This is a genomic window from Streptomyces sp. NTH33, assembly GCF_003236365.1.
Taxonomy (GTDB): domain Bacteria; phylum Actinomycetota; class Actinomycetes; order Streptomycetales; family Streptomycetaceae; genus Streptomyces.
On sequence record NZ_POTZ01000002.1, the window covers coordinates 1 to 57,438 of the forward strand.

The 57,438-nt window shown below is 69.0% G+C and carries 48 protein-coding genes, 3 tRNA genes and 5 pseudogenes; 39 read left to right on the plus strand and 17 right to left on the minus strand.

Annotated features, from left to right (window positions below; all coding sequences use genetic code 11):
• Positions 1–87: 87 nt before the first annotated feature.
• Genes C1I97_RS00265 through C1I97_RS00285 form a run of 5 tightly spaced genes read right to left on the minus strand, consistent with a single transcriptional unit; the run spans position 88 to position 2,152 of the window.
• On the minus strand, positions 88–405 hold the full coding sequence (locus C1I97_RS00265) for a hypothetical protein (protein WP_111001178.1): 318 nt from the start codon (positions 403–405) through the stop codon (positions 88–90).
• 1 nt (position 406) lies between these two features.
• Positions 407–754, minus strand: a complete 348-nt coding sequence (locus tag C1I97_RS00270; RefSeq protein WP_111001179.1) for an RRQRL motif-containing zinc-binding protein — start codon at positions 752–754, stop codon at positions 407–409.
• The gene (locus C1I97_RS00275) at positions 754–1,608 is read right to left on the minus strand and encodes a protein spdB (protein ID WP_111001180.1); all 855 of its coding nucleotides are present in this window, start codon (positions 1,606–1,608) and stop codon (positions 754–756) included. Before C1I97_RS00275 ends, C1I97_RS00270 begins: the two co-directional genes overlap by 1 nt.
• Complete coding sequence (locus tag C1I97_RS00280) at positions 1,605–1,883, minus strand: DUF6303 family protein (RefSeq protein WP_181446488.1); 279 nt, start codon at positions 1,881–1,883, stop codon at positions 1,605–1,607. The genes C1I97_RS00275 and C1I97_RS00280 overlap by 4 nt, the downstream gene beginning before the upstream one ends.
• Positions 1,883–2,152: a DUF6284 family protein gene (locus C1I97_RS00285; protein ID WP_111001182.1), complete on the minus strand. Its 270-nt coding sequence runs from the start codon at positions 2,150–2,152 to the stop codon at positions 1,883–1,885. Before C1I97_RS00285 ends, C1I97_RS00280 begins: the two co-directional genes overlap by 1 nt.
• Before the next feature lie 707 nt (positions 2,153–2,859).
• Between C1I97_RS00285 and C1I97_RS00290 the strand changes: the two genes are divergently transcribed.
• On the plus strand, positions 2,860–3,867 hold the full coding sequence (locus C1I97_RS00290; RefSeq protein ID WP_111001183.1) for an XRE family transcriptional regulator: 1,008 nt from the start codon (positions 2,860–2,862) through the stop codon (positions 3,865–3,867).
• Here C1I97_RS00290 and C1I97_RS00295 read toward each other — a convergent pair.
• The 3 genes from C1I97_RS00295 to C1I97_RS00305 all read right to left on the minus strand — a co-directional run bounded on the left by C1I97_RS00295 (position 3,851) and on the right by C1I97_RS00305 (position 7,183).
• Positions 3,851–4,639: an NUDIX domain-containing protein gene (locus C1I97_RS00295; protein WP_111001184.1), complete on the minus strand. Its 789-nt coding sequence runs from the start codon at positions 4,637–4,639 to the stop codon at positions 3,851–3,853. The two genes, C1I97_RS00290 and C1I97_RS00295, sit on opposite strands and share 17 nt — an antisense overlap.
• Before the next feature lie 524 nt (positions 4,640–5,163).
• Positions 5,164–5,820, minus strand: coding sequence for an SDR family oxidoreductase (locus tag C1I97_RS00300; protein ID WP_111001223.1), 657 nt, complete (start codon positions 5,818–5,820; stop codon positions 5,164–5,166).
• 97 nt (positions 5,821–5,917) lie between these two features.
• Entirely contained in the window at positions 5,918–7,183 is a 1,266-nt protein-coding gene (locus C1I97_RS00305) for an amidohydrolase family protein (protein ID WP_111001185.1), read from the minus strand.
• 197 nt (positions 7,184–7,380) lie between these two features.
• On the opposite strand from C1I97_RS00305, the gene C1I97_RS00310 reads away from it, so the two are divergent.
• The 7 genes from C1I97_RS00310 (at position 7,381) to C1I97_RS00340 (ending at position 10,711) form a co-directional block, all read left to right on the plus strand.
• Positions 7,381–7,453: transfer RNA gene (locus tag C1I97_RS00310), tRNA-Thr, on the plus strand.
• Positions 7,454–7,499: 46 nt separating this feature from the next.
• A tRNA-Met gene (locus tag C1I97_RS00315) sits at positions 7,500–7,572 on the plus strand.
• Between the two features lie 86 nt (positions 7,573–7,658).
• Positions 7,659–7,823 carry a 50S ribosomal protein L33 gene (rpmG, locus tag C1I97_RS00320; RefSeq protein WP_003948671.1) on the plus strand — a complete coding sequence of 55 codons (165 nt, stop codon included), beginning with the start codon at positions 7,659–7,661 and terminating at the stop codon, positions 7,821–7,823.
• Between the two features lie 96 nt (positions 7,824–7,919).
• Complete coding sequence (locus tag C1I97_RS00325) at positions 7,920–8,372, plus strand: MaoC family dehydratase N-terminal domain-containing protein (RefSeq protein ID WP_111001186.1); 453 nt, start codon at positions 7,920–7,922, stop codon at positions 8,370–8,372.
• Between the two features lie 7 nt (positions 8,373–8,379).
• Positions 8,380–8,808, plus strand: coding sequence for a MaoC family dehydratase (locus C1I97_RS00330; protein WP_111001187.1), 429 nt, complete (start codon positions 8,380–8,382; stop codon positions 8,806–8,808).
• A 66-nt stretch (positions 8,809–8,874) separates the two neighbouring features.
• On the plus strand, positions 8,875–9,930 hold the full coding sequence (locus tag C1I97_RS00335; RefSeq protein ID WP_111001188.1) for a UDP-N-acetylmuramate dehydrogenase: 1,056 nt from the start codon (positions 8,875–8,877) through the stop codon (positions 9,928–9,930).
• A gap of 58 nt (positions 9,931–9,988) precedes the next feature.
• Positions 9,989–10,711, plus strand: a complete 723-nt coding sequence (locus C1I97_RS00340) for a DsbA family protein (protein WP_111001189.1) — start codon at positions 9,989–9,991, stop codon at positions 10,709–10,711.
• Positions 10,712–10,721: 10 nt separating this feature from the next.
• Here the strand turns inward: C1I97_RS00340 and C1I97_RS00345 are convergent, their stop codons facing one another.
• The gene (locus C1I97_RS00345) at positions 10,722–11,753 is read right to left on the minus strand and encodes an adenosine deaminase (RefSeq protein WP_111001190.1); all 1,032 of its coding nucleotides are present in this window, start codon (positions 11,751–11,753) and stop codon (positions 10,722–10,724) included.
• 156 nt (positions 11,754–11,909) lie between these two features.
• A complete protein-coding gene (locus C1I97_RS00350) occupies positions 11,910–13,136 on the minus strand; it encodes a pyridoxal phosphate-dependent aminotransferase (protein WP_181446489.1) in 1,227 nt (408 codons plus the stop codon).
• A 306-nt stretch (positions 13,137–13,442) separates the two neighbouring features.
• Here C1I97_RS00350 and C1I97_RS00355 point away from each other — a divergent pair.
• The 3 genes from C1I97_RS00355 (at position 13,443) to nusG (ending at position 14,779) form a co-directional block, all read left to right on the plus strand.
• Positions 13,443–13,515: transfer RNA gene (locus C1I97_RS00355), tRNA-Trp, on the plus strand.
• 107 nt (positions 13,516–13,622) lie between these two features.
• Complete coding sequence (secE, locus tag C1I97_RS00360; RefSeq protein WP_111001192.1) at positions 13,623–13,910, plus strand: preprotein translocase subunit SecE; 288 nt, start codon at positions 13,623–13,625, stop codon at positions 13,908–13,910.
• 80 nt (positions 13,911–13,990) lie between these two features.
• A complete protein-coding gene (gene nusG, locus C1I97_RS00365; protein ID WP_111001193.1) occupies positions 13,991–14,779 on the plus strand; it encodes a transcription termination/antitermination protein NusG in 789 nt (262 codons plus the stop codon).
• A 14-nt stretch (positions 14,780–14,793) separates the two neighbouring features.
• Here nusG and C1I97_RS00370 read toward each other — a convergent pair whose 3' ends face one another.
• Positions 14,794–15,534 carry a hypothetical protein gene (locus C1I97_RS00370; RefSeq protein WP_111001194.1) on the minus strand — a complete coding sequence of 247 codons (741 nt, stop codon included), beginning with the start codon at positions 15,532–15,534 and terminating at the stop codon, positions 14,794–14,796.
• A 468-nt stretch (positions 15,535–16,002) separates the two neighbouring features.
• Here C1I97_RS00370 and rplK point away from each other — a divergent pair, with 468 nt between their 5' ends.
• The 8 genes from rplK to C1I97_RS00415 all read left to right on the plus strand — a co-directional run bounded on the left by rplK (position 16,003) and on the right by C1I97_RS00415 (position 28,688).
• Positions 16,003–16,437, plus strand: a complete 435-nt coding sequence (gene rplK / locus C1I97_RS00375; RefSeq protein WP_111001195.1) for a 50S ribosomal protein L11 — start codon at positions 16,003–16,005, stop codon at positions 16,435–16,437.
• A 98-nt stretch (positions 16,438–16,535) separates the two neighbouring features.
• The gene (rplA, locus tag C1I97_RS00380) at positions 16,536–17,261 is read left to right on the plus strand and encodes a 50S ribosomal protein L1 (protein ID WP_111001196.1); all 726 of its coding nucleotides are present in this window, start codon (positions 16,536–16,538) and stop codon (positions 17,259–17,261) included.
• Positions 17,262–17,402: 141 nt separating this feature from the next.
• On the plus strand, positions 17,403–18,257 hold the full coding sequence (locus C1I97_RS00385; protein ID WP_111001197.1) for a hypothetical protein: 855 nt from the start codon (positions 17,403–17,405) through the stop codon (positions 18,255–18,257).
• A gap of 128 nt (positions 18,258–18,385) precedes the next feature.
• Complete coding sequence (locus C1I97_RS00390; protein ID WP_111001198.1) at positions 18,386–19,228, plus strand: DUF1396 domain-containing protein; 843 nt, start codon at positions 18,386–18,388, stop codon at positions 19,226–19,228.
• Positions 19,229–19,558: 330 nt separating this feature from the next.
• On the plus strand, positions 19,559–20,089 hold the full coding sequence (gene rplJ, locus C1I97_RS00395; protein ID WP_006130602.1) for a 50S ribosomal protein L10: 531 nt from the start codon (positions 19,559–19,561) through the stop codon (positions 20,087–20,089).
• A gap of 117 nt (positions 20,090–20,206) precedes the next feature.
• Positions 20,207–20,596, plus strand: a complete 390-nt coding sequence (gene rplL / locus C1I97_RS00400) for a 50S ribosomal protein L7/L12 (RefSeq protein ID WP_111001199.1) — start codon at positions 20,207–20,209, stop codon at positions 20,594–20,596.
• Between the two features lie 610 nt (positions 20,597–21,206).
• Positions 21,207–24,692: a DNA-directed RNA polymerase subunit beta gene (gene rpoB / locus C1I97_RS00410; protein WP_111001200.1), complete on the plus strand. Its 3,486-nt coding sequence runs from the start codon at positions 21,207–21,209 to the stop codon at positions 24,690–24,692.
• A gap of 96 nt (positions 24,693–24,788) precedes the next feature.
• Positions 24,789–28,688 carry a DNA-directed RNA polymerase subunit beta' gene (locus C1I97_RS00415; protein ID WP_111001201.1) on the plus strand — a complete coding sequence of 1,300 codons (3,900 nt, stop codon included), beginning with the start codon at positions 24,789–24,791 and terminating at the stop codon, positions 28,686–28,688.
• 276 nt (positions 28,689–28,964) lie between these two features.
• On the opposite strand, the pseudogene C1I97_RS40905 reads toward C1I97_RS00415, so the two are convergent.
• Together C1I97_RS40905 and C1I97_RS00425 are read right to left on the minus strand one after the other, a co-directional pair.
• Positions 28,965–29,259: pseudogene (locus C1I97_RS40905) on the minus strand (peptidoglycan-binding protein); the annotation flags it as partial.
• A gap of 129 nt (positions 29,260–29,388) precedes the next feature.
• On the minus strand, positions 29,389–30,672 hold the full coding sequence (locus C1I97_RS00425) for a glycosyltransferase family 39 protein (protein ID WP_111001202.1): 1,284 nt from the start codon (positions 30,670–30,672) through the stop codon (positions 29,389–29,391).
• 191 nt (positions 30,673–30,863) lie between these two features.
• Here C1I97_RS00425 and C1I97_RS00430 point away from each other — a divergent pair, with 191 nt between their 5' ends.
• The 15 genes and pseudogenes from C1I97_RS00430 (at position 30,864) to C1I97_RS00505 (ending at position 49,932) form a co-directional block, all read left to right on the plus strand.
• Complete coding sequence (locus C1I97_RS00430) at positions 30,864–31,841, plus strand: glycosyltransferase family 2 protein (RefSeq protein WP_441349073.1); 978 nt, start codon at positions 30,864–30,866, stop codon at positions 31,839–31,841.
• A gap of 161 nt (positions 31,842–32,002) precedes the next feature.
• Positions 32,003–32,339, plus strand: a pseudogene (locus C1I97_RS42875) (hypothetical protein); the annotation flags it as partial.
• An 83-nt stretch (positions 32,340–32,422) separates the two neighbouring features.
• Entirely contained in the window at positions 32,423–32,980 is a 558-nt protein-coding gene (locus tag C1I97_RS00440) for a DUF1707 and DUF4190 domain-containing protein (protein WP_258382349.1), read from the plus strand.
• 753 nt (positions 32,981–33,733) lie between these two features.
• Positions 33,734–34,105 carry a 30S ribosomal protein S12 gene (gene rpsL, locus C1I97_RS00445; RefSeq protein ID WP_030422047.1) on the plus strand — a complete coding sequence of 124 codons (372 nt, stop codon included), beginning with the start codon at positions 33,734–33,736 and terminating at the stop codon, positions 34,103–34,105.
• A 2-nt stretch (positions 34,106–34,107) separates the two neighbouring features.
• The gene (gene rpsG, locus C1I97_RS00450; RefSeq protein ID WP_073951511.1) at positions 34,108–34,578 is read left to right on the plus strand and encodes a 30S ribosomal protein S7; all 471 of its coding nucleotides are present in this window, start codon (positions 34,108–34,110) and stop codon (positions 34,576–34,578) included.
• A gap of 39 nt (positions 34,579–34,617) precedes the next feature.
• Positions 34,618–36,744, plus strand: a complete 2,127-nt coding sequence (gene fusA, locus C1I97_RS00455) for an elongation factor G (protein WP_111001204.1) — start codon at positions 34,618–34,620, stop codon at positions 36,742–36,744.
• A gap of 156 nt (positions 36,745–36,900) precedes the next feature.
• Positions 36,901–38,094: an elongation factor Tu gene (gene tuf, locus C1I97_RS00460; protein ID WP_111001205.1), complete on the plus strand. Its 1,194-nt coding sequence runs from the start codon at positions 36,901–36,903 to the stop codon at positions 38,092–38,094.
• 183 nt (positions 38,095–38,277) lie between these two features.
• Complete coding sequence (locus C1I97_RS00465) at positions 38,278–41,301, plus strand: glycosyl hydrolase 115 family protein (protein WP_111001206.1); 3,024 nt, start codon at positions 38,278–38,280, stop codon at positions 41,299–41,301.
• Positions 41,302–41,324: 23 nt separating this feature from the next.
• Positions 41,325–41,537: pseudogene (locus C1I97_RS00470) on the plus strand (transposase); the annotation flags it as partial.
• Between the two features lie 118 nt (positions 41,538–41,655).
• On the plus strand, positions 41,656–42,216 hold the full coding sequence (locus tag C1I97_RS00475) for a hypothetical protein (protein WP_309147764.1): 561 nt from the start codon (positions 41,656–41,658) through the stop codon (positions 42,214–42,216).
• Positions 42,217–43,822: 1,606 nt separating this feature from the next.
• Positions 43,823–45,064, plus strand: coding sequence for a type VII secretion-associated serine protease mycosin (gene mycP / locus C1I97_RS00485; RefSeq protein WP_111001210.1), 1,242 nt, complete (start codon positions 43,823–43,825; stop codon positions 45,062–45,064).
• Between the two features lie 171 nt (positions 45,065–45,235).
• Positions 45,236–47,212 (plus strand): DUF6571 family protein, encoded by a 1,977-nt coding sequence (locus C1I97_RS00490; protein WP_111001211.1) that lies wholly within the window; start codon positions 45,236–45,238, stop codon positions 47,210–47,212.
• A gap of 60 nt (positions 47,213–47,272) precedes the next feature.
• Entirely contained in the window at positions 47,273–48,277 is a 1,005-nt protein-coding gene (locus tag C1I97_RS00495) for a hypothetical protein (protein ID WP_111001212.1), read from the plus strand.
• A 172-nt stretch (positions 48,278–48,449) separates the two neighbouring features.
• Positions 48,450–48,962, plus strand: a complete 513-nt coding sequence (locus tag C1I97_RS00500; protein WP_111001213.1) for a hypothetical protein — start codon at positions 48,450–48,452, stop codon at positions 48,960–48,962.
• A 166-nt stretch (positions 48,963–49,128) separates the two neighbouring features.
• A complete protein-coding gene (locus C1I97_RS00505) occupies positions 49,129–49,932 on the plus strand; it encodes an SAM-dependent methyltransferase (RefSeq protein ID WP_111001214.1) in 804 nt (267 codons plus the stop codon).
• A 107-nt stretch (positions 49,933–50,039) separates the two neighbouring features.
• On the opposite strand, the gene C1I97_RS00510 is transcribed toward C1I97_RS00505, so the two are convergent.
• Both C1I97_RS00510 and C1I97_RS00515 read right to left on the minus strand, forming a co-directional pair.
• Positions 50,040–50,735 carry a hypothetical protein gene (locus C1I97_RS00510; RefSeq protein WP_111001215.1) on the minus strand — a complete coding sequence of 232 codons (696 nt, stop codon included), beginning with the start codon at positions 50,733–50,735 and terminating at the stop codon, positions 50,040–50,042.
• A pseudogene (locus tag C1I97_RS00515) lies at positions 50,732–51,208 on the minus strand (RNA polymerase sigma factor); the annotation flags it as partial. The gene C1I97_RS00510 and the pseudogene C1I97_RS00515, both read right to left, overlap by 4 nt.
• A gap of 182 nt (positions 51,209–51,390) precedes the next feature.
• On the opposite strand from C1I97_RS00515, the gene C1I97_RS00520 reads away from it, so the two are divergent.
• The 5 genes and pseudogenes from C1I97_RS00520 (at position 51,391) to C1I97_RS00540 (ending at position 54,902) form a co-directional block, all read left to right on the plus strand.
• Positions 51,391–52,032 (plus strand): PH domain-containing protein, encoded by a 642-nt coding sequence (locus C1I97_RS00520; RefSeq protein WP_146608121.1) that lies wholly within the window; start codon positions 51,391–51,393, stop codon positions 52,030–52,032.
• Between the two features lie 57 nt (positions 52,033–52,089).
• Complete coding sequence (locus C1I97_RS00525; protein WP_111001218.1) at positions 52,090–52,428, plus strand: hypothetical protein; 339 nt, start codon at positions 52,090–52,092, stop codon at positions 52,426–52,428.
• A 283-nt stretch (positions 52,429–52,711) separates the two neighbouring features.
• On the plus strand, positions 52,712–54,067 hold the full coding sequence (gene gdhA / locus C1I97_RS00530; protein ID WP_111001219.1) for an NADP-specific glutamate dehydrogenase: 1,356 nt from the start codon (positions 52,712–52,714) through the stop codon (positions 54,065–54,067).
• Positions 54,068–54,291: 224 nt separating this feature from the next.
• Positions 54,292–54,717: pseudogene (locus C1I97_RS00535) on the plus strand (Scr1 family TA system antitoxin-like transcriptional regulator); the annotation flags it as partial.
• A complete protein-coding gene (locus C1I97_RS00540; protein ID WP_111001220.1) occupies positions 54,714–54,902 on the plus strand; it encodes a DUF397 domain-containing protein in 189 nt (62 codons plus the stop codon). The pseudogene C1I97_RS00535 and the gene C1I97_RS00540, both read left to right, overlap by 4 nt.
• Positions 54,903–54,906: 4 nt before the next feature.
• On the opposite strand, the gene C1I97_RS00545 is transcribed toward C1I97_RS00540, so the two are convergent.
• Together C1I97_RS00545 and C1I97_RS00550 are read right to left on the minus strand one after the other, a co-directional pair.
• Entirely contained in the window at positions 54,907–55,326 is a 420-nt protein-coding gene (locus C1I97_RS00545; protein WP_146608122.1) for a hypothetical protein, read from the minus strand.
• A gap of 478 nt (positions 55,327–55,804) precedes the next feature.
• Positions 55,805–57,433 (minus strand): IS200/IS605 family element transposase accessory protein TnpB, encoded by a 1,629-nt coding sequence (locus C1I97_RS00550; RefSeq protein ID WP_111001222.1) that lies wholly within the window; start codon positions 57,431–57,433, stop codon positions 55,805–55,807.
• Positions 57,434–57,438 lie beyond the last annotated feature (5 nt).

Genomic DNA, 57,438 nt, shown 5'->3' on the forward strand with positions numbered 1-57,438 from the left:
CAGGGGTGGCCGTGCCGGTCGCGGCTGCGGCCACCCCGCCGGGGTGTGGTGCGGGTCGGGTGCCGGTGCGGGCCGTCGGGGGCCGCGTCACCACCAGCCGGAGGACTTCTTGGCGGACTTGGCGGCGGCGGCCTCGGTGACGATGCGCTGCCGCTCGGTCTGCAGGGCGGTGATCTCCGCGATCAGCCGGGTCTCGGCGCTGCTCCAGGCGGACTCAAGGCGGCGGTCGGCGTGGTCGGTGCTGCGGCCCCGGACGACCCGGTAGGAGCCGCCGGCCATGGCGGCGAGGATCGCGCGGCGCTCGCGGCCGTCCAGCGGCCACATCTCCCGCTCGCGCACGGCCTCCAGCTTGCGGTTCGTCTTCCGGATCTCGCGGTCCACACGGCGGGTGTCGGGCTTGCCCATGTCAGGTACTCCTCGGGGATTCGGAGTGGTCGGGGTAGGCGCAGGGAACGCACGTGCCGAGCGAGGGCGGGATGACGTATCCGGCGTCGCGTCGGCACTCGGGGCAGGTGCGGCGGGCGGCGTTGGCCTTGGCCAGCGCCGCCCGTCTCGCGGGGGTCATGGGCCGGACCGGCTTGGCCAGCTCGATGCGGTAGAGGTAGGCGACCAGCGGGCCGCGCCGGCGGCGCGGGCGCTGCAACTCGGCAGCGACGGGCTGCCCGCCGGGCCGCAGGCCGTGCGCCCGCAACTGGCGGCGGGTGGCGTATCCGTCCGGGGCGAGGCGCCACCGGAACACCGGCAGCGCCCCCATCACGCCACGCGCTTCCACGCGGCCCGCAGGCGGACCTCGGAGGCGGAGTGGCCGGCCGCCCGGAACCGGGTGGCCATCTCCCGGTAGGACAGGGCCGGGGTCTCGCTGTTGCGGATCTCCTCGACCAGCGCATCAAGGGCCGCGTCGGTGAGGGCGGGCGCCGTCTCCAGCGCGGGCACCGGCTCGGTGGGCCCCCACACGGGCAGTTCCCAGCGGGGCGTGACGCCGGGCGTGACGCGGGTCGTCACGCAGGTCAGTGCCCGTCCGGTGTCCTCGCCCGCGCGCGCCGTCTCCAGCGTCGACCACGCGCCCGCGAGGGTCTGCGCGGTCTTGGCCTGGACGCGGGCGACGCGGGCGCCGGCCTGCGTCACGGCCGTCAGCCGCGTCTCCTCGGTGACGGCTTCGGCGCGCAGCCGGGCGCGGGCCACGGCCGCTTCGTCGCGGGCCTCCTGCTGGATGCCGCGGATCGCGTCCAGCGCCACCGGGGTGAGCGCGGTGCGCTCCCACAGACCGTGCACCAGCCACAGGGCCTTGGCCGCGATGGGCAGCCAGGCCACGGCCAGCCACGCGCCGGCGGACTCCTCGGCGGTCAGGGCGTGCGCGATTAGGACGCCGGCCGCGATGAGGCCGAAGGACCAGCCGACGGCGGTGACCGCGCGGTTGTGGTCGCCCTGTGCGGCCAGCCGGCGCTCGTAGGCGAGGGTGGCCAGCCATCCGCCGTCGATGCCCAGACCGACGACCAGGGCGACGGGCCACGGCATGGCCGTGCCCAGCCACATGACGACGACGGCCAGGGTGAGGACCATCGAGACGGCCGTCATCGTCACGGCGGGCAGTACGGTCTTGGCCTTCATGCCGGCACCGCCTCTCGCGGCCGGACGGCGACGGCGGCGATCAGGACGACCGGGGTGGCGTCGTCGTCGGGGTCGCGGCTGTCCTCCAGCCACGACCACTCCGCGCCGGGCGCCACCTCGTAGCCGAGCGCGGCCAGCACCTTACGGCGCTCCGCCACGGTGGGCACCGGGCCGGGCCGCTCCCACCGGAAGGTGGGCCACTGGGTTGCTCCGAGCAGGGCGACGTACAGGCGCCACGGCCCGCCGTTGCTCGACATCTGCGCGGTCAGCGTCATCACGCCGCACCCCCCGGCAGCAGCGCGCCGGCCGTACGGTTGAGCAGTGCGACCCGGGCGGCCAGCGCCCGGCGGCGGGCCCGGCGGATGCGGCGGGCGTCCAGCTCGGTCGGCGTGCGGTCCAGGGTGAGGATCTGCGCGTCGAGCAGGTCGACGTCCGCCAGGATGACGGGCATCTCCTCCTCGATCGCGTCCAGTTCCGCGGCCGTCGGCTCGATCCAGTCGGCGAACGCGGTAACAGCGTCCTGAACAGTGACGATGTGGTTCATTGGGTCGTGTTCCTCTCAGACAGGAACGGCCCGAACAGCGGCCCCGGTGTTCCAGCACCGGGGCCGCGCGCCGTTGAAGTCGGACTGTCCGGCTCCCCTCGGCGCTGCTCGTACGAGACGAGCAGCGGAGGCAACCGGCCGCAGCAGTGGGCTGCGGAGAGGTTGAGCATGTTTCGCTGTCTCCTTCGGGAGCGCGCTCCCGTTTCAGGCGTATGGAGACGTGACCTTTCGGTCTCAGCCCTCCGGTTGACCAGGGGTCCGGGTCCCTCGGCCCGCTCTGTCCCGGGCCCCTTGGCGCCGCGTTCGTGAACACGGCGCCCATCGCGTGCACACCACAGACCGGACGCGAGCCCGAAATCTGGTGCGCACCAGTAGAGTGCAACTGGTGCGCACCAGAGTCAAGGTGGTTCGCCGAATCGGGTGGCGTTCACCTCGTTGCGGTGCCTCTCCAGAAGACCGCTTCAGGCAGGGCGATCGGTAGCCAACAGGGCTTAACACCCGTCCTGTTAACCCCTGTTGACCTGCGGCAATATGCGGCATGCTGGGAGCGTCAGTTGAGGGCATCTATCGCCGGACGGTGGCCTGTGAGCACAGGACTTCGGAGCGCGCGGACGGCGCGCGGCTGGTCTCAGGAGCGACTAGTTCGCGAGATTGAGCAGTACGCCCGACGGAACGTCACGGACGTTGCATCAACCGCGAGTCTGCGGGTGTACGTGTCCGAGTGGGAGAACGGCAAGCGCACCATCTCGGACCGCTACGCGGCGATCCTGCGGCAGCTTCTCGGAGTGACCGACACCGAGTTGAGGGACGCCACGCCGGTGCCAGTGGCGCCGTCGGCCGACGGCTACGACGAACTGCTCAGCCGGATTGATGCGGCCAGTAGCGTCAGCGAGTCCATGGTGAAGGCGTTCAACGACCAAACCGAGTTGCTCCGCACCATGGACCGGCAGATGGGCGCGGCCGGTCTGGTCGACCAGATGACGGGCCACCTTGCCGCCTTGGAAGACGCGCTCAACTTCGCCGTACTGCCTACCGCGCGTCGGCCCGTGGCGCTCGCACTCGCGGGTGCATCGACCCTCGCGGCGTGGCAGGCAATCGACTCCGGAGCGGTCGAACGAGCGTGGCGACACTACGAACTCGCCAAGCGGGCAGCGCGAGACGCTGAGGCTCCGATGTACCTCGCCCACGCCATGGCGGAACAGGCGTACGTGCTCTGTGAGGCTGGCCGCCCGGCGCTCGGTGTCGACCTCGTTCGGGACGCCCGGCGCACGGTCGGCCAGGCCGGTTCGGCACGGCTCCGGGCATGGCTGTACGCCGCAGAGGCGGAAATGTGTGCTCACGCCGGCATGCCGGACGACTGCCGACGCGCGCTCGATGCTGCCATGGCCAGCATCCCGCCGGGCCCGGAGGACCGGGACCCCGACATGCTGAGCATCTTCCTGAACGACGTGCATCTCGCCCGATGGCACGGCAACGTGCTCGCCTTGCTCGGTGACGGCGACGCGGTCACGAGTCTGTACGGGGCGCTGGAAGGGATGGATCCGACGTTCGTGCGGGCGCGGGCCGGGCTGCACACCGACTTGGCGCAGGCACACCTCACCCGAGCCGAGTACGACGATGCCCACACCCATCTGAGGCAGGCCCGGCTGTTGGCGAGCCGCACCGGTTCGGTGCGGCAGCGCCGCCGTGTCGACATGCTCAGCGCGCGGCTGTGACTCCCTGCCCGCGCCGGCTCGCCAGGATGTGCAGCAGGGCAACGAGGGTGCCGGACCCCATCAGCTCACCGCGGGCCATGAGCCCCGGAACGTCCGCCAGGGGAACCCACTCGATGTGACCCGCCTCCTCAAGGTCGCTCGGCTCGCCGACCTTTTCCGCGCCGCGGCCCACGAAGATCTCGTGCGGCGAGTCGACCATGCCGACCATGGGCTGATAGGTCACGACGTGTTCCAGCGACTTCGGGCGCCACCCGGTCTCTTCGACGACTTCCCGCAGCGCCGTGGCCGCTGGGTCCTCTCCGGCGTCAACGATGCCGCCCGGGAGCTCCCAACCGAACTGCTGCGGTACGAAGCGGTACCGCCACATCATGAGCACGCGGTCTTGGTCGTCCAGCACCGCAGTGACGGCGACGCGGTGCAGCCGCACCACGTGGTGCTCGAACCGCTTCACTCCGGGCGGTTCCACATCCCAGAGCTGAAGTTTCACCCATCGGTTGTCGTACAGGTCGCGCTCACCGTGGATGCGCCACGGCTCCACGCCGTCCGGCCGTTCGACGCTCACCGCGCCCGGTACCCGGTAGGAACTCCGGCCCCGCACCTCCAACGCTCCCTCGGTCACCAGGCGGGCGAGCACTTGCCGCAGTGCCGTCCGGCCGATGCCGAGCTCTTCGACCAGCGCGCGCTCCGACGGGAACTTGTCACCGGGGGCGTACTCGCCGGACGCCAGTCGCTTCCGAAGCGTCTCGTAAACCTTGGTCGTCTTCGGTCCCATCCGCGGAGCACTCTCCGTTCTGCCGTGGTGCGTACCAGCGTAACGGGCAGGGGTCACACTTCCTCCGGTCGTATTCGATGCTTCCCAAGCGGGCCATGGGACACCTGTGGGGCAGGGACCCCCGTATGGCAGGAACGACCAGCTCAATTAGGCTGGCCACGCCTCTTAACGCCCGTAGGGCATAGCAACGCTTCGATCTCGCGCAGCACCCGCGCCGGATCATGCCCTGGCCATGCCTCTCAGCGCCCGTAGGGCATAGCGCTCCCGTCCGCAGCGCCGTTCAGGGCGCCCTGCGGTTCGGGGGTGCCTGACAGGCCCCGACGAACGGCCGATTCCCCCATGTGTCCCCCCGACGGGCGGTTGGATGAGGAAAGAGCAGGTCACCGGCCGCAGCGGCGGCCCGCTGTAAATCTGCCGGCTCAGCCTTCCCAGGTTCGAATCCTGGCGCCGCCACACTGAGAAGACCCCCTCTGTCTGCGGAGACGTAGACCGGAGGGGGTTTTTCGTGGAGGGGTGACGCCCACTCAGTTGCCGGCCACCGACTTCACCGCGACCGACACCGGTGCCGAGCCGCTGACGAGTTCCAGGGTCAGGCCGGCGGTGGCGGGAGTGTCGACCAGTTCGGCCAGGACGGCGGCCACGTCGTCGCGGGGGATCGCGCCGCGGCCGGTGTGGGCCTCCAGGCGTACGAGGCCGGTGCCGGCGTCGTTCGTCAGCGCCCCGGGGCGCAGGATCGTCCAGTCCAGGGCCTCCTGGCCGCGGACGTGGTCGTCGGCCGCGCCCTTGGCGCGCAGGTAGACGTCGAAGACCTCGTCGCCCTTGTGCCCCGCGTCCGCGCCCATCGACGACACGACCAGATGCCGGCGCACGCCCGCGCGTACCGCCGCGTCCGCGAACAGCACCGCCGCGCCCTTGTCCACCGTGTCCTTGCGTGCCGCGCCGCTGCCCGGGCCCGCGCCCGCCGCGAACACCGCCGCGTCGGCACCCCGCAGCCGCTCCGCGACCTCCTCGACCGACGCCGACTCCAGGTCGAGCACGATCGGTTCAACACCGGCCGCCCGCAGGTCCTCGCTCTGCTCGGCGCGGCGAATGATCCCCGCCACCTCGTCCCCGCGTGCGGCGAGCAGCCGCTCCAGCCGCAGCGCGATCTGACCATGACCACCAGCGATGACAATGCGCATGTCTCCGACCGTACGCCCGAACGGCCGCATCCGCCGCACGACTTCGGGCGCGTCCCGGGGCACACACCCGTACACCCCCGTACACCCGTACACCGCGTCACGACAGCTCGCCCCGCCCCTGCCGCGGCAGCCCCAGCTCCGCGATGGCGGCCGAGTCGCAGAACTCCCGTACCGCGCTCGTACGTGCCACCACGCGCCCGCGGTGCACCACGACCCGGCTGTACCCGAGCGACAGCGCCCCCGCGAGCCGGTCGCCGCGCACCGCGAGCAGCTCGGCGGGAAAGCCCGCCTCTACCCGCACCTCGGGCAGGCCGAGCACCGCGCGGGCCGACGCGCTCACCGCGTCGTAGGCGTCCTCGGGGCGCAGCCCGTGGCGGGAGGCCAGCAGGTACGCCGCCTCCAGCGGGTCGCCGCGCCCCACCGGGTTCGACACGTCCCGCAGGGCGCCGCTGCCCGCGGCCACCCGCACCCCGGCCGCCCGCAGCAGCCGCACCGGAGCCGTGTCCCGCCCCTCGGCGTCCCCGCAGCCGCCCTGGGGCAGGCACACCACCGCCACCCCGGCCGCGGCCAGTCGGTCCGCGGCCCGCGCGGCGGCCCCGGCCGGCAGCCGGGACAGACCGCCGCAGGGACCCAGTGCCACTCCGGGGCGCAGCCCGCCCGCCATCGCCGCGATGCGCGCCAGACGGGCCGGGTCGGCCCCGTCGGTGTGCAGGTCGACGGGGCAGCCGTGCTCGGAGGCGACCTCGAGGACCGCCTCGACGTAGCCCGTGGGGTCGGGGTCCACGTCCGGGCAGCCGCCCACCACGCACGCGCCCGCCTTCACCGCGTCCCGCAGCATCGCCAGGCCCTCGGCGCCGGCCGTACCGGTGAGCACGCGCGGCACCGCCACCGTCGTCAGCCCGGTGAGCCCGCGCAGCGCCCGCCGCGCCCGCAGGACGGCCGTCAGGACACCGAGCCCCTGGACGTCACCCACGCGTACGTGTGCGCGCACGGCCGTCGCCCCGTGCCCCAGTTGCAGCAGCGCGGCCTCGGTCGTCCGGCGCTGGACGTCCTCCGGGTCGTACGACACCGGGCCGCCGCCGTCGGCGGTCAGGGCGGTGTCCAGGTGGGCGTGGGGCTCGACCGGGGCCGGCAGGAGCAGGTAGCCGCCGAGGTCCACGCGCGCGCCCCTGTCCCGCGGCCCGCCGGCATCGAGGCTGCCGGCGGTGCCGACCGCCTCGATGCGCCCGCCGGCCAGCCGTACGTCCACGGTCCGGCCGTCGGCCAGCCGGGCCCCGCACAGCAGCAGCCCGTCCGGGCCCGTCCGTCCGGACGAGCCCGGCGAGGAGGACGAGTGGGGCGGCTGCGGCTGACCGGGGGGCATCGCACTCCAGGTGGGGACACGGACCGCGTGGCCGCGCGCGGGACGCAAGATCACGCAGAGTGGGTCGAGCCTAGGGCGGCCACCGGGTCCGACGAGGGAGGAGCGCAATAGTCGTACCGGCGTGGCCGCGCGGCGGGACGGCGCGGCGAATTGGATTTGGGTGTAGGGCTGCGGAGCGTGTAATGTCTTCCTCGCTCGCCCCAATAGCTCAGTCGGCAGAGCGTCTCCATGGTAAGGAGAAGGTCAACGGTTCGATTCCGTTTTGGGGCTCTGGTGTGAGAGGTTCCCGTCGTCAGGCGGGACCCGATCGCATCACAGCGGTGTAGCTCAGTCGGTAGAGCAAGCGGCTCATAATCGCTGTGTCACCGGTTCAAGTCCGGTCACCGCTACTCCAAGTAGCCGATTGCGGGGTCGGTCCTTCGATCGGCTACTCTTTCTGCGTTGAAAACCTACCCGTTCGTCAAGGAGCACTCACGTGGCTGCCACCGACGTCCGCCCGAAGATCACGCTGGCCTGCGTGGAGTGCAAGGAGCGGAACTACATCACCAAGAAGAACCGGCGCAACAACCCGGACCGTCTTGAGATGAAGAAGCACTGCCCGCGTTGCAACGCGCACACCGCGCACCGCGAGACGCGATAAAACACAACTCATCCATGAGGCCGCCCCCGCACCAGGGGGCGGCCTCATGTTGTTTCATGTGGGAAAACCCCAGCTGACACCAGGAGGTGCCGAGCCATGGCGCTCGACCAGTCCTTCGTGGGGCGGTCCTATCCGCCCACCGCCCCCTACGAGGTCGGGCGGGAGAAGATCCGTGAGTTCGCGGAGGCGGTGGGAGACGCCAACCCGGCCTACACGGACCCGGAGGCCGCCAAGGCGCTCGGCCACCCGGATGTGATCGCGCCGCCGACCTTCGTCTTCGCGATCACCTTCAAGGCCGCCGGACAGGTCATCGAGGACCCGCAGCTCGGCCTCGACTACAGCCGCGTGGTGCACGGCGACCAGAAGTTCGCCTACACCCGGCCCGTGCGCGCCGGCGACCGGCTCACCGTCACCTCCACCATCGAGGCGGTCAAGTCCCTGGCCGGCAACGACATCCTGGACGTCCGCGGCGAGGTGCACGACGAGGCCGGAGAACACGTCGTGACCGCCTGGACCAAGCTGGTGGCCCGCGCGGCCGAGGAGGCGTGAGGAACCGATGACAGCGAAGATCGCTTACGACGACGTCGAGGTCGGCACCGAGCTTCCGGCCCGGTCCTTCCCCGTGACCCGCGCCACCCTCGTCCAGTACGCGGGCGCCTCCGGGGACTTCAACCCCATCCACTGGAACGAGAGGTTCGCCAAGGAGGTCGGGCTGCCGGACGTGATCGCGCACGGCATGTTCACCATGGCCGAGGCGATCCGCGTCGTCACCGACTGGGCCGGCGACCCCGGCGCCGTCGTCGAGTACGGCGTCCGCTTCACCAAGCCCGTCGTCGTCCCGGACGACGACAAGGGCGCCCTGATCGAGGTCGCCGGCAAGGTGGCGGCCAAGCTCGACGACAACATCGTACGGATCGACCTGACGGCCATGAGCGGCGGGCAGAAGGTCCTCGGGATGTCCCGGGCGGTCGTACGACTGGCCTGACGGCCACCACCGCCCCGTGGCCGTCGGGGTGCGGGGCTGTCAGTGGGGTCTCGTAGTCTTGGGCGCGTGCAGGAACTCCACGACGCGCCTCTGGCCCCGCTGACCACCCTCCGTCTGGGCGGCCCCGCGACTCGGCTGATCACCGCGACCACCGACGCCGAGGTGATCGACGCCGTCCGCGAGGCCGACGCCGGGGGTACGCCGCTGCTGGTCATCGGCGGCGGCTCCAACCTGGTCATCGGCGACAAGGGCTTCGACGGCACCGCCCTGCGCATCGCCACCCGCGGTTTCGAGCTCAGCGGTACGACGCTGGAGCTGGCCGCCGGCGAGGTGTGGACCGACGCGGTCGCCCGCACCGTCGAGGCCGGCCTCGCGGGCGTCGAGTGCCTGTCCGGCATCCCCGGCTCCGCGGGCGCGACCCCGATCCAGAACGTCGGGGCGTACGGCCAGGAGGTGTCCGCCACGATCACCGAGGTCGTCGCCTACGACCGCCGGGCCGGCGAGACGGTGACCCTGGCGAACGAGGAGTGCGCGTTCTCCTACCGCCACAGCCGCTTCAAGGCCGACCCCGAGCGGTACGTCGTCCTGCGCGTCCGCTTCCGGCTGGAGGACGCGGACGGACTGTCGGCGCCCGTCAAGTACGCCGAGACCGCCCGCGCCCTCGGCGTCGAGGTGGGCGACCGGGTGCCGCTCGCCACCGCTCGCGACACGGTGCTGAAGCTGCGCGCCGGAAAGGGCATGGTGCTGGACCCCGAGGACCACGACACCTGGTCGGCCGGCTCCTTCTTCACCAACCCGATCCTCACGGACGCCGACTTCGCCGCCTTCCGCGCACGTGTACGGGACCGGCTGGGCGAGGGCGTCGAGCCGCCCGCGTACTCGGCGGGTCAGGGCCACACCAAGACCTCCGCGGCCTGGCTGATCGACAAGGCGGGCTTCACCAAGGGCTACGGCACCGGCCCGGCCCGCCTCTCCACCAAGCACACCCTCGCCCTCACCAACCGCGGCGGCGCGACCACGGAGGACCTGCTGACCCTGGCCCGCGAGGTCGTGGCCGGCGTCCGCGAGACCTTCGGCGTCACCCTGGTCAACGAGCCGGTGACGGTGGGCGTGACCCTGTAGGCACCGCGACTGCCGGTAGGTTCACAGGACACGAACGGAACAAGGGGAGGGGAATGCCATGGGGGAGCGACGCGCCAGACGTGTCCTCGCGGCCGCGGCCGCGGCCGTCCTGGTGGGCGTGCTCGCCACGGGGTGCGGCGGGAGACACGCCGGGGCCGGGGACGGGAAGCCGGACGCACCGACGGCGTACAAGGGCGTGGAGGAGATCCCCGAGACGCTCGCGCCAGACGGCTCCACCGTCCGCGTCGGATCCCCGCGCGCGAAGATCGTCGTCCACGTGTACGAGGACATGCGCTGCCCGCTCTGTGAGCAGTTCGAGACCCAGGGCGGCGGCGAGGCCCTGCGCGAGATGGTCCTGTCCGGCGAGGTCCGGGCCGAGTACACGCTCGCCTCGTTCCTCGACGACAAGCTCGGCGGCCAGGGCTCGAAGAAGGCCGCCAACGCCCTGCGGGCCGCCCTGGAGGCGGGCAAGTTCGTCGAGTACCACGAGGCGCTCTTCGCCCACCAGCCCGAGGAAGCCGTCGACGGCTACACCGACGCGTTCCTGCTCGACAGGGCCTCCCAGGTCCCGGGCCTGCGCGGCACGGACTTCGACGCGGCGGTCAAGGGCATGAAGCACCGGGACTTCGTGACGGCCTCCGAGAATGCCTTCCAGAAGTCGGGGGTGTCCGGCACGCCCACGCTGAAGGTCAACGGCAGGGCCATCCCCGATCACCTGTCCGGAGGCATCTTCGACAAGGACATGCTGCCCATGGTGATCGGCGTCACAGCCCGCCCCTGACCGACGCGGCTCAGCCCGTCAGCCACTCGTCCACCCCCGACAGCAGCTTCGCCCGGACGTCCTCCGGGGCCGCCGACGCGCGGATCGACTGACGGGCGAGTTCCGCCAGTTCGGCGTCCGTGAAGGCGTGATGGCGGCGGGCGATGTCGTACTGGGCCGCCAGGCGGGAGCCGAACAGGAGGGGGTCGTCGGCGCCCAGGGCCATCGGGACGCCGGCCTCGAAGAGTCTGCGCAGGGGGACGTCCTCCGGCTTGTCGTACACCCCGAGGGCCACGTTCGACGCCGGACACACCTCGCAGGTCACGCCCCGGTCGGCGAGGCGCCGCAGCAGGTGCGGGTCCTCCGCCGCGCGCACCCCGTGGCCCACCCGGTGGGCCTGCAGGTCGTCCAGGCAGTCGCGGACCGAGGCCGGGCCGGTCAGCTCGCCGCCGTGCGGGGCCGCGAACAGGCCGCCGGACCGCGCGATCGTGAACGCCCGGTCGAAGTCCCGCGCCATGCCCCGGCGTTCGTCGTTCGACAGACCGAAGCCGACCACGCCGCGGTCCCGGTAGCGCACGGCCAGCCGGGCCAGCGTGCGCGCGTCCAGGGGGTGCTTCATACGGTTCGCGGCGACCAGCACCCGCATCCCCAAACCCGTCTCGCGCGAGGCCGTCTCCACCGCGTCCAGGATGATCTCCAGCGCCGGGATCAGCCCGCCCAGGCGCGGGGCGTACGAGGTCGGGTCGACCTGGATCTCCAGCCACCCGGAGCCGTCCCTGACGTCCTCCTCGGCGGCCTCCCGCACCAGGCGCCGGATGTCCTCCGGCTCGCGCAGGCAGGAGCGCGCCGCGTCGTACAGCCGCTGGAAGCGGAACCAGCCCCGCTCGTCCGTCGCCCGCAGCTTCGGCGGCTCCCCGCTGAACAGGGCCTCCGTCAGCGCCTCGGGCAGCCGTACGCCGTACTTGTCGGCCAGCTCCAGCAGGGTGGTGGGCCGCATCGACCCGGTGAAGTGCAGGTGCAGATGGGCTTTCGGCAGCTCAGAGAGATCACGTACACGCTCCATCCCTGGATCGTGCCGCACGTCCCCCACGTCCCGGTAGCCGTTTCCCCTTTCGTGGTCTTGCTCGCACAAACGAAGGAGCCCGCAACCTCCTCACCGGAGCAGGTTGCGGGCCCCGTACGAAAAGCCGTACGAAAAACCCGTACGAAGGAGCGGACCTCAGTCCCGCGCCTCCGCCAGGAGCTTCTGGATCCGGCTCACGCCCTCCACCAGGTCCTCGTCACCGAGGGCGTACGACAGCCGCAGATAGCCCGGCGTGCCGAACGCCTCGCCCGGGACGACCGCGACCTCGGCCTCCTCCAGGATGAGCGCGGCCAGCTCCACCGAGTTCTGCGGGCGCTTGCCGCGGATCTCCTTGCCGATCAGCGCCTTCACCGACGGGTAGGCGTAGAACGCGCCCTCCGGCTCCGGGCAGAGCACGCCGTCGATCTCGTTGAGCATCCGGACGATGGTCTTCCGCCGCCGGTCGAAGGCCTCGCGCATCTTCGCGACCGCCTCCAGGTCGCCGGAGACCGCGGCGAGGGCGGCCGCCTGGGCGACGTTCGACACGTTCGACGTGGCGTGCGACTGGAGGTTCGTCGCGGCCTTGACCACGTCCTTGGGGCCGATGAGCCAGCCCACGCGCCAGCCGGTCATGGCGTACGTCTTGGCGACGCCGTTGACCACGATGCACTTGTCGCGCAGCTCGGGCAGCAGCGCCGGCAGGGACACGGACACGGCGTCGCCGTAGACCAGGTGCTCGTAGATCTCGTCGGTGAGCACCCACAGGCCGTGTTCCAGGGCCCAGCGGCCGATCGCCTCGGTCTCGGCCTCGGAGTACACCGCGCCGGTCGGGTTGGAGGGGGAGACGAAGAGGACGACCTTGGTCTTCTCCGTGCGGGCGGCCTCCAGCTGCTCGACCGTCACGCGGTAGCCGGTGGTCTCGTCGGCGACGACCTCGACGGGGACGCCGCCGGCCAGGCGGATGGACTCCGGGTACGTCGTCCAGTACGGCGCCGGCACGATGACCTCGTCGCCCGGGTCGAGGATCGCGGCGAACGCCTCGTAGATGGCCTGCTTGCCACCGTTGGTGACCAGGATCTGCGAGACGTCCGGCTCCCAGCCGGAGTCGCGCAGCGTCTTGGCGGCGATCGCGGCCTTCAGCTCGGGCAGGCCGCCGGCCGGCGTGTACCGGTGGTACTTGGGGTTCTTGCAGGCCTCGATCGCGGCTTCGACGATGTAGTCCGGGGTCGGGAAGTCCGGCTCACCGGCGCCGAAGCCGATCACCGGCCGCCCGGCGGCCTTGAGGGCCTTGGCCTTGGCGTCCACGGCGAGGGTGGCGGACTCGGAGATCGCGCCGACTCGGGCGGAGACCCGGCGCTCGGTGGGAGGAGTTGCAGCGCTCATACCGCCCATCGTTCCAGACCGGAAACGGCCGCGGTACTTCGGTTTCGCCCCCTGGACCGCCCTGCCGGTCCGGGGCCCGCGCCCGCGGGAACGGATGCGGCCCGGACGCCGTGGCCGGGGGCGGTGTGGCCGGTTTCCGGGCGATCCGCCGCCGATCTTCCGCCGTCGAAGCGCCTTCGGGCGCTTTCCGTTCGACGACCGGCGCCGGAACACGTACACTCTCACCTCGTTGGCTTTCAGCAGCCGCCGCCGTACCTGATGCACATCGAGCATCCGGTCGGATGCGGTACGTTGGGGGACACACAAAGGGTCGTAGCTCAATTGGTAGAGCACTGGTCTCCAAAACCAGCGGTTGGGGGTTCGAGTCCCTCCGGCCCTGCTACACACGCCATCGCCAGGGTGTGTGCGCATGTACGTACAGCAATGCATCGCCGTGCGGCTCGACCGGGCGCGGCACGGCCACGACCCGGAATCAGGTGAGGACGAATGACGGACGCCGTGGGCTCCCTCGACACGCCTGATGCCCAGGATGAAGTAGCGGAGTCCAAGAAGAAGTCCCGCAAGGGCGGCAAGCGTGCCAAGAGGGGCCCGCTGAAGCGCCTTGCCCTCTTCTACCGCCAGATCATCGCGGAGCTCCGCAAGGTCGTCTGGCCCACTCGCAGCCAGCTGACGACGTACACCACCGTGGTGATCGTCTTCGTCACCATCATGATCGGCCTGGTGACCGTGATTGACTATGGGCTCGACCACGCGGCCAAGTACGTCTTCGGCTGAGCCAAGAGCGAAGGGCGCCGTGGTACCCGGCGCCCCTTTCGCATGTTCCACCCCTATGTATCCAGGAAGAAGCAGCCACCGTGTCTGACCCGAACCTGAACGACGCCATCGAGCCGACCGAGTCCGTGGCTGACGAGCTCGACATCGTCGAGGGTGCGGACGAGGTCGACGAGGCCGAGGCTGTCGAGGCCGCTGCGGGCGAACCGGCCGAGGAGGCCGCCGTCCACGTCGAGGAGGAGCCGGAGGCCGAGGCCGACCCGGTCGCCAAGCTCCGCGAGGAGCTGCGCACGCTGCCCGGCGAGTGGTACGTCATCCACACCTACGCCGGCTACGAGAAGCGCGTGAAGGCCAACCTGGAGCAGCGCGCCGTCTCGCTGAACGTCGAGGACCTCATCTACCAGGCCGAGGTTCCCGAGGAGGAGATCGTCCAGATCAAGAACGGCGAGCGCAAGACCGTCCGGCAGAACAAGCTGCCCGGTTACGTGCTCGTCCGGATGGATCTGACGGACCAGTCCTGGGGCGCCGTCCGCCACACCCCGGGCGTCACCGGCTTCGTGGGGGACGCCTTCAACCCGTACCCGCTGACGCTGGACGAGATCGTGAAGATGCTCGCCCCGGAGGCCGAGGAGAAGGCCGCCCGCGAGGCCGCCGAGGCCGAGGGCAAGCCGGCTCCGCAGCGCAAGGTCGAGGTCCAGGTGCTGGACTTCGAGGTCGGCGACTCGGTCACCGTCACCGACGGCCCGTTCGCCACGCTGCAGGCGACGATCAACGAGATCAACCCCGACTCGAAGAAGGTCAAGGGCCTGGTGGAGATCTTCGGCCGCGAGACGCCGGTCGAGCTCTCCTTCGACCAGATCCAGAAGAACTAGTTTTCTGACACCGGTCATTGACCGACACGCCCCTGCCGGCGGTTTTCCGCCGGCAGGGGCGTTGTGCGTGTCGGCGCGGTCCGGGGATCAGTTGAAGCAGCCGGGACGGGGGTGGGGCTGGTGCGGCAGTTGTTCGGGGTGTTGCCGGCGACCACGGTGGCCTGCAGGGTCACGGTGCCCTGGTTGTTGTAGATACCGCCGGGGTTGTTGTCGGCGGCGTGGTTGTGGCTGATGTTGCTGAAGGACACCGTGGTGGTGCCGCCGGAGGCGGCGGGGACGCCGTTGGCGATGCCGCCGCCGGTCTGCGCGGTGTTGTCGGCGATGTTGCCGGCGGTGACGGTCGGCGTCCCGATGTTGGCGATGCCGCCGCCCGCGCCGCCGGCCGTGTTCTTGACGATCTCCGAGGCGTTGACGGTCAACTTGCCGTCGCTGACGAGGCCGCCGCCGTTCTGGGCCGCGGAGTTACCCCTGACGACGGTCCCGTTCACGCGAGCCTGAGAACCGTTGAACACGCTGATGCCGCCGCCGAAGTCGGCGTGGTTGTCCCGGATCACGCTGCCGTCGACGGTCAGGGAGCCGTTGCCGGTGACGACGATCCCGCCGCCGGCGCCTCTCCTGACGGGGCTGCCGGTGGCGTCGCCGTTGGCGATGACGGCCGCTCGCAGCGTCAGGTTGCCGCCGTCGACGGTGAGGATGCGGAACGACCCCGAGGTACGGGTGATGGCCTTGCGCAGGGCGGCCTGGCTGCACCCCACGTTGTACGTCGCGGCCGAGGCGGAGGAGGCCGGCGCGGTGGAGGCCGGCGTGGCGACCGTGCCTATGCAGAGGACCTGGGCGATGCGGACAAAAAGCTCACGGGTGAACGTGTCACTCCTTCTGAATCGCTCCCGCCGCGGGCGCCTGACGGTTCGAAAGGGCCGTGGGCGCCGCGGGTAGGGGTGCTGTCAGCGAAGGAGGTCCCCGTTGACTCGCCGGTCTTCTCCGCTTTCACCCGATTTACGCCTGACGGTCCTCCCTGATGGGCCCGATGGCCGAACCGGGCCGATGGGCGCGAGGCCGTCCGCCGCATGCTTCCGCAGGCCGCTTGACCTCGGTGATTTCAGGTCTCAAGGGGGTAGGGGCTATCGTGGTGCGGTATGCCATCTGTGAGATCGTGCGCCGATCGGAGCAGGTCGAGGACGCAGATGGTACTCAACCTCTCAGCAAGGACCCGGAGAGAGAGCATGCCTCCCAAGAAGAAGAAGGTCACGGGGCTCATCAAGCTCCAGATCCAGGCCGGCGCCGCCAACCCGGCCCCGCCGGTCGGCCCCGCGCTGGGCCAGCACGGCGTCAACATCATGGAGTTCTGCAAGGCCTACAACGCCGCGACCGAGTCGCAGCGCGGTTGGGTCATCCCGGTGGAGATCACGGTCTACGAGGACCGTTCCTTCACCTTCATCACCAAGACTCCGCCGGCCGCCAAGATGATCCTCAAGGCCGCGGGCGTGGAGAAGGGCTCCGGCGAGCCGCACAAGACCAAGGTCGCCAAGATCACCCAGGCGCAGGTCCGCGAGATCGCCCAGACCAAGCTGCCCGACCTCAACGCCAACGACCTGGACGCCGCCGAGAAGATCATCGCCGGCACCGCCCGTTCCATGGGCGTCACCGTCGAGGGCTGAACCCCGACCCCGTAGTACGTACGCGGCCGTGAAGGCCGCACGTGGCAGGGCCTGCTCGGCCCGTACCACGACTCCTTTCAGAACACACAGGAGCAGTTGTGAGCAAGCGCAGCAAGGCTCTCCGCGCTGCGGACGCCAAGATCGACCGGGAGAAGCTGTACGCCCCGCTCGAGGCCGTCCGTCTCGCCAAGGAGACCTCCACGACCAAGTTCGACGGCACCGTCGAGGTCGCCTTCCGTCTGGGTGTCGACCCGCGCAAGGCCGACCAGATGGTCCGTGGCACCGTGAACCTTCCGCACGGCACCGGTAAGACCGCCCGGGTCCTGGTCTTCGCGACCGGCGACCGTGCCGAGGCCGCGCGTGCCGCGGGCGCCGACATCGTCGGCGCCGACGAGCTGATCGACGAGGTGTCGAAGGGCCGTCTGGACTTCGACGCCGTCGTCGCCACCCCGGACCTCATGGGCAAGGTCGGCCGCCTCGGCCGCGTCCTCGGCCCGCGTGGTCTGATGCCGAACCCGAAGACCGGCACGGTCACCCCGGACACCGCCAAGGCCGTGTCCGACATCAAGGGCGGCAAGATCGAGTTCCGCGTCGACAAGCACTCGAACCTGCACTTCATCATCGGCAAGACGTCGTTCGACGACACCAAGCTGGTGGAGAACTACGGCGCCGCGCTGGACGAGATCCTCCGTCTGAAGCCGTCCGCCGCCAAGGGTCGCTACATCAAGAAGGCCGCCATCACCTCCACGATGGGCCCCGGCATTCCGGTCGACCCGAACCGCACCCGCAACCTCCTCGTCGAGGAGGACCCGGCCGCGGTCTGAGCCTGACGGCTCACCTCAACCGGTCACGGGCCCCGCACCTGCTCCAGGTGCGGGGCCCGTTCCCTTTCCGGTACGCGGTCCGGCGGTCTGCGCTAGCGTGCGGGCATGGGGCCGGTGCACGGGGAGGATCGAGGCGCAGGGGTGGGACCGCGACGCACGACGAGGAGCGCCGGACGCCGGACGGGCCTCGTGCTCGCGGCGGCGACCGCGCTGGCCGTGATCACCGCCTGTACCGCTGTCACCGGCTCATCCGAAGGCCGCGGCGGCGACGACCGCGCGGGCCGCGGTGAGGATGCCGCCCGCGCCGGTTCGGTCGCGGCACTGCGCGCCGTCGCGCGCTCCACCGGCGGCGCCGACTCCGTCCGCGTCGAGTCCAGGACGACGATGGGCTCGATGATGTCCATGACCGCCGACGGCGCCCTCTCCTGGAGCGACGGCCTGACCGGCACACTGACCATCACCTACACCGACGGGCCCGTCGCCGACGCCATGCGCCGACTCGGCAGCACGTCCATGGAGGCCCGCTACCTGCCCGACGCCTACTACGCGCGCATGGGCGACGCGTTCGCCGCGCGGACGGGCGGCAGGCACTGGCTCAGGTACCGGTACGACGACGTCGAGGCCGTCGCCGGAGCATCCGGTGCCCGTCTCGGGGACCAGATGCGCGCCACCGCGCCCCACCAGTGCGTGAAGCTGCTGCTGGCCTCCGGCGACGTCAGGAAGGTCGGCGAGGAGCGGGTGCGGGGCACACGTGCCACCCACTACACGGGCAGGGTGGAGGCGGGGGACCCCGGTGTCACCGGCCGGACCGTGGACATCTGGATCGACGACCGGGACCTGCTGGTCAAGAAGGTGGAGAGGGCCGAGACGGCGACGGGCCGGCTGACCCAGACCGCCCACTACGAGGACTACGGGGTGAAGGTGACGACCGAGACTCCGCCGCCCGGCGACACCCGGGACGCGAAGGATCTGGTGGACGGGCAGAGCGGTGCCTGAGTCACAGGGGTGCCTTCGGCCGCGGAAGAAAATAGATGGCACTGTCATGCACCTGAGATAGGGTCACAGTTCTTGCTGTGTGCCAGCTCCGGGTTCCTTGGGGGGATCCGATGACTTGGGGGGATTCCATGAGAACGTCCGTACCTGCCGCCGGACTTGCCGCACTCCTTCTCGCCGCGGGCGCGGTGGGCTGTGCGAAGGACTCGGGCGCCGACGCGGCTCCCGCGATGGAGCCGGCCGCGGCCGTGGCCAAGGCGGCGAAGAACGCCGAGGACGTCACGTCCTTCCGCTACACGATGGCCGGCAAGGTCCCCGAGGAGGGCCGTATCGAGGCGGAGGCCTCGATGCGGGTGAAGCCCGATGTTGCCATGAGCATGAAAATAAAGGCTCTCGACATGGGTCAGGCGAGCTCCGCCGAGATCCGTCTCGTCGACAAGGCCATGTACATCGGCGGCAGCGCCGAGATGGCCAAGGAGCTGGACGGCAAGAGCTGGATGAAGTTCGACCTGTCCACGCTCGGCGAGGGCGACGAGCTGAACGAACTCGGCGCCGCGAGCCAGGCCGAGCAGAACCCGGCGGCCGAGTCCACCTTCCTCACCGGCGCCAAGGACGTGAAGAAGGTCGGCACCGAGAAGATCGACGGTGTCGAGACCACCCACTACTCGGGCACCGTCACCCTCGACGACCTGCGCGCCTCCCTCAAGGGGAAGGGCGCCGAGGCCCAGGAGCGCAGGGAGAAGAGCATCGAGCGGTACGAGGGGATGGGCGTCGAGAAGCTCACCATGGACATGTGGGTGGACGGCGAGCACCACGCCAAGCAGTTCCGGATGCGCGGCAAGGCCGACAAGGGACCGCTGGACGTGACCGTCAAGTTCCTCGAGTTCAACAAGCCGGTCGACATCAAGGCGCCGCCGGCCAAGGACATCGTCGACCTGGCCGAGATGATGCAGGGCCTCGAGGAGGAGGGCTGAGCCTCTCCTCGGCTCCCGCTGACGCTCGTGCGGTGATCATCCCCCGGGAACGGATTTGCCTCGCGGCGACCCGTTCCCGTACTCTTCCGGGGAAGCCAAAGACCGCTGGTCGTTGCCGTGCGCTCGTACGAGGGCGCGGTGGCCGAAGGATCCGCTGAACTGCGGACGACCCGCGCAGGTGACAGTGGAAGAACTCCCGGAGCACACGTCGATCCCCGTGTGTGCGCCCGGTCGAGTCCGCCCCGTGCGCCTGCGCCGGGGCGTTTCGTTTTCCCCAGTCCTCCTTCGGGTCCGCGCGGTCCGAATCACCCGGAAGGAGGCCGAGGCTCTATGGCGAGGCCCGACAAGGCTGCCGCGGTTGCGGAGCTGACGGACAAGTTCCGCAGCTCCAACGCCGCCGTGCTGACCGAGTACCGCGGTCTCACCGTGGCGCAGCTCAAGACGCTGCGCCGGTCGCTCGGTGAGAACGCCCAGTACGCCGTGGTGAAGAACACGCTGACCAAGATTGCGGCCAACGAGGCCGGGATCACGCTGGACGACCAGCTCTTCGCTGGTCCGACGGCCGTCGCCTTCGTCACCGGTGACCCGGTGGAGTCGGCGAAGGGTCTCCGTGACTTCGCCAAGGACAACCCGAATCTCGTCATCAAGGGCGGTGTCCTTGACGGCAAGGCGCTGTCCGCCGACGAGATCAAGAAGCTTGCGGACCTCGAGTCCCGCGAGGTTCTGCTCTCCAAGCTGGCCGGTGCCTTCAAGGCGAAGCAGTCCCAGGCTGCCTCCGTCTTCCAGGCGCTGCCGTCGAAGCTCGTCCGCACCGTGGACGCGCTGCGCGCCAAGCAGGACGAGCAGGGCGGTGCCGAGTAACTCGGCTCGCTTTCTGATCCGCGCCGCCTGACGCGGCAAGGATCGCAGCGGGCCGACGTACGCCCGCCTCACCCCGTACATCCGGCACCTGCCGATTTGAATGGAAGGACCGCCATCATGGCGAAGCTCAGCCAGGAAGACCTGCTCGCGCAGTTCGAGGAGATGACCCTCATCGAGCTCTCCGAGTTCGTGAAGGCCTTCGAGGAGAAGTTCGACGTCACCGCCGCCGCGGCCGCCCCGGTCGTCGTGGCCGGTGGCGGTGCCGCCGCCGGTGCCGCCGAGGCCGTCGAGGAGAAGGACGAGTTCGACGTCATCCTCACCGGTGCCGGCGACAAGAAGATCCAGGTCATCAAGGTCGTGCGCGAGCTGACCTCCCTGGGCCTGAAGGAGGCCAAGGACCTGGTCGACGGTGCGCCGAAGCCCGTCGTCGAGAAGGTCAACAAGGAGGCCGCGGACAAGGCCAAGGAGGCCCTCGAGGGCGCCGGCGCCTCCGTCGAGGTCAAGTAAGACCTCCGCGGGTCCGCCAGGACTCCTGCGCGCTGACATCGGCCCCGTAGGGCTGTAACGCGAACGCACCGAGGAGCGATCATCCATCCGGGTGGTCGCTCCTCGGCGTTTCCGAGGGGCGGCGCAGGCTGCCTTGCACCCGCGGCCGGGAGGGGTATGGTGATCTTCGTCGTGCCTCGAGAGGTCCCGGTGGCAGGCCGCACGTGACGATGGCAGCACCCGGTTTTGGGTATGGGGGGCCTTGACGAACTGCACGCAGCGCGCAATTCTCAGGACGCGTCGTCACAAGGATCCGAATCCGAGGCATGGATCGACGACGAAGAGGGCAGTATCAGGGTGCGTTGAGGGCAGGCATGCCGCAGGCGTTGACAACTACTAGGGTCTCGAAAAACCCGTACTGGACATCAGTGGGCCAAGTGGCTACACTGACCCTTTGCGCTGCCTGTTAGCTGCCCCCTGCCCGTCACCAGGGGCATGCCCTCGCCTCAGCAACGACGACCGGACCATCGCTGACCTGGCCTTTCTGGCCGCAGCAGGACGCCCTGTCGTCAAGCGACGGCGGGGGGCCGGTACGCGCGTAGTGAGTCCGAGCCCTCGGAAGGACCCCCTCTTGGCCGCCTCGCGCACTGCCTCGACCGCGAATACGAACAACGGCGCCAGCACCGCCCCGCTGCGCATCTCCTTTGCAAAGATCAAGGAGCCCCTCGAGGTTCCGAACCTTCTCGCGCTGCAAACCGAGAGCTTCGACTGGCTGCTCGGCAACGACGCGTGGAAGGCTCGCGTCGAGGAGGCTCTGGAGTCCGGTCAGGACGTTCCCACCAAGTCCGGTCTCGAGGAGATCTTCGAGGAGATCTCCCCGATCGAGGACTTCTCCGGGTCGATGTCGCTGACGTTCCGAGACCACCGCTTCGAGCCGCCGAAGAACTCGATCGACGAGTGCAAGGAGCGCGACTTCACGTACGCCGCCCCGCTCTTCGTCACGGCCGAGTTCACCAACAACGAGACCGGCGAGATCAAGTCCCAGACCGTCTTCATGGGCGACTTCCCGCTCATGACGAACAAGGGCACCTTCGTCATCAACGGCACCGAGCGTGTCGTGGTGTCGCAGCTGGTCCGTTCCCCCGGTGTCTACTTCGACTCCTCCATCGACAAGACGTCCGACAAGGACATCTTCTCCGCCAAGATCATCCCCTCCCGGGGCGCCTGGCTGGAGATGGAGATCGACAAGCGTGACATGGTCGGTGTCCGCATCGACCGCAAGCGCAAGCAGTCCGTCACCGTCCTGCTGAAGGCGCTCGGCTGGACCACCGAGCAGATCCTCGAGGAGTTCGGCGACTACGAGTCGATGCGCGCCACCCTGGAGAAGGACCACACTCAGGGCCAGGACGACGCGCTGCTGGACATCTACCGCAAGCTGCGCCCGGGCGAGCCCCCCACGCGTGAGGCCGCGCAGACGCTGCTCGAGAACCTCTACTTCAACCCCAAGCGCTACGACCTGGCGAAGGTCGGCCGCTACAAGGTGAACAAGAAGCTCGGTGCGGACGAGCCGCTGGACGCCGGCGTGCTCACCACCGACGACATCATCGCCACCATCAAGTACCTGGTGAAGCTGCACGCGGGCGAGACCGAGACGGTCGGCGAGTCCGGTCGCTCGATCATGGTCGAGACCGACGACATCGACCACTTCGGCAACCGCCGCATCCGCAGCGTCGGCGAGCTGATCCAGAACCAGGTCCGTACGGGTCTCGCCCGTATGGAGCGCGTCGTGCGCGAGCGCATGACCACCCAGGACGTCGAGGCGATCACGCCGCAGACCCTGATCAACATCCGGCCGGTCGTCGCCTCCATCAAGGAGTTCTTCGGCACCAGCCAGCTGTCCCAGTTCATGGACCAGAACAACCCGCTGTCGGGCCTGACGCACAAGCGTCGTCTCAACGCCCTCGGCCCGGGTGGTCTCTCCCGTGAGCGGGCCGGCTTCGAGGTCCGCGACGTGCACCCGTCGCACTACGGCCGCATGTGCCCGATCGAGACGCCGGAAGGCCCGAACATCGGTCTGATCGGCTCGCTGGCCTCCTACGGCCGGGTCAACGCGTTCGGCTTCATCGAGACGCCGTACCGCAAGGTCGTCGACGGCCAGGTCACCGACGACGTCGACTACCTGACCGCCGACGAGGAGGACCGCTTCGTCATCGCGCAGGCCAACGCCGTCCTGACGGACGACCTGCGCTTCGAAGAGGCCCGCGTCCTGGTCCGCCGCCGCGGCGGCGAGGTCGACTACGTCAGCCCCGAGGACGTGGACTACATGGACGTCTCGCCGCGCCAGATGGTGTCGGTCGCGACCGCCATGATCCCCTTCCTCGAGCACGACGACGCCAACCGCGCCCTCATGGGCGCGAACATGATGCGCCAGGCCGTTCCGCTGATCAGGTCGGAGTCCCCGCTCGTCGGCACCGGCATGGAGTACCGCTCCGCCGTCGACGCCGGCGACGTGGTCAAGGCCGAGAAGACCGGTGTGGTCCAGGAGGTCTCCGCGGACTACATCACCACCGCCAACGACGACGGCACGTACATCACGTACCGCCTGGCCAAGTTCGCCCGCTCCAACCAGGGCACCTCGGTCAACCAGAAGGTGCTCGTCAACGAGGGCGACCGCATCGTCGAGGGCCAGGTCCTCGCCGACGGCCCGGCCACCCAGAACGGCGAGATGGCGCTCGGCAAGAACCTGCTGGTCGCGTTCATGCCGTGGGAGGGTCACAACTACGAGGACGCGATCATCCTGTCGCAGCGCCTCGTGCAGGACGACGTCCTCTCCTCGATCCACATCGAGGAGCACGAGGTCGACGCCCGTGACACCAAGCTCGGCCCCGAGGAGATCACCCGGGACATCCCGAACGTCTCCGAGGAGGTCCTCGCCGACCTCGACGAGCGCGGCATCATCCGCATCGGCGCCGAGGTCATCGCCGGCGACATCCTCGTCGGCAAGGTGACCCCGAAGGGCGAGACCGAGCTGACCCCGGAGGAGCGCCTGCTGCGCGCGATCTTCGGTGAGAAGGCCCGTGAGGTCCGTGACACCTCGCTGAAGGTGCCGCACGGCGAGACCGGCAAGGTCATCGGCGTACGCGTCTTCGACCGCGAGGAGGGCGACGAGCTGCCGCCGGGCGTGAACCAGCTGGTCCGCGTCTACGTCGCGCAGAAGCGCAAGATCACCGACGGTGACAAGCTCGCCGGCCGCCACGGCAACAAGGGCGTCATCTCCAAGATCCTGCCGATCGAGGACATGCCGTTCCTGGAGGACGGCACCCCGGTCGACATCATCCTCAACCCGCTGGGCGTGCCGTCCCGAATGAACCCGGGACAGGTCATGGAGATCCACCTCGGCTGGCTCGCCAGCCAGGGCTGGGACGTCTCCGGCCTCCCGGAGGAGTGGGCCGAGCGCCTCCAGACCATCGCCGCCGACCGCGTCGAGCCGCGCACCAACGTGGCCACCCCGGTCTTCGACGGTGCCCGTGAGGACGAGATCGCCGGCCTGCTGGAGCACACCATCCCCAACCGCGACGGTGACCGCCTGGTCCTGCCGTCCGGCAAGGCCCGGCTCTTCGACGGCCGCTCCGGCGAGCCGTTCCCGGACCCGATCTCGGTCGGCTACATGTACATCCTGAAGCTGCACCACCTGGTCGACGACAAGCTGCACGCCCGTTCGACCGGTCCGTACTCGATGATCACCCAGCAGCCGCTGGGTGGTAAGGCCCAGTTCGGTGGCCAGCGGTTCGGCGAGATGGAGGTGTGGGCGCTCGAGGCGTACGGTGCCGCCTACGCCCTCCAGGAGCTGCTGACCATCAAGTCCGACGACGTCACCGGCCGCGTGAAGGTCTACGAGGCCATCGTCAAGGGCGAGAACATCCCCGAGCCCGGCATCCCCGAGTCCTTCAAGGTGCTCATCAAGGAGATGCAGTCCCTCTGCCTGAACGTGGAGGTGCTGTCCAGCGACGGTATGTCCATCGAGATGCGCGACACCGACGAGGATGTCTTCCGCGCCGCGGAGGAGCTCGGCATCGACCTGTCCCGGCGCGAGCCGAGCAGCGTCGAAGAGGTCTGACGGGAGTCCGGCGGGCCTCCTGACCAGGAGGCCCGCCGACCCCCAGGCCCCCGTTTCAGACCACAGACTTACAACCCTGAGAGGGATTGACGCATAGTGCTCGACGTCAACTTCTTCGACGAGCTCCGGATCGGCCTGGCCACCGCCGACGACATCCGTCAGTGGAGCCACGGCGAGGTCAAGAAGCCCGAGACCATCAACTACCGCACCCTCAAGCCCGAGAAGGACGGCCTCTTCTGCGAGAAGATCTTCGGCCCCACCCGGGACTGGGAGTGCTACTGCGGCAAGTACAAGCGCGTCCGCTTCAAGGGCATCATCTGCGAGCGCTGTGGTGTCGAGGTCACGCGCGCCAAGGTGCGCCGTGAGCGGATGGGCCACATCGAGCTGGCCGCGCCCGTCACGCACATCTGGTACTTCAAGGGCGTCCCGTCGCGCCTGGGTTACCTGCTCGACCTGGCTCCGAAGGACCTGGAGAAGGTCATCTACTTCGCGGCGTACATGATCACGTACGTCGACGAGGAGCGCCGTACCCGCGACCTGCCCTCGCTGGAGGCCCACGTCTCCGTCGAGCGCCAGCAGATCGAGCAGCGCCGCGACGCCGACCTGGAGTCCCGCGCCAAGAAGCTCGAGGCCGACCTGGCCGAGCTGGAGGCCGAGGGCGCCAAGGCCGACGTGCGCCGCAAGGTGCGCGAGGGCGCCGAGCGCGAGATGAAGCAGCTGCGCGACCGCGCCCAGCGCGAGATCGACCGCCTCGACGAGGTGTGGACCCGGTTCAAGAACCTCAAGGTCCAGGACCTTGAGGGCGACGAGCTGCTCTACCGCGAGCTGCGCGACCGCTTCGGCACGTACTTCGACGGCTCGATGGGTGCCGCGGCGCTGCAGAAGCGCCTGGAGTCCTTCGACCTCGATGAGGAGGCCGAGAGGCTCCGCGAGATCATCCGCACCGGCAAGGGCCAGAAGAAGACCCGTGCGCTCAAGCGCCTGAAGGTCGTCTCCGCGTTCCTGCAGACCTCCAACAGCCCCAAGGGCATGGTCCTGGACTGCGTCCCGGTCATCCCGCCGGACCTGCGTCCGATGGTGCAGCTGGACGGTGGCCGCTTCGCGACCTCCGACCTGAACGACCTGTACCGCCGTGTCATCAACCGCAACAACCGCCTGAAGCGGCTTCTCGACCTCGGCGCGCCCGAGATCATCGTGAACAACGAGAAGCGCATGCTCCAGGAGGCCGTCGACGCGCTCTTCGACAACGGCCGCCGCGGCCGCCCGGTCACGGGCCCCGGCAACCGTCCGCTGAAGTCGCTGTCCGACATGCTCAAGGGCAAGCAGGGCCGCTTCCGTCAGAACCTGCTCGGCAAGCGCGTGGACTACTCCGCGCGTTCCGTGATCGTCGTCGGTCCGCAGCTGAAGCTGCACCAGTGCGGTCTGCCGAAGGCGATGGCGCTGGAGCTGTTCAAGCCGTTCGTGATGAAGCGCCTGGTCGACCTGAACCACGCGCAGAACATCAAGAGCGCCAAGCGCATGGTCGAGCGCGGCCGCACGGTCGTGTACGACGTGCTGGAAGAGGTCATCGCGGAGCACCCGGTCCTGCTGAACCGTGCGCCCACGCTGCACCGCCTCGGCATCCAGGCCTTCGAGCCGCAGCTGGTCGAGGGCAAGGCCATTCAGATTCACCCGCTCGTGTGCACCGCGTTCAACGCGGACTTCGACGGTGACCAGATGGCCGTGCACCTGCCGCTGTCCGCGGAGGCGCAGGCCGAGGCCCGCATCCTGATGCTGTCCTCGAACAACATCCTCAAGCCGGCCGACGGCCGTCCGGTGACGATGCCGACCCAGGACATGGTCCTCGGTCTGTTCTTCCTCACCACCGACGGCGAGATGCGGGACGTGAAGGGCGAGGGCCGCTCCTTCTCCTCCGTGGCCGAGGCGATCATGGCGTTCGACGCCGGCGAGCTGTCGCTGCAGTCGACCGTCGACATCCGCTTCCCGGTGGGCACCATCCCGCCGCGCGGCTGGATCCCGCCGGCCCGCGAGGAGGGCGAGCCCGAGTGGCAGCAGGGTGACTCCTTCCGCCTGAAGACGACCCTGGGCCGCGCGCTCTTCAACGAGCTGCTGCCCGAGGACTACCCGTTCGCCGACTACGAGGTGGGCAAGAAGCAGCTCTCCGAGATCGTCAACGACCTCGCCGAGCGCTACCCGAAGGTCATCGTGGCGGCCACGCTCGACAACCTGAAGGCGGCCGGCTTCTACTGGGCCACCCGTTCCGGCGTCACCGTCGCCATCTCCGACATCGTCGTCCCCGAGGCGAAGAAGGAGATCGTCCACGGCTACGAGGCGCAGGACGAGAAGGTCCAGAAGCAGTACGAGCGCGGTCTGATCACCAAGGACGAGCGGACCCAGGAGCTCATCGCGATCTGGACCAAGGCGACCAACGACGTCGCCGAGGCCATGACGGGCAACTTCCCGAAGACCAACCCGATCTTCATGATGGTCAACTCGGGTGCCCGAGGAAACATGATGCAGATGCGTCAGATCGCCGGTATGCGCGGTCTGGTGTCGAACGCCAAGAACGAGACCATCCCGCGGCCCATCAAGGCGTCGTTCCGCGAGGGTCTGTCCGTGCTGGAGTACTTCATCTCCACCCACGGTGCCCGTAAGGGTCTGGCCGACACCGCCCTGCGCACCGCCGACTCCGGTTACCTCACCCGTCGTCTGGTCGACGTCTCCCAGGACGTCATCATCCGCGAGGAGGACTGCGGCACCGACCGCGGCCTCAAGCTGCACATCGCGGAGCGCGGCGCGGACGGCGTGCTGCGCAAGGCGGAGAACGTCGAGACGTCCGTGTACGCGCGCTGCCTCGCCGAGGACATCGTCGTCGACGGCCAGGTGCTGGCCCCGGCCGGCACCGACCTGGGCGACGTGCTCATCGAGGAGCTGGTCTCCCGCGGCGTCGCCGAGGTCAAGACCCGCTCGGTCCTGACCTGCGAGTCCGCGGTGGGCACCTGCGCCATGTGCTACGGCCGTTCGCTCGCCACCGGCAAGCTGGTCGACATCGGTGAGGCGGTCGGCATCATCGCCGCCCAGTCCATCGGTGAGCCCGGCACCCAGCTGACGATGCGTACCTTCCACACCGGTGGTGTGGCCGGTGACGACATCACCCAGGGTCTGCCGCGTGTCGTCGAGCTCTTCGAGGCCCGTACCCCGAAGGGTGTCGCCCCGATCTCCGAGGCGGCCGGACGCGTCCGGATCGAGGAGACCGAGAAGACCAAGAAGATCGTCATCACCCCGGACGACGGCAGCGACGAGACGGCCTACCCGATCTCGAAGCGCGCCCGTCTGCTGGTCGGCGAGGGCGACCACGTCGAGGTGGGCCAGAAGCTCACCGTGGGTGCCACCAACCCGCACGACGTGCTGCGCATCCTGGGCCAGCGGGCCGTCCAGGTCCACCTGGTCGGCGAGGTCCAGAAGGTCTACAACTCGCAGGGTGTGTCGATCCACGACAAGCACATCGAGATCATCATCCGGCAGATGCTGCGCCGCGTGACGATCATCGAGTCCGGCGACGCCGAGCTGCTGCCCGGTGAGCTGGTCGAGCGCTCGAAGTTCGAGCAGGAGAACCGCCGTGTGGTCCAGGAGGGCGGTCACCCGGCCTCCGGTCGTCCGCAGCTGATGGGTATCACCAAGGCCTCGCTGGCGACCGAGTCCTGGCTGTCGGCGGCGTCCTTCCAGGAGACGACCAGGGTCCTGACGGACGCGGCGATCAACGCCAAGTCCGACTCCCTGATCGGCCTCAAGGAGAACGTCATCATCGGTAAGCTCATCCCGGCCGGTACGGGCCTGTCCCGCTACCGCAACATCCGGGTCGAGCCGACCGAGGAGGCCAAGGCCGCGATGTACTCGGCCGTGGGCTACGACGACATCGACTACTCGCCGTTCGGCACGGGCTCCGGCCAGGCCGTTCCGCTGGAGGACTACGACTACGGTCCGTACAACCAGTAAGCGGGCAGTTTGAGCCGAAGGGCGGTCACCCTCACCGGGTGGCCGCCCTTCGGCGTGTTCGGCGAGCGGCCGGCTGCCAGGCCGCGGCGACCGCCGTCGCCACGGTGGCCGGCGCGCAGATGCCGGCGATCGGCCGGGCCACGGCAGCGGTGACGGTCAGGGCCTTGGTGGCCCGGGGGGAGGGCCTGCCGTATGCCGGCGGTGTCGGCGACCGTCGGCAGCAGACCGTCGGCAGCAGCACGCACAGGCCGACAGCGGTCTGCAGGACGGTACGGAGGACTCGCGGCCGGCCTCGGTCCAGCGGGGGCCAGGAGCCGCGCGGTGGCGGCCGCAGCCCTCGGTGACCAGGCGGCGGCCCATCGCCGTGACGATCGGGGAGTCGGGGCCGGCCTTCTTGAAGAACGAGGCCCCGGGAAACGGCTGGTGACACGGGGTGCTCGGCGGCGGGGGGCCGGGCCTGCACCCGGCGGCGCATGCCCGTCATGCTGAAGCCGCGCGGGTCGCTCTTCCGGTCCGGCCACTCCAGGTGCCCCATGACGGACTTGGCGCCCCAGCCGTGCGCCCGGCACAGCGGGCCGGGCCCGGCTCTTTTGCCTGGAGGGCGTCTTCGCCGCGGAACGCGCGGCCCGCTCCGCCCCCGTCCTGATCCGCGGGCACACGGCCTGTGCCGAGATCCCTCGCGAAGGCGAGGGCGCCCGCCCTACGGGATCCCCAGCTCGAAGACCACGTAGTGCGCGTACCACCCCGACGCCACCGCCGCCGTCGTGAAGAACACCGTCAGGCTCGGCCACTTCAGCCGGCTCAGGGCCGCCGCCGGGGCGAGCAGCAGCGGGAAGACGGGCAGCAGATAGCGGGACGTGTTCCCGAAGATCTGCTGGGTCCCCAGGACCGTCACGATGCTCGCCAGGGTGTACGCCACCAGTACCAGCGGCGGCTTCCTGCGCAGCATCAGCGCGATCAGGAAGGGCAGCGCGATCACCAGCTGCACGGCCAGCAGGTCGGGCACGGCGAAGCGGAAGAGGTAGTCGCCGTGCCCGACCGCTGTGTTGCGCAGCACGGCCAGGGTGTGGGCGCCCCAGTCGAAGTAGTGCGCCCAGCCCTCGCGCTGGAGGGTGAAGTACGCCGTCAGGTCGTTCGAGTTCAGGCCCACCCAGGCGATGTAGACGATCAGGCCGAGCGGCGCCGCGACCATCGCGTACACGGGTCCGGCGACTCCGTGCTCCTGCCGGCTGCCCCGCCGTGCCACGGTCACCAGTGCCGCGAGTCCCACCGCGCCGATGAGCGTGGCGGACGTCGGACGGCTGAGCCCGGCGAGGAAGGCGAGGAACCCCGCCGCCACCCACTGGTGCTTCATCACGCAGTAACAGGTCCAGGCCGCGATCGCGACGAACAGTGACTCCGAGTACACCGCCCACTCGACGCCCGCCCCGGGCGCCACCGCCCACAACCCGGCGGCGACGGTGCCCGCCCGGACGCCCGCCAGTGTGGACACCACCGCGTAGATGCCGGCAGCCGCGACGAAGGAGGCCAGCACGGAGACGAGGAGCGCGGAGCCGAACAGGCCCAGCGAGGTCACCTCGGACACACCCCGGATCAGCCCGGGGTAGAGAGGGAAGAACGCGACGGAGTTCTGCTGCACGGTGAACAGGCCGCCCCCGTCGAGCGGCTGCAGCGGGCCGGGGTGGTAGCCCTTCTCGGCGACCTGGAGGTACCACCAGCCGTCCCAGGTGGCCAGGACGTCCCACCAGTGGGCGCCGCCGCCGAAGCGCGGGTTCTTGCCGCGGTAGTCGCCGGCGTACTCCAGCAGGCAGGCGAAGACGGCGAGGCCCACGAGCTTGGCGACGCCGTACAGCGCGAGTGGGGTCACGTACGGCCGCGCGCCGGGCGGCAGGGTGAGGCGGCGGCGCGCCGGAGGCCGTTCGGCCCGTTCGGCCTCGTCGGAGGGTGCGGAGTCCGTCGCCGTGTCACCGAAAGCCGTACCCATGCCCTCTGGTCCCCCCTGGTCGCCCGACCACCCGGGCCGACGGTTTCCCGGGACCCACACGGCCGTTCACATGTACAGGCCATAAGATCACGCCGACGTCGCATGATAACGGTGGGTGGGGGGAACGACGGGTGGGCGGGACAACCGGCGGTGCGCTCGACGGCACGACCGTGCTGTCCGTCGTCATACCGATGTACAACGAGGAAGAGGTCCTGTCGGCCCTCGTCAGCCGGCTGCGCCCGGTCCTGGCGGACCTCGGGGTGCCCTATGAACTGCTCGCCGTCGACGACGGCAGCACGGACCGCACTCCTGAACTGCTCGCCGCCCTCCGGCTCGGCTGGCCGGAACTGCGCGTGGTGGGACTGCGCCGCAACTCGGGCCACCAGGCGGCCCTGACGGCCGGCCTGGACCGGGCGGTCGGCGCCTACGCCGTCAGCCTGGACGCGGACCTCCAGGACCCGCCCGAGAAGATCCCCGACATGCTCGCACTGGCCCGCGGCGAGGGCCTCGACATCGTCTACGGCATCCGCGCCGACCGCACCAGCGACACCGGCTTCAAACGGTGGACGGCCGGCCTGTACTACCGGCTCGTGCGCCGCCTCGCAGGACCGGCCGTGCCCGCCCAGGCCGGCGACTTCCGGCTGCTCAGCCGGGCCGCCGTGGACGCCCTCAAAGCGCTGCCGGACCAGCAGCGGGTCTACCGCCTCCTCGTGCCCTGGCTGGGTTTCCCGAGCGGCGAGGTCAGCTACGAGCGCGCGCCGCGCACCGCAGGCCGCAGCAAGTACCCCCTCGGCCGCATGATCCGGCTCGCCGTCGACAGCGTCACCGGCTTCTCCGCGGCCCCGCTGCGCCTGGCCACCTGGCTCGGCGGCTTCGCGTTCCTGGTCTGCCTGATCCTGATGGTCTACTCGCTCGGCGCGTACGCCCTGCAGTACACGGTCCCCGGATGGACCTCGCTCTTCATCGGAGTCCTCTTCATCGGCGCGGTCCAGTTGGTCTGCGTCGGCCTGCTCGGCGAGTACGTCGCTCGTATCTATACGGCCGTACAGAACCGTCCGGCGTACTTCGTGGGCCACGACACGCGCGAGACGGACCAGACGTCGTCGGTGCGCATCCCCGGCGCCCACAGGGCCGAGGACGACAGGAACACCGCCGGCCCGCCGGGGTAGGCAGCGCGGCGTGTCCTGCGCCGGCACCCGGGCGGCCGGCGCCGGCACCCGCGCGCGGTGCTCGCAGGTCGCTCGCGCGCGTGCCATGTGATGCGTCATGCGGGCCGGACGACGGCAGCGGCGGGACGAGCCGCCCGAACCCGGAGCGTGCCCGTCTGACGGTCGGCGAGGTCCGGAAGGTCTGCGACTCGCAGGGTGTGTCGATCCACGACCAGCACATCGAGATCATCGTCCGGCAGATGCCGCGCCGGGTGACGGTCATCGAGTCCGGCGACGCCGGGCTGCTGCCCGGTGAGCCGGTCGAGCGTTCGAAGTCCGAGCAGGAGAACCGTCGTGTGGTCCGGAAGGGTGGTCACCCGGTCTCCGGTCGTCCGCAGCCGATGGGCATCACCACGGACGCGGCGATCAAGGCCAAGGCCGCGGTGTGGTCGGCTGTGGGCTACGACGGCCGCGGGCCACGACGGCATCGACTGCTCGCCGTTCGGCACGGGCTCCGGTCCGTTACGGGGTGGCCGCCTTCGGCATTTCGGCGCCCGATGGCGCATGATGGAGGGACTCGTACGGTTCGGGGGAGGTCGTCCGTGTCGTTTCCGCCGTCGCAGCCGTCCTGGCAGCCCTGGCAGCCCGGGCGCGGCGTTCCGCAGCCGTGGCAGGGCCAGGGCAGCCCGTCACTGCTCGCGTCCCACGCCGACCGTGAGCGTGCCGTGGACGTGCTCAGAGCGGGCTTCAGCGAGGGCCGCCTGGACCATGGGGAACTCGATCGGCGCATCACCCGGGCGTACCAGGCACGCACCGTCGGGGAACTGACGCTCCTGGTCGCCGACCTGCCCCAGGGCCCGGCACCGTACCCCGCGGCGGCTCCGGCCGTTCCCGCGACGTTCCTGCCGCGCCCGGTCCCGCCCACCAACGGCAAGGCGGTCGGCTCCCTGGTCTGCGGCGTGCTCACCCTGATGACAGCCGGCCTCACAGGCCTTCCCGCGGTGGTCCTGGGCCACGTGGCCCGCTCCGAGATCCGCCGCCGGGGCGAGGGCGGCGACGGCCTGGCCCTGGCCGGCCTGATCCTGGGCTGGCTCTCCGTCGCGGGCTGGGCCCTCTTCCTCACCCTCTTCATCGTGACGGCAGTAGCCGCACAGGTCTGACGCACACCGGGCCGGCGGCTCGCCCAGGCGCACCCGAAGGGGGGCGGTGACGGTGCCCGCACCGGCGGCCGGTCTCCTGACGGCGGCGCTCGCGCATCCCGTCTGCCCCGGGGGCGTGGTCGCCGGACGGCGTGCCCGCGGGTGCTCCGGCGCGAGCAGGCCGTCCGGGTGGCGGTCCGCTGCCGCGGGCGGTCGTGGTGGCGGTCGTGTGACCGGGCTGGTACGCGCGCGTGCCGTACGCCTGGATCACGTGCACCGCGCGGGCGGCGGTCCGGCGGGCGCCGCGTGCGTCCCGCACGCCCGGACCGGGTCCGTCCAGGCGCACCCGCCGACGCTCCGGGGCGCGTCGCGCAGGTGGCGATTCCGCCGGCGTGGGGAGAGCCGCGAATCCCGGCGTTCCACACCGTGGCAACGGGCTGACGTGCGGGAATTGCCGTATCCGGGGACCGTGATCCGTGGATACGAAGATCGCAGAGCGTACAGGGGCTTGACAAAGTACGCGGAACTAGGCGGGCGGCGCCCATTTGTTTTGACCACAGCGAATGAGGTAGGTACGCTCAGACCTTGTGCCTGGGGTGTGCCCTGGCTTTCGTGCGTGCCTTCACACCGCACAGGGAGCCGTTGACGGCCACCGTAATCTGCGCCTTTTTCTGCCATGCGGTGGGAGTCTGCGGGATTCGACACACCCGACCGCGTGGGTCGGTGACGTTCCAGGTTAGCTGTACCCATCGGCACACAGAAACCGGAGAAGTAGTGCCTACGATCCAGCAGCTGGTCCGCAAGGGCCGGCAGGACAAGGTCGACAAGAACAAGACGCCGGCACTCGAGGGTTCGCCCCAGCGCCGCGGCGTCTGCACGCGTGTGTTCACGACCACCCCGAAGAAGCCGAACTCGGCCCTCCGCAAGGTCGCGCGTGTGCGTCTGACCAGCGGCATCGAGGTCACGGCCTACATTCCGGGTGAGGGACACAACCTGCAGGAGCACTCCATCGTGCTCGTGCGCGGCGGCCGTGTGAAGGACCTGCCGGGTGTTCGCTACAAGATCATCCGCGGTTCCCTCGACACCCAGGGTGTCAAGAACCGCAAGCAGGCCCGCAGCCGCTACGGCGCCAAGAAGGAGAAGTAAGAATGCCTCGTAAGGGCCCCGCCCCGAAGCGCCCGGTCATCATCGACCCGGTCTACGGCTCTCCTCTGGTGACCTCCCTGATCAACAAGGTGCTGCTGAACGGCAAGCGCTCCACCGCCGAGCGCATCGTCTACGGCGCCATGGAGGGCCTGCGCGAGAAGACCGGCAACGACCCGATCATCACGCTCAAGCGCGCTCTCGACAACATCAAGCCGACCCTCGAGGTCAAGTCCCGCCGTGTCGGTGGCGCCACCTACCAGGTGCCGATCGAGGTCAAGCCCGGCCGTGCCAACACCCTGGCGCTGCGCTGGCTGGTCGGTTACTCCCGCGCCCGCCGCGAGAAGACCATGACCGAGCGTCTGCTCAACGAGCTCCTCGACGCCTCCAACGGCCTCGGCGCCGCTGTGAAGAAGCGTGAGGACACCCACAAGATGGCCGAGTCCAACAAGGCCTTCGCGCACTACCGCTGGTAGTCGCTTCCCCGACGAGAACCGAGAGAAGACTGAAGCCTTATGGCTACCACTTCACTTGACCTGGCCAAGGTCCGCAACATCGGGATCATGGCCCACATCGACGCGGGCAAGACGACCACCACCGAGCGGATCCTGTTCTACACCGGTGTGTCCTACAAGCTCGGTGAGACCCACGAGGGTTCCGCCACGATGGACTGGATGGAGCAGGAGCAGGAGCGTGGCATCACGATCACCTCTGCTGCCACCACCTGCCACTGGCCGCTGGAGGACGTCGACTACACCATCAACATCATCGACACGCCGGGCCACGTCGACTTCACCGTAGAGGTGGAGCGCTCCCTGCGCGTGCTCGACGGTGCCGTGACGGTGTTCGACGGCGTTGCCGGCGTCGAGCCCCAGTCCGAGACGGTGTGGCGTCAGGCGGACCGCTACGGCGTCCCGCGCATCTGCTTCGTGAACAAGCTCGACCGCACCGGTGCCGAGTTCCACCGCTGTGTCGACATGATCAAGGACCGCCTGGGTGCGCAGCCGCTGGTCATGCAGCTGCCGATCGGTGCCGAGGCGGACTTCCGGGGCGTCGTGGACCTGGTCCGCATGAAGGCCCTGGTGTGGTCCGCCGAGGCCTCCAAGGGCGAGATGTACGAGACCATCGACATCCCGGACACCCACACCGAGGCCGCCGAGGAGTGGCGCGGCAAGCTGATCGAGGCCGTCGCCGAGAACGACGAAGAGATCATGGAGCTGTACCTGGAGGGCCAGGAGCCCACCGAGGAGCAGCTGTACGCCGCGATCCGTCGCATCACCATCGCGTCCGGCAAGTCCAGCGAGACCACGATCACTCCGGTGTTCTGTGGCACCGCGTTCAAGAACAAGGGCGTTCAGCCCCTGCTCGACGCGGTCGTGCGCTACCTCCCCACGCCGCTCGACGTCGAGGCCATCGAGGGCCACGCCGTGGGCAACACGGACGAGGTCATCAAGCGCAAGCCGTCCGTGGACGAGCCGCTCTCCGCCCTCGCGTTCAAGATCATGAGCGACCCGCACCTGGGCAAGCTCACCTTCGTCCGCGTGTACTCCGGCCGCCTGACGTCCGGCACCCAGGTGCTGAACTCCGTCAAGGGCAAGAAGGAGCGCATCGGCAAGATCTACCGCATGCACGCCAACAAGCGTGAGGAGATCGAGTCGGTGACCGCCGGCGACATCGTCGCCGTCATGGGCCTGAAGCAGACCACCACCGGTGAGACGCTGTCCGACGACAAGCAGCCGGTGATCCTGGAGTCCATGGACTTCCCGGCGCCGGTCATCCAGGTCGCCATCGAGCCCAAGTCGAAGGGCGACCAGGAGAAGCTGGGCGTCGCGATCCAGCGCCTGGCCGAGGAGGACCCGTCCTTCCAGGTTCACTCGGACGAGGAGACCGGCCAGACCATCATCGGCGGTATGGGCGAGCTGCACCTCGAGGTGCTGGTCGACCGCATGCGCCGTGAGTTCAAGGTCGAGGCCAACGTCGGCAAGCCGCAGGTCGCGTACCGTGAGACGATCCGCAAGGCCGTCGAGCGTGTGGACTACACCCACAAGAAGCAGACCGGTGGTACCGGTCAGTTCGCCAAGGTGCAGATCTCGATCGAGCCGCTCGAGGGTGGCGACACCTCGTACGAGTTCGTGAACAAGGTGACCGGTGGTCGCGTCCCGAAGGAGTACATCCCCTCGGTCGACGCCGGCTGCCAGGAGGCCATGCAGTTCGGCATCCTCGCCGGTTACGAGATGACGGGCGTCCGCGTCACGCTGCTCGACGGTGGCTACCACGAGGTGGACTCCTCCGAGCTCGCGTTCAAGATCGCCGGTTCGCAGGCCTTCAAGGAGGCCGCGCGCAAGGCCAGCCCGGTTCTCCTCGAGCCGATGATGGCCGTCGAGGTCACCACGCCCGAGGACTACATGGGCGAGGTCATCGGTGACATCAACTCCCGCCGTGGCCAGATCCAGGCCATGGAGGAGCGGGCGGGTGCCCGCGTCGTGAAGGGCCTCGTGCCCCTCTCGGAGATGTTCGGCTACGTCGGAGACCTCCGCAGCAAGACCTCGGGTCGCGCAAGCTACTCGATGCAGTTCGACTCCTACGCCGAGGTTCCGCGGAACGTCGCCGAGGAGATCATCGCGAAGGCCAAGGGCGAGTAACTCAGCCGAGTTCCAGCCTTTAGGCTTGACTCCGGAGCCTCACGGGGCATTCCGCCGCAATCGTGGTGGAATGCCCCGGAGATCCGGGCCATCCAGCAAAGATCACCTGGCGCCGATGAAGTAAGGCGTACAGAACCACTCCACAGGAGGACCCCAGTGGCGAAGGCGAAGTTCGAGCGGACTAAGCCGCACGTCAACATCGGCACCATCGGTCACATCGACCACGGTAAGACGACCCTCACGGCCGCCATTACCAAGGTGCTGCACGACGCGTACCCGGAGCTCAACCAGGCCACCCCGTTCGACAACATCGACAAGGCCCCCGAAGAGCGTCAGCGCGGTATCACCATCTCGATCTCGCACGTCGAGTACCAGACCGAGGCGCGTCACTACGCCCACGTCGACTGCCCGGGTCACGCGGACTACATCAAGAACATGATCACCGGTGCCGCCCAGATGGACGGCGCGATCCTGGTGGTCGCCGCCACCGACGGTCCGATGCCGCAGACCAAGGAGCACGTGCTCCTGGCCCGCCAGGTCGGCGTGCCGTACATCGTGGTCGCCCTGAACAAGGCCGACATGGTGGACGACGAGGAGATCCTGGAGCTCGTCGAGCTCGAGGTCCGTGAGCTCCTCACCGAGTACGAGTTCCCGGGCGACGACCTTCCGGTCGTCAGGGTCTCCGCGCTGAAGGCCCTCGAGGGCGAGCAGCAGTGGGTCGAGTCGGTCCTCACCCTGATGAAGGCCGTCGACGAGTCGATTCCGGAGCCGGAGCGCGACATCGACAAGCCGTTCCTGATGCCGATCGAGGACGTCTTCACCATCACCGGTCGCGGTACGGTCGTCACCGGCCGCATCGAGCGTGGTGTCCTCAAGGTCAACGAGACCGTCGACATCATCGGCATCAAGCAGGAGAAGACCACCACCACGGTCACCGGCATCGAGATGTTCCGCAAGCTGCTCGACGAGGGCCAGGCCGGTGAGAACGTCGGTCTGCTGCTCCGCGGCATCAAGCGCGAGGACGTCGAGCGCGGCCAGGTCATCATCAAGCCGGGCTCGGTCACCCCGCACACCGAGTTCCAGGCCCAGGCCTACATCCTGTCGAAGGACGAGGGTGGCCGCCACACCCCGTTCTTCAACAACTACCGCCCGCAGTTCTACTTCCGCACGACGGACGTGACCGGCGTGGTGACCCTCCCCGAGGGCACCGAGATGGTCATGCCGGGTGACAACACCGAGATGAAGGTGGAGCTCATCCAGCCCGTCGCCATGGAAGAGGGCCTGAAGTTCGCCATCCGCGAGGGTGGCCGCACGGTGGGCGCCGGCCAGGTCACCAAGATCATCAAGTAAGTCTTGAGGATCATGTGATCCGGTAGCTCCGCTGCGAGCACCTGAGAGGGCCCGTACGACCTCGGTCGTACGGGCCCTTTCGTGTTACGAAACTATTCGACGCGTACGACCCCTGGTTCCCCGCGAACCACTCACCCACCATTTGTCATGCCGCTAACCAAATTCGAGTGGGAGGGGTGTGCCATGTCTGCGCACGTCAGCCGGAGAGCCGTCCTGGGTGCCGCGGGCCTCGCCGCGGTGCCGGTGCCGTCGCCGGGGGCGCCGGGTACGCCGGGTGCGTCGGGTACGCCGGGTGCGTCGGGCGCCGCGTGGGCGGCGGCCGGGAGCGGGAGCGGCGGAGGTCCGCGGGTGACGGACCCGGGGGCGTACGTCTCCTTCGCGCCCCACGAGCCGAGGCCGGGCTCCTTCTCCCTGGTGGGCGCCCCCGTCGTGGTCGGCGCCGACGACCACCCCGGGGTCGTACGGGCGGCAGGGGACCTGCGCGAGGACATCGAACGGGTCACGGGCGTCCGCCCGGGCCGCACCCTCGCGCGCAACGCCGTCCTGGTGGGGACGGTGGGCCGCAGCCCGCTGATCGACGGCCTGGTGAAGTCGGGGAAACTGGACGTCACCGGCGTGCGCGGCCGCTGGGAGACGTCGCTCCAGGCGGTGGTGGACCACCCGATGCCAGGGGTGGAGCGCGCACTCGTCATCGCGGGCAGCGACCCGCGCGGCACGATCTTCGGGGCGTACGACGTCTCGTACGGCATCGGCGTCTCGCCCTGGTACTGGTGGGACGACGTGCCACCGGTGCGCAGGCACCGCGTCTGGATCCTGCCGGGCCGCCACACGCAGGGCACGCCGACGGTGAAGTACCGCGGCATCTTCATCAACGACGAGAACCCGGCGCTGGGCACCTGGGCGCCGGAGTACTTCGGCCCGGGAAAGGCCTCGGGCCACCCCGGAGGCTTCAACGCCGACTTCTACGCCAAGGTGTTCGAACTCCTGCTCCGCCTGAAGGGCAACTACCTCTGGCCGGCGGTGTGGGGCCGCGCCTTCGCCGAGGACGACCCGGAGAACCACCGACGGGCCTCGGAGTACGGCATCGTCATGGGCACCTCCCACGAGGCCCCCATGATGCGCGGCATCGAGGAGTGGAACCGCCATGCGAGCGCGGGCAGCGACCCCTACGGCGGCAACGGCGAGTGGTCGTACCGCCGCAACGCCGACGCGGTCAAGGCGTACTGGCGGGCCGGCATCCAGCGCATGGTGGACCAGGGCTTCGAGGGCGTCGTCACCCTGGGCATGCGGGGAAACGGCGACACCAGCCTCCCGGACGGCGACGGCATCGAGCTGATGCAGGAGATCATCACCGAGCAGCGCCGCATCATCGAGGAGGTCACCGGCAGGCCGGCCGCCGAAACACCGCAGGTCTGGACCCTCTACAAGGAGGTGCAGCGCTACTGGGACCGCGGCCTGCGCGCCCCCGACGACGTCACGGTCGTCCTGACCGACGACAACTGGGGCAACATCCGCAAGCACCCCGACCCCGCGGAGGCCGCCCGGCCCGGAGGCTACGGCCTGTACTACCACTTCGACTACGTGGGCGCCGGCCGCAACTACAAGTGGGTCGACACGGCGAACCTCCGCAACGTCTGGGAGCAGCTCCACCAGGCCCACGCCTACGGCAACCACGGCCTGTGGGTGGCCAACGTGGGAGACCTGAAGGGCAACGAACTCCCCACGGAGTTCTTCCTGGACTACGCCTGGAACCCGGACAGACGGCCCTTCGACAGCCTGGACGAATGGGAACGCCGCTACGCCCGCCAGAACTTCGGCGAGGCGGCCGCCGCCCCGGTCGCGGAGGTCTTGGCGACCTACGGCCGCCTCCAGGCCCGCCGCAAACCCGAACTGCTCAACCGCCGCATCACCCTCCGCGACGGCGAGATCGTCTACGACGACGAGCAGACGCCGTTCCACTTCGCCCACCGCGAGCTGGAGCGGGTCACGGAGGAATGGAAGACCCTGGCGCGGAAGGCGAACCGCATAGCGCGCAGGCTGCCCGCCCGCACCCAGGACGCCTGGTTCGAGCTGGTCGGCTACGAGGTGGAGGCCACCGCGAACCTCTACGCCCTGAGACAGGCCGAGTTCACCAACCTCCTCTACGCACGACAGGGCCGCGCGGCGACCAACGACCGTGCGACGGAGGCGGAAACGGACCTGGAACGGGACTTCGCCCTCGCCGACCGCTTCCACCACGAGGTGGCGGGCGGCAAGTGGAACGGCTTCCAGACCCAGCCCCACATCGGCTACGGCGACGTGGACCGCTACGGCCCGAACGCCGGCTGGCAACAGCCGGAGAAGGACAACGTGGCCCTGCCGGACGAACTGTTCCCGGCGGTGAAGCGGATCGAACTGCCGAGCGCCGCCGGACTGGGCGTCTCGGTGGACGGCGCGGAGGACACGGGAAGCTGGTGGCCGGGCGGAGCGACGACCGGGGCGACACTGCCGGTGTTCAGCCCGTACCAGACCCGCCCGCAGCAGTACGTGGAGATCTTCAACCGGGGCCGCACCCCCTTCGAGTACCGCATCACGACCTCGGCCCCGTGGCTGCGGGTCGGCCGCACTCGGGGCCGGGTGGAGAAGCAGGTCCGGGTGGAGGTCCGGGCGGACTGGCGAAGGGTGCCGCCCGGCGGCGCGAAGGCGGACCTGACGATCTCGGGCGCGGGAAGGACGGTGACGGTCACCTGCACGGCGGAGAACCCGTCACGCCGGTCCCTGCGGGGCTTCGTCGAGGCGGGCGGCTACGTGGCGATCGACGCGGAGCACCACGACCGCGCGGTGGGGCAGTGGCGCCGGCTGGACGGCATCGGCCGTACGACGTCGGGGATGACCCCATGGCCGGTGACGGTATGGACGGAGCTGTCTCCCCGGAACCCGTCCCTCCCGACCGGCAACCTGCGCTACGCGCTCTCCTTCGACGAGGCGGAGCCGCAGACGGTCGACATCAACGAGGGCGCGGACGACGGCCTGCTGAACACCCAGTGGGCCCGGAACACCTCCGACAACGTCAACCGCACGGCAACGAGGCACACGCTCACCCGCACGGGCGTCCACCGCCTGAAGTTCTGGGCGGTGGACCCGACGGTGATCCTCCAACGCCTGCTGATCGACACGGGCGGCCTGCCGGAGACGTATCTGGGACCGCTGGAGAGCAAGCGGCTTTGACGTGCTCCCTGGCCTGAAGTCCAGGGATTCCGGCCCGGATCGTCCGAATACGGCAGGAGTTCACCGGCCGGACCAACCGCGCCGTCATGCACGGGCCCCTGTGGTCGCCCTCGTATCTCTCCGCCTCGTGCGGCGGAGCGCCGCTGGCGACCGTCCGCCAGTACATCGAGCAGCAGAAACGCCCGCTCCAAGGTGCACGTCAGAGTAGTCCTGAGATGCATTCATCCCCGGCGTGAACGCCGGGGCTTTCTGCAAGGAACCCCGTAACCCGGTTCAGCACTGACAGTGGACGTGACTAGAGTTGTGTCACTGACAGGGCTTCTGCTTAACGAACTCACGGGGGAGGACGTTGACTTGTCGGATGAAGCTGGGACCGATGCACCGCTGATGCCGCTGGTGGCCGGCCTGGTCGGCTTGTCCGGCGTGCCCGGCCTGTCCGGTGTGGCCGGTGTCGCTGCCGGGGCCATGGCCGATGTGGCCACGGAGCTGTCTTCGTTCACGAAGTTCCGGAAGCGGGTGGACGATCTGGTCCGCGATCTGAAGGGTTCGGAGGCCGGTCCGGGCAAGGTGGGGGAGTCCCAGCTCGCCCGGTACCAGTTCGGCGGCGGTGACGGGTCGTGGGCCGAGGCGGCCGGTCTGTACGCGGCGTACGAGACGGTGATCAGCGAGCTGGAGACGCTGTCGAAGCTGCTGTCGGACTCGATGGAGGGCATGGGCATCGCGGTCCTGGCCTCGCACAAGGGCTACGCGAACATCGACGTGGACGTGCGGAACCGGATGGCGGCGATCAGCGCGGAGACGACGAAGCACTACGGCGGGAGCTATGACCCGTCGCTGCCGCAGAAGAGCCGGGACGGCGACGGGGTCGCCGAGCCGGCGCAGCCGTCGGCGGGCGACGCGGGAGGAGCGATCTGATGGCGGGTGGCAGGGGCAGCGGTGGCGGTACGTCCTTCGAGAGCATGAGCCATGAGCAGATGCTGGCGTGGCTGGACCGGGCGAACGCGGGAGAGGTGCAGGCGGCCGCGGACCGCCTGACGACGGCGGCCGAGGAGATCCGGAAGATCGCCGAGGAGCTGAAGGTCCGCCCGCAGTGGGTGGCGTGGAAGGGCGAGGGCGCGGAGGCGTTCCGTACGTGGGCCAACGATCTGGCCAACTCCGCGCTTCGGCTGGGTGACTTCAGTGAGGGTGCGGCGAAGTGGCTGGGCCAGGCGTCGAACGCGATCGCCACGGCGCAGGCGTCGATCCCCCGCGACACCAAGGGGGCGCAGGCGAACCTGGCCGCGGCGGTGGCGGCCCGCAACGACCCGGACGCGGCGGCGATCCGTACCAAGTCGGAGAGCGAGCTCGCCGCCCTGGAGGCCGACCGGGAGAAGGTCCGCCTGGAGGCGGCGGCCCAGATGCGCAAACTGGGCCAGTCGTACAAACTCTCCACGGCACAGATGGACGACTTGGAACGCCCCAAGTTCCCGCCGCCGCCGGATGCGATCAAGCCGCCGGAGCCACACCGCTCATCCGAGGACCTGGATCGCCCCGGAGATGTGATCCCCCGTGGTGCAGGAGGCGGAGGCATTACTCCTGTCCCTGCCGCCGGAATTGCTGGCAACGCAAGAACTGCACCTCACAGCCCAGCGGCACCCGGGATTGATCCGAGTCAACCCCCAAGCGGTTCTCTTCCGAATGATGTGCGTCCGCCGGCGGTTGAGCCTGTGACACATGTCGGCATTGACTCGGTGTCCGCACCACCAGGAGTTCATCAGCCTGGCACGGGCCCCACGGGAGGGCCTCCAGCGACCGCACGTCCGGATACAGGCACTTTGCCGCCGATGAGTGGGCCAGTTCCTCCGATCCCGCGTGGTTCTGCACGGATGCCTTCTGCTTCAGGAGGACCCGAGAAGTCAGTTGGCGGAGGGCGCTTGCCCACCCAGCCAGGGCAAAGGCCCAACGGGCCTACTAGCGCTGGTGGAGTGACTGGAGGCGGTCCTGCCAGTGGCCGCAACCTGCCAGGTCCCGCTGGGACCGTCGGCCGGGCTGTCTCGAGCCAGGGCCCTGCAGCTGGACGCGGTGGTCCATCCGGTTCGGGAATCGTCGGTGGACGACCGGGTGCACCCGCTGCCATCGGCCGGTCGGCGGGTCGGGTACCTGGAACCCCGCTTGCTGGCCCGCTTGGGACTGGTTCAGGTTCGGTCAGCCGCTTGCCGAATATCGGAGCGACAGCACAGCCGGTGACTCGGACTGCTGGACCCACCGCCGGGCGCGCTGCGTCCACACCGCGTGATGGCATCGTCGGTGGCACTCCGCAGCAAGTAGGCCGTAGTCCGATGCGACCCGGTGCACAGCTCCCCTCAGCACCGACACGAGGAGGAATCTCGGGCGGAGTGCCCAGTGAGGCGGGCTCACGGGGTGCTGTTCGCGGTGCGCCGAGCGAATCGACGAGTCGCGCTCGGCAGCGAAACAAGAAGCGGAGGACCGACCGCCGAAGCGAACCGCCGTCCGGCGACTGACGATCAGGGGACACGAGAGCATGCGCATGCCCACGGTCAACAAGCGGCACAGGGTGTTCCGTGTCGTGGCCACGATGGCCGTCAGCGTACTGCTGGCGGGCGGTTCAGCCACGCAGGCTCACGCCGACTCCACGCGTTCCCAGCAATGGCACCTGGACGCCATGCACGCGGAGGACATGTGGCGAACGAGCACAGGCAAGGGCATCACAGTTGCTGTGATCGACACAGGGGTCGATCCAAACAACCCTGACCTGAAGGGGCAGGTACTTGACGGAAAGGACCTCGCTCCCGCAACGCGTGCCGGCGATGAACATACGGACTACGACGGCCATGGCACGGGAATGGCTGGTCTCATCGCTGGTACAGGCGCGTTCGGCGGGGGACGCGGGGCGTTCGGTCTTGCACCAGGAGTCAAGATTCTCCCTGTCCGTATGCCTGCCCAGAACGACATCAACGGCTTTGCCGGCCCTTCCTACTTCAGCCGGGCCATTCGCTATGCGACAGACTCCGGCGCCCAGGTCATCAACATCTCCATGGGTGCGCGACTCAATTCTCCTGAGCTCACTTCCGCAGTAGCGTATGCCCTCTCCCACGGTTCGCTCGTCTTTGCCGCTGTAGGAAATGACGGTGATAAAGACAACCCGGTCGAATACCCGGCATCCACCCCTGGGGTGGTGGGTGTGGCAGCAGTCGGCAAGGACCTTCGAAGGACCAAGGAATCTGGGTTCGGCCATCAGGTCGACATGGCAGCTCCTGGCGAGGACATGGTCGCTGCCTGCGGAGGGAAGACCGGCCTTTGCAGGGGACACGGCACCAGCGACGCCACCGCCCTCGCCTCCGCCAGCGCCGCCCTGATCTGGTCCAAACACCCGGACTGGACCAACAACCAGGTCCTGCGCGTCATGCTCAACACCATCGGCGCCCCCACGGACGGCGCCAAGCGCAACGACTCCATCGGCTACGGCATCGTCCGCCCGCGCATCGCCCTGCAGGACCCAGGTGACCCCGGTCCGGCGGACGTCTATCCGCTCCCGGACCTGGCAGCCGCGGCATCGCCCTCCGCGTCGCCGAGGCCCACCGAGGTACCGAGCAGGGATGCCGACGCGTCAAAGGGTGAGGCCGCCGCTGCCGCTGCGTCCGCCAAGCGTGACGACGGCAACGGCATCCTGTGGGTCGGCCTCGGTGCCGGCGCTGTTCTGCTGCTCGGTGGCACCGCGGCGGCCTTCACTGTCGTGAGGCGCCGGCGGACCAACGTTTTCTGATCTCTTTCTCTGTCCGGTGAGGGACCCGATCCTCACCCGGAAGCGCCGAGGCCCAAGGGTAACCACCGTGTGACTCAGACTGGTTGCTAGCGTGACAGGCACAGGCCAACCGAACCGACGAGGGTAGAGGGTCGTGACAGCGGATGCAGGAGAGCGCCACATGAAAAGGGCATGAAGGTCTCGGACCAGGGCGCGGTCTCCTACGACACCGGGAAGTTGAGCACGAGCGAACTCAGCGCACTGCACCACGATCCCGACTACCAGGAAAGCGTCCGCAAGGCCGTCGGCTCCTGGCAGCAGCGCATCGACCAGCTGGTGAAGGCCGTGGGTGACGCCGACGCGGGGGTCGAGGTCGCCTTCAACGCCGTGGTGGTCGACTCCGACACGACGGACGGCACCACCAACGGTTTCAACGGCAAGGCCCAGGGCGACATCGAGAAGTACGAGGCGCAGGAAGCCGAGGACATCGCCAAGCGGATCACGAACGGTGAGAAGGTGTCCGCCGCCGATCTCGCCGAACTGCAGCGTGCCCTGCGGGACAACTCAGGCGACAAGGCGTTCAGCCAGACCTTCCTCAACGGGTTGGGGCCGGACGGGGTGATCAAGTTCACCAACGAGTTGAACCATCTTGCCTTCGACTCCGACAAGAGCCACAAGAATGTGTACATGGACCTGCAGGGCGGGCTCGCCAACACCGTCGCGAAGGCCACCCAAGTGCCGGGCTCCGTTGCTGACATGCCTCCGGGGTCCTCAAAGTTCAAGGCCTGGCTGGCCAGCGACGACGGACGGTTCTACCGGGAGTGGACGCAGGGCCTGGAAAAGTACGGCACCAAGAATTACGGGTCCAACACGAACCCGTTGTACGGTTACCAGTCGTTCGTCGGCATGATGGAGCACAGTGACGTCAAGTACGACGACCAGTTCCTGTGCCAGATGGGTGATGACCTGATCGCGGCCGAGAAGAAGGTGCCCGGCATCTTCACCACGTGGGGTCCCGGCCACAAAGGAATCCAAGCAGACGCGCTCGACGGTCTTCTCGGCGTCATGAGTAAGAATCCCGACGCTGCCACAGCCTTCTTCGACCCGAAGGGCAACGGCGCCGGCGCTGATCACGTCGACAACGATCACCTGCACTACCTCCTCGGCAGTGGAGACGGCACACGGGACTGGCCGAAGCATGTGGGCACTGGCTATTCGGTGACCGTTTTCGAGAACCCATTCAGCAAGGCCGGACTGGGCCTGGCCCTGGAAGCCGCGGCTACGGGGCACCCCCCGCTCGTCGGCGGGCGGGACCCGTGGCCGGAGGCTGTTCACAACTCCGCGCAAGCCCGCGTCATGTCAGGCATCATCGGCCAGCTCGCGCCAACCTCGGGTACTGACGCGCCCGTGTCTCCGATGCTACGGCAGCCGATTGCCGCAGCATTGGGCGAGTACGCGTCGGATACACATCAGACCCTGGCCGGAGTCGACGTAGATTACGTGAGAGCTTCAGGCGACAAGGGTCACTTCGTCGACGCGCACGGAGCACACTTGGCGGCTGATCCAAAAGAGCTCGTTCAGGTCATGCGTGGGCTGTCTGAGGATCCCGAAGCCTTTGCAACTCTTCAGAAGGCAGAGGACCGCCACATCAACTATGAGCTGGACAAGCTACCGCAGGGCGCCCTCAATCATGACCTCGAGCGCAAATTCGAGAACTTCGGGGCTGTTCGCGGTACCTATGCTGCAATACAAGAGGATGTTATCAACGACATCCGCACGGAGAAACATGCGGAAGCCGACTGGAAGGCGAAAGTCGCTTATCACGTTGTTGGTGGGGCCCTCACTCCTCTTTATTTCACCACAGGGGGTGTGGCAATTGCTTATGGTGACGCTTTGCAGCGCGGAGTCGATATGGTCACCTGGGAAATGTCCAACCAATGGAAAGCGCAGGCGGACGCCGAGGCGAATGCCAAAGTTGCTGATATATTCCTTTCTGCGAATAAACACATGCCGCTGCTGATCAACGGCTGGGCCGAAGGGAGATCCGACGTCGACATGAACAATCAGAACGCAAAGGGCCGGGTGCAGGATCTCACGACGGCGGCTCTCCAGGGGCACGACAGAGGTGTCGGTACAGCAGAGAAATACCTGGCAGACACGTCGAACTGACCTCGCAGACACATCGGCTTGAACTGATCATCTATTCTCTAGACAGCGACGAGGAAAACCATGGCTCAACAGACACCACAGTCATTCAGGCGGATCCCCTTGAATCTTGCCGCCGGTGTCGTCTGCCTCCTGGTTGCGGTCGGCGGTGTCGGAACATGGTTGTACGTTGACTCGGTCGGCGGGGGCAGCGACTGCAGGGACCTCCTGGACGACAACCGGGTGCGGAAGGCCCTGGGGGCTGAATACCGGCAGGGTCTCACTTGTGCGCAGCTGGGAACTGCCATCAAACGAGTAACCACGGGATTCACGGCCGGTGAGCATTCCCTAAAGCAGGCGCAGTCGATGCAGAATATGCTGGCGGTGATGAGTGACCGGACCAGCGAGAAATCTGGTGAAATCGATGCCGACCTGGCCCTCCCTTTTTCACAGGCGCTGGCCGACTATGCGGCGGACGTGGATCAGATACTCACTTCGGTGAATATTGACTACATACGCAGGGACACATCATCGACATCTCCATGGCAGGACGAGGATGGTGTGCATATGTCGGTGTCGGTGGAATCCATGCGCCAGGTGATCCGTGCGATCTCCGGAAATCCTGTCGCCTATGCCACAGTGCGTGACTCCATTACGCGGGAAATCGCTGATCAGTTCGCAGAGACACCCCATGCTGCTGGAAAGGGTGGACTGTCCCTTCTTTCCAAGCTCTCCGCAAGAGTGTTGGGCACCCTCGACGCCGTGGCCGAGAAAGCACGGGAGGGAGGAGGTGATGCCAAGAGTTGGGACCGCGACGTCCTCGCGCACCTGACGAAGAACGCAGCGATCGTGCCCGCGTACAGCAAAGATCCTGCTGGCCACCTTGTCGCGTCCTGGAAGCAAAAACTTCGGACCGACAGCAGCTCACGCGGCGCGCTCGAGCTTTTCGAAGCCCAAGGTACGGAGATGGTCCGGACCTGGAGTGCGGGTCTGGGTCTTGGACAGGAACTCTCGGACTCCTTGATGAACGACTCACGCAACAGTGCACATTACGGTCACAGCAGCGCGCTTCGCCAGCTCGACGAGTGAGTCTGAAACCGCCGGGCGGCGGGAATATAAGCGCCGCCCGGCCGGATTTTTCGTGCTGTCCACGGTCCGTGCCATTTGCCTCAAGGGTCCGGGGACGCCTCTCACGGACTTCGGCCGTAGCTCAAGGCGGCAGATCTTGTAGCAGCAATCTGATCCCTCATAGGTGGAATCCATGGGACTGCTCGACAAGCTGACCGGAACCAAGCACCCCGCCCGCGGTGTCGTGCCAGGACCGGCCGAGGAGGTGCGGGCAGTTCTGCTCGGCCTCAACCGGCCCGATGTGCCGTACCTCGTCCGCGACGGCACCGCGGATGGCGCAGACCTGGTTGCGGAGTGGCGGATGACGGAGCCTGCCTGGCAGACCCTGTTCATCGAGTCCCAGCTGACTCGCGCTGTCCGGATCAGGATGCGCTTGGTCCAGGAGGTCCGCGAGGTCCGCGCCATTGAGGAGCAATGGGAGGTGCCCCGGGTCGGGAATCCGCCGCGACTTGCGACTTCGTCGCAGTACTCGCGCGGACCCGACAGGACCATCTCACGTCACTGGACGATCGATCGCGGGGAGAGCGGCCGCCTCGAAGCGACGGAGACTTTCCGCTTCGACGCCGCGGAGCTGCGGAACCCCTTGCGGGACGCCGTCCTCAAGTCGGGCTGGATCTGGCGCGGACTGGTCTTCGGCAAGTTGTGAGGCCGACCGGACCGGCACGCGGACCACGCGCCGCTCGTGCTGGACGCCGCCGGCCGGCTCCACACGATGCTGGATGGCGTCACTCGGGGATGTGGCTGGTGGACAACGACAGTCGGCTGCATGGGAGTTGATCACACGGAACGTTACTTTGTGCCATGCTTTGCCCATGGCTGACTCAAGCGACCTGGTCGGCAGGCTGCAGACCGATCGGCCCCACTCGGCGCGTGTGTGGAACTACCTTCTCGGCGGGAAGGACCACTACCCGGCGGACGGCGAGGTCGGTGACGCGATCCTCCGGGCGTTTCCCGAAATCGCGGCCATCGCGCGGCTGCAGCGGAGCTTCCTGGTGCGAGCGGTGCGGTTCCTGACGCGCGAGGCCGGGATCCGTCAGTTCCTCGACATCGGTACCGGGCTGCCCACCGCCAACAACACCCACGAGGTCGCCCAGGGCATCGCACCCCAAAGCAAGGTCGTCTACGTGGACAACGACCCGCTCGTCCTGGCCCACGCCGATGCGCTGTTGCGCAGTACGCCGGAAGGAGAGTGTGTCTACCTCGACGCCGATGTGCGCGATCCGCAGAAGATCCTCGCTCAGGCGGCGCGCACGCTGGACTTCGACCGGCCCGTCGGCCTGATCCTGCTCGGCATCATGGGGCAGCTCCCGGACGACGAGCAGCCCGAGCGGATCGTGGCCGAGCTGGTCGATGCCCTGCCGCGGGGCAGTTACGTGGCCCTGAGCGACGGCACGGACACCAGCGAGAAGCTCAAGACGGCCATCGAGGCGTACAACGCCCAGTCCGCCAACTCGTACCATCTGCGCTCGCCCGAGCACATCGGGAGCTTCTTGCAGGGGCTGCGCCTGATCGAGCCGGGCCTGGTCCGGTCCGCCGACTGGCGTCCGGACCCGGGCACGGCGGACATCGCTCACGAGCAGGGCCACGCCGTCGGGGCGGTGGGCCTGAAGGAGTAGGAGCTCCTGCCTTTCACTGAGCAACGCTTCCGTTGTAGCCGCTCCGTGCTGTTCGGCGGTAGGCCCCGCTTCCCGGTGTGCGGGCGTGTCGTGCCCGCGCGCCGGTGTCAGGGGGTCAGGCGCAGTGCCTGGAGCACGCCGGGGCTCAGGGCGACGTCGTTGACGTCGGACGCCACCGCGTGGCCGTTCTCGACCCGGTACGCGCCCTGTGCCGTGTTGACCAGGGTGAAGCGTTCGCCGTCCAGTGTGCCGAGCAGCAGGACGTACTCCTTTCCCGCGGTGAGGTCGGCCGTCTCGGAGCTGAAACCGGGAGTCGGGTAGAGGACTTCGATGCTCCGGTCGGAGGAGTCGCCCCCCTTGGCGGTTGCCGTCACCTGAGCCGTGGCGACGGTCATGACGATGCCGTCGACGGGTTCCTCGCGCCCCGCGCTCAGCCGTACCCGGACGATCAGGTCCGCCACGTTCTCCAGCTCGGCGGTCGTTCCGTAATCCGGCTCGTCCGCGAGCTGTTCTACGCCCTCGGGGGCCTTCGGGGCGTCGAGGGCGAAGAAGACGGACCCCGTGACCACCGCGACCACCGCGGCCGCCGTGCAGGCGACGGCGCCCGCGAGGACTCCGCGCCGGGACGTCCCCCGGGGCCTGCGCCCCTCCCGCGTACCGCGCCCCTCCCGCGCCTCGCGCCGTGTCACGGGCGTGCTTCCGAGCGGAGCGGTCAGTTCCTCGGAGGCGCGCGCCGACAGATTGTCCGGCGCCGTGTCCGGAAGCGGATTCGCCCGTGTGACAAGGGATTTGACGTTGATCATGACGACTCCTCGGGTGAGCCCTCGCGTGCGAGGTGGGCGGGTGAGGTGTAGGTGCCGCGGAACGCCTCCCGGGCGCGGTGCAGCCGGACCCAGACCGCCGGCGCACTGCATCCGAGGACCTCGGCCGTTTCGGACGTGCTGAGTCCGTCCCAGTAGCGCAGGAGCAGTACGTCCCGGTGCCGTACGGGAAGCCGTTCCAGGGTCTCGAGGACCGCGGAGTCCTCCCCGGAAGCGGGAGCGCGGTCCAGCTCGTCGGTGATGCGCCGGTGGAGCTCGGTCAGCCGGGCCGTCGCCCGGTGGTGGTTGCTCAGCAGGTTCCGTGCGGTGACGAACAGCCAGCCGGTGCTCACCTCCTCGCCGCCGAGGGTGCGTTCCCACGCGATCCGGAAGACCTCGGCCGTCAGCTCCTCCGCCGTGCCGCGGTCACCGACGCGCCGGTGCACGAAGGCGGACACGCGCGGATGGTCACGGGTGTAGAGGGCCGTGAACCGTGCGGCGCGCTCCCCGGTCGATCGCGGTCTGGATGTCGTTCACACCCCCCACATGTCATGAGCCCGGCACTTCCTTGCACCACACCTTCCGGTGCCGACTGTCTCGCGTCGGTCGTTGTCGCTACGGTGAGGCGGCAGTTGGAGCGGGGTGGGAAGCGGTGGGGATGAGGACGGACCGGTCTGAGCGGCGGCGGGAAGCACGGCGGGAGCGCCGTGAGCGGGTCGAGAGGCTCGCCGAGACGATGGTGGCGCCGGAGGTGCCGCTGGTGTGGGGGGCCGGGTGGGGCGCAAGGGCGACGGCGGCGGTCTGGTGCGTCGTGTTCGTGGTACTGGCTGATCTCCCCGCCGGGGCGAGCCTGGCGCATCCGCAGCCGGGTCCCCTGATCTCCGCGCTGTGGTCCTCCCTGATCGTCGGCTGGCTGTGCAGCTGGCTGGCGCTGTGGCGGATCACCGCCGACCGGGACGGCGTGTACATACGCCGCCTGTGGTCCACACGGTTCCTGTCGTGGTCGACGATCAGCCGTGTGGAGATGCGGCACGACGGGCAGCTGGAGTTCTTCGGTCCGGAGAGACCGGGGAAAGAGCCCATGGTCGGGCTGTTCTCGCCGCCCTGGTTGAGCCGCGTCGTCCGTCGTTCCGGCAGGAGAGGTCTGGCGGCGGCCGACACGCTGACCGCCATGGCCCGGCACAGTCACCTGCGTCCCACCGCGCAGGCCGAACGTGCGCTGATCGGCTCAGGACTCGCCCGCTGGGCGGTCGCCCTGGCCGCTGGGCTGTACGTCGCGGCCGCATTCCTGCACCGCTGACACACCTGCCCGTGTCCACCTCTCCAGCACCCTCTCGGCAGCGAGGAATGTGAAGGCGTGAATCCCTATCTGAACTGGACCATGCTGATGGTCTTCACCGTGTTCTGGCTCCCGCTGGTCGCGGCCCAGAGCGTCGGCCGGACTCCGTCCTGGCTGCGCCGCAGACAGCGCGGTCCCGTTCGGCTGTTCGGTGTGGCGGGCCTCGTGCTGTACGCGGGCGTACTGGTCAACACGATCCCGCGGCTGGCCCGTGCCGACGCCGACACGCTGACCTCCACCTCGTACATCGGCAGTGCTCTGATTTTCGTGTACGTGGCCCTGCTCGTCGTCCACGCCGTCCTTGCCGGCAAGGCCCGGGACGAGTCGCGCCGAGGGGCGGGACCGTCGGGGACGTGACGTAGTCGTCCTCGTCACACCTTTGCCTCCGGCGGCCGTCAGGGGCGTTCAGCGCCGTACTCTTGGCGGTGGTTTGTCCCCATGTCTGTGGTTAGGTCGTCTCGCATGGTGGAATCCTGGTGATCGATCACTGGTCAGTACATTGACACAGGAGTAACACTGAAGGGTCGGCCGTTTCCCGGATGGACCATGCCCGGGACGGCCCTGTCCCTGCGCGGAGGCAACGGCGCCTAGCGCTTCATCGCCGGTTCGTGCCGGCAGTCGTGCCAGAAAGGGGTCCGCCGTGACGAGACTCGACACGAAGGCCTCGCTCGCCTCCCTGCTCGCCGAGATCGAGTACCGCAACCCTGCCCAGCCCGAGTTCCACCAGGCCGCTCACGAGGTGCTGGAGACGCTGGGGCCGGTGATCGCGGACCGGCCGGAGTATGCCGAGGCGGGGCTTGTCGAGCGGTTGTGCGAGCCGGAGCGGCAGATCATCTTCCGGGTGCCCTGGCAGGACGACCGGGGGCGGGTACACGTCAACCGCGGGTTCCGGGTGGAGTTCAACAGCGCGCTCGGCCCGTACAAGGGCGGCCTGCGCTTCCACACGTCCGTGAACCTCGGCATCATCAAGTTCCTCGGCTTCGAGCAGGTCTTCAAGAACGCGCTGACCGGGCTCGGCATCGGCGGCGGCAAGGGCGGCAGCGACTTCGACCCGCACGGGCGCAGCGACGCGGAGGTCATGCGGTTCTGCCAGTCGTTCATGACGGAGCTGTACCGGCACATCGGCGAGCACACCGACGTGCCCGCCGGTGACATCGGCGTCGGCACCCGTGAGATCGGCTACCTGTTCGGCCAGTACCGGCGGATCACCAACCGCTGGGAGGCCGGCGTGCTCACCGGCAAGGGCGCCCACTGGGGCGGCTCCCTGATCCGCCCCGAGGCGACCGGCTACGGGAACGTGCTGTTCACGGAGGCGATGCTGCGCGAGCGCGGCGAGGAACTGGACGGCCAGACGGCGGTCGTCTCCGGCTCCGGGAACGTCGCGATCTACACCATCGAGAAGCTGCTCGCCCTCGGTGCCAACCCACTGACCTGCTCCGACTCCAGCGGGTACGTGATCGACGAGAAGGGCATCGACGTCGGGCTGCTGAAGCAGGTCAAGGAGGTCGAGCGCGGCCGGATCAGCCAGTACGCCGAGCGCCGCGGCTCCTCCGCGCGGTTCGTGCCCGGCGGGCGGGTCTGGGAGGTCCCGGCCGACATCGCGCTGCCGTCCGCGACGCAGAACGAGCTCGACGAGAAGGATGCCGAGACGCTCATCCGCAACGGTGTGAAGGCCGTGTCCGAGGGCGCGAACATGCCGACCACGCCCGAGGCCGTGCACCTGCTCCAGCGCGCGGGGGTCGCCTTCGGCCCCGGCAAGGCGGCGAACGCGGGCGGGGTGGCGGTCAGCGCCCTGGAGATGGCCCAGAACCACTCCCGTACGTCGTGGACGGCCGCCCAGGTGGAGCGGGAGCTGGCCCTCATCATGTGCGACATCCACACCACCTGCCACGAGACCGCCGAGCGCTACGGCGCCCCCGGCGACTACGTCACCGGCGCGAACATCGCCGGCTTCGAGCGGGTCGCCGACGCGATGCTCGCCCAGGGCGTCATCTGACCGCTTCACCTCTTGGGGCAGCCCCTGGTCGGTACGGCGAAAGCACGTTCCGGCCAGGGGCGTCGCATTTCCGCTGCTGCGATCCCGACGAGCTCGCGGCGGGAAGGCTCGGGGGACCTGAAGGCAGGTGCATGGGGAGGAATGGAATGTTCGGGTCATGCCAGGGGAGTACCTGCTGGATGACGCAGGACCCGAGGCGGTCCCGACGCTCCTTTCGGGGGAGGGCCTTCAGGGAGGACATGAGAAAGGCCCGGTATCCGAAGAAGATCCGGGAGTTGGCGGACGTGGAGGGGCGGGCTGTGGAGATGCTGCTGTACAGCAACCACAACATCCATGGCCTGCTGCAGACGGAGGAGTACGCGCGAGCGCTGCTTCGCACCTGGCGTCCGGCCTACTCGCCGGACGAGCTGGAGCTTCAGGTGATGCCGACCGCCCGCGCGAACCACCCAGGAACGGAGGGCCGCATTCAAATGCTGAAGTTCGCGGACGGTACGGGGATGGGACGTACCGACGGTGACTTCTCCGGCCGCCCGGTCTCGAACCCCAGGCAGCTCCGCGTCCTCGATCTACGCTATGGCATCATCCGGGCTCAGGCGCTCACGCCAGAGGAATCTCTGGTCTTCATCGAGCAAACGCTGGGAGAACTATGAGCACCCCGGAACTCCACTGGTTCAAGAGCAGCTACAGCGACAGCAGCAACGGCAACGACTGCCTCGAAGTCGCCCCCACCCCCACCACCATCCACATCCGCGACTCCAAGAACACCAAGGGCCCGCAGCTCGCCCTCGCCCCCGGCGCCTGGGCGCACTTCGTGGCGTACGCCTCGGAAAGCTGACCGCTCAACGGCTCGCGTCCCCGCGCCCGGCCGGCTCGCCGAGCGCCGTCGCCAGGCGGCCCAGCAGCTTGGCGTAGACCGTCGTCGCCGCGGCGACGACCGTCGGGATGAGCGCCAGGACCAGGATGCCCAGCAGCGTCGGCCACTGGCGCATCCCGTCGTCACAGACCGGGCCCTCCCCCGGGAGTGCCGCGATCAGCGGACCCTGGCAGCCCCGGCCGTTGGCGGAGACGTCAGGGCTGTCCGAGGCAAGCATCAGGACCGCGAAGAGACCCCACATCAGCAGCGCGGCCAGTACCCAGGCGATCGACCACTTGTCCATGCGGTCCGCGTCCCGGAGTGTCTTCTCGTGCCCACGGTTCCCGTCCCCGGGTGCCGTTGCCCCGGGCGTCTCCCCGGTGCCCTGCGCGTCGGCTGCCGCCATCCCGTCCCCCGAGTATTCGCGGTGTGCGCTTCCGTCCTCGGCGCCCGACCCTAGCGCGAAGATCACCAACTCGCCCGCGCGGCCCGCCACTTATGGGTGCCGGCGGGCAGACACCTTGACCCGGAACGCGATCAGCCACTTTCCGGCCGGACCTCGCCACGGATACTCTGAGCGACATGTCGGTTGCCAACGGTGGCATGGAGGGTGGATGCAGGACAGGCCGGCGCACCGTGGACGGGACAGCGTCCCTCTGCCGAGAGGCGGGGAGGGCCGAGGGCAGCCCGCGCAGTCCGACGCGACCCAGCAGGCAGTGCCGTGCGTCCCGGGCGCGCGTCCGCATCCTCCCGAATCCGGGCCGGAACGCCCCCGGCTGGAGCCGTCACCCATGGGTGACCACGGCCACCAGGGAGATTTCGGCGAGCAGTTCGTGCAGTCGCCGGCCGTCTCCGCCAACCTCGACGTCGTTCCCAGACCGTTCCTAGAGACTGAGCGGGAGTGAGTCCTGGTGCCAGGACTCGTGCTCAGCCGCGTGCCCCGAACGGTTGTGGGCACACTGGTCGCCCGCTTTCGCTCCGCATCCGGCGCCGGCGGATCGTGTCCGTGGTCCGGGAAGGCGGGGGCGGGGTCCCTCACGCCCCGGGCTACCCGACGCGGCCTGGACGGTCCGATGCCCCACACGATCGCTCCGGTCGTGTGGGGGCGGTGCCGTCCGTCGCCGGATCGGGTGTCCCAGGGCGCGTCGTCCGATCGCCACGGCGGCAGCGTCGTGCCGGGTAGGCTTGCGTGTCTGGCTGGTGAGGGGTTTTTGCCAGTGCTGGGCGCCCCAGCGGCTGGTGTAGGCCGGGTCGACCGCGACAACGGTCACACCGAGTTCGGCGGCCATCGACACCAGCCGGGCGCGCAGCCTGGCCACGGGCAGGCCGCTGATGAGTTTCCGGAAGCGTTTGCGTCTGCCGTGCTTCTCCCGGGTCTTCTCCGCGGCAAAGTCCAGGTCCTCGATGGCGAGGGCCAGGCCGTGGCGGGCGGCCCAGTGCAGCAGGCGGATCAGGGCGTGGCGCACCTGCGCGTCGCGGTGCTGTGCGCTGCCGGTCAGGGCGTAGTCGAAGCGGCGGGGGCCGCCGACTGGGTTGCCGTGCTCGTCCAGGCGCCAGGCGGCCAGGTGGTCGGCGTTCATATCCACCCCGGCCAGCCCGCCCGTCCGAACGGCCTGCAGCGGCACGGCCTTGACCGGCGGGTTCTGCCAGGAGGCGGTCACATACCAGCGGCCTCGGCCGGTGTCGTAGTGGAGGCGGTAGGCCACCGCACGGTTCGCCGCGACGCGGTCGGCCCACTGCTCGCCGCGGTGGCGGAAGCGGGCCCGGCAGGCGAGCACGTACCGGCCGTGGGGCGCGTTGGCCAGGCCAGCCAGCGGCGTCGGGAGTTTGATGCTCACCTTCCCCTCCGGCGAGATGCGGATGGTCTCGTTGCCGTAGCGCTTGCCGGACTCGCCGTCGGCCTGCAGGAACCAGCGCTCGGCCCGCCACCGCAGCCCCCACTGCGCCTCGGTCAACTGAACGGCTTCGAGATGCCGGCGGTTGCGGAGCAGCTTCTTGCCGCCGCGCACCACGTGCACCCGCCCGGCCTCGAAGTCGGCCCGCACCCGCTCCAGCCGGTCCTCCAGCACGTGCAGGCGCCGCGCCTTGGCGAACCACTCCCGCCGGGAGCGGTAGCCGCCCGGCGCGTTCTTGGTGCCCTTGGCGCCGAGGGGCAGCGCGAGCCGACGCCTGATCGCCTCGATACCCGCCTGGAGAATCTGGAGGTGGGCGAGCTGCCCGCGCCGCGCCAAAGCCCACTGGTCGTGCGTGGCCCTGGTGATGCTGCCCGCCCACCGCGCGGACGACTCCCCCGTCAGCGCCCGCTTGCGCCGCGCCCACTGCTCGCCGTCGTGCTTCAGGCCCGCCGCGCAGCGCGCCTTCAGGTCACCGGCGGCCAGCGAGCCGAGCAGTCCGCCGACCCGGCGCAGCACCGTCTCGTCCTGCCCGGTCAGACCCTTGAGACCGGAGCGGACCGCCACCCCGGGCGGGCCGGGCACCACGAACGGCGCCGCCACCTTCCGCAGCCCACCCATTACCC

Coding starts and splice junctions, on each gene's coding strand:
- C1I97_RS00265 (WP_111001178.1), bottom strand. CDS start 405: ATGGGCAAGCCCGACACCCGCCGTGTGGACCGCGAGATCCGGAAGACG.
- C1I97_RS00270 (WP_111001179.1), bottom strand. CDS start 754: ATGGGGGCGCTGCCGGTGTTCCGGTGGCGCCTCGCCCCGGACGGATAC.
- C1I97_RS00275 (WP_111001180.1), bottom strand. CDS start 1,608: ATGAAGGCCAAGACCGTACTGCCCGCCGTGACGATGACGGCCGTCTCG.
- C1I97_RS00280 (WP_181446488.1), bottom strand. CDS start 1,883: ATGACGCTGACCGCGCAGATGTCGAGCAACGGCGGGCCGTGGCGCCTG.
- C1I97_RS00285 (WP_111001182.1), bottom strand. CDS start 2,152: ATGAACCACATCGTCACTGTTCAGGACGCTGTTACCGCGTTCGCCGAC.
- C1I97_RS00295 (WP_111001184.1), bottom strand. CDS start 4,639: ATGGGACCGAAGACGACCAAGGTTTACGAGACGCTTCGGAAGCGACTG.
- C1I97_RS00300 (WP_111001223.1), bottom strand. CDS start 5,820: ATGCGCATTGTCATCGCTGGTGGTCATGGTCAGATCGCGCTGCGGCTG.
- C1I97_RS00305 (WP_111001185.1), bottom strand. CDS start 7,183: ATGCCCCCCGGTCAGCCGCAGCCGCCCCACTCGTCCTCCTCGCCGGGC.
- C1I97_RS00325 (WP_111001186.1), top strand. CDS start 7,920: ATGGCGCTCGACCAGTCCTTCGTGGGGCGGTCCTATCCGCCCACCGCC.
- C1I97_RS00330 (WP_111001187.1), top strand. CDS start 8,380: ATGACAGCGAAGATCGCTTACGACGACGTCGAGGTCGGCACCGAGCTT.
- C1I97_RS00340 (WP_111001189.1), top strand. CDS start 9,989: ATGGGGGAGCGACGCGCCAGACGTGTCCTCGCGGCCGCGGCCGCGGCC.
- C1I97_RS00345 (WP_111001190.1), bottom strand. CDS start 11,753: ATGGAGCGTGTACGTGATCTCTCTGAGCTGCCGAAAGCCCATCTGCAC.
- C1I97_RS00350 (WP_181446489.1), bottom strand. CDS start 13,136: ATGAGCGCTGCAACTCCTCCCACCGAGCGCCGGGTCTCCGCCCGAGTC.
- secE (WP_111001192.1), top strand. CDS start 13,623: ATGACGGACGCCGTGGGCTCCCTCGACACGCCTGATGCCCAGGATGAA.
- rplK (WP_111001195.1), top strand. CDS start 16,003: ATGCCTCCCAAGAAGAAGAAGGTCACGGGGCTCATCAAGCTCCAGATC.
- C1I97_RS00390 (WP_111001198.1), top strand. CDS start 18,386: ATGAGAACGTCCGTACCTGCCGCCGGACTTGCCGCACTCCTTCTCGCC.
- rplJ (WP_006130602.1), top strand. CDS start 19,559: ATGGCGAGGCCCGACAAGGCTGCCGCGGTTGCGGAGCTGACGGACAAG.
- rplL (WP_111001199.1), top strand. CDS start 20,207: ATGGCGAAGCTCAGCCAGGAAGACCTGCTCGCGCAGTTCGAGGAGATG.
- C1I97_RS00425 (WP_111001202.1), bottom strand. CDS start 30,672: ATGGGTACGGCTTTCGGTGACACGGCGACGGACTCCGCACCCTCCGAC.
- C1I97_RS00430 (WP_441349073.1), top strand. CDS start 30,864: ATGTACAACGAGGAAGAGGTCCTGTCGGCCCTCGTCAGCCGGCTGCGC.
- rpsG (WP_073951511.1), top strand. CDS start 34,108: ATGCCTCGTAAGGGCCCCGCCCCGAAGCGCCCGGTCATCATCGACCCG.
- fusA (WP_111001204.1), top strand. CDS start 34,618: ATGGCTACCACTTCACTTGACCTGGCCAAGGTCCGCAACATCGGGATC.
- C1I97_RS00465 (WP_111001206.1), top strand. CDS start 38,278: ATGTCTGCGCACGTCAGCCGGAGAGCCGTCCTGGGTGCCGCGGGCCTC.
- mycP (WP_111001210.1), top strand. CDS start 43,823: ATGCGCATGCCCACGGTCAACAAGCGGCACAGGGTGTTCCGTGTCGTG.
- C1I97_RS00490 (WP_111001211.1), top strand. CDS start 45,236: ATGAAGGTCTCGGACCAGGGCGCGGTCTCCTACGACACCGGGAAGTTG.
- C1I97_RS00495 (WP_111001212.1), top strand. CDS start 47,273: ATGGCTCAACAGACACCACAGTCATTCAGGCGGATCCCCTTGAATCTT.
- C1I97_RS00500 (WP_111001213.1), top strand. CDS start 48,450: ATGGGACTGCTCGACAAGCTGACCGGAACCAAGCACCCCGCCCGCGGT.
- C1I97_RS00505 (WP_111001214.1), top strand. CDS start 49,129: ATGGCTGACTCAAGCGACCTGGTCGGCAGGCTGCAGACCGATCGGCCC.
- C1I97_RS00510 (WP_111001215.1), bottom strand. CDS start 50,735: ATGATCAACGTCAAATCCCTTGTCACACGGGCGAATCCGCTTCCGGAC.
- C1I97_RS00520 (WP_146608121.1), top strand. CDS start 51,391: ATGAGGACGGACCGGTCTGAGCGGCGGCGGGAAGCACGGCGGGAGCGC.
- C1I97_RS00540 (WP_111001220.1), top strand. CDS start 54,714: ATGAGCACCCCGGAACTCCACTGGTTCAAGAGCAGCTACAGCGACAGC.
- C1I97_RS00545 (WP_146608122.1), bottom strand. CDS start 55,326: ATGGCGGCAGCCGACGCGCAGGGCACCGGGGAGACGCCCGGGGCAACG.
- C1I97_RS00550 (WP_111001222.1), bottom strand. CDS start 57,433: ATGGGTGGGCTGCGGAAGGTGGCGGCGCCGTTCGTGGTGCCCGGCCCG.